The organism is Duncaniella muricolitica (assembly GCF_910574735.1).
GTDB classification, from domain to species: Bacteria; Bacteroidota; Bacteroidia; order Bacteroidales; family Muribaculaceae; genus Duncaniella; species Duncaniella muricolitica.
Window position 1 is genome coordinate 1 of record NZ_CAJTCF010000005.1, and the last position, 57,671, is coordinate 57,671.

49 protein-coding genes and 1 tRNA gene (1 of these 50 running past the window's edge) are annotated in these 57,671 nt (G+C 54.8%); 20 read left to right on the forward strand and 30 right to left on the reverse strand.

Annotated elements, in window-relative coordinates:
- Positions 1–659: 659 nt before the first annotated feature.
- The 3 genes from QGT73_RS01760 to QGT73_RS01770 all read left to right on the forward strand — a co-directional run bounded on the left by QGT73_RS01760 (position 660) and on the right by QGT73_RS01770 (position 6,138).
- A complete protein-coding gene (locus tag QGT73_RS01760; RefSeq protein ID WP_280121167.1) occupies positions 660–1,802 on the forward strand; it encodes an efflux RND transporter periplasmic adaptor subunit in 1,143 nt (380 codons plus the stop codon).
- A 71-nt stretch (positions 1,803–1,873) separates the two neighbouring features.
- On the forward strand, positions 1,874–4,963 hold the full coding sequence (locus QGT73_RS01765; RefSeq protein WP_280121168.1) for an efflux RND transporter permease subunit: 3,090 nt from the start codon (positions 1,874–1,876) through the stop codon (positions 4,961–4,963).
- Positions 4,960–6,138, forward strand: a complete 1,179-nt coding sequence (locus tag QGT73_RS01770; RefSeq protein WP_280121169.1) for a TolC family protein — start codon at positions 4,960–4,962, stop codon at positions 6,136–6,138. Before QGT73_RS01765 ends, QGT73_RS01770 begins: the two co-directional genes overlap by 4 nt.
- 88 nt (positions 6,139–6,226) lie before the next feature.
- Here QGT73_RS01770 and QGT73_RS01775 read toward each other — a convergent pair whose 3' ends face one another.
- The 6 genes from QGT73_RS01775 to QGT73_RS01800 form a co-directional block, all read right to left on the reverse strand.
- The gene (locus QGT73_RS01775) at positions 6,227–6,916 is read right to left on the reverse strand and encodes an LrgB family protein (protein ID WP_280121170.1); all 690 of its coding nucleotides are present in this window, start codon (positions 6,914–6,916) and stop codon (positions 6,227–6,229) included.
- Positions 6,897–7,244, reverse strand: a complete 348-nt coding sequence (locus QGT73_RS01780; RefSeq protein ID WP_123617449.1) for a CidA/LrgA family protein — start codon at positions 7,242–7,244, stop codon at positions 6,897–6,899. The genes QGT73_RS01775 and QGT73_RS01780 overlap by 20 nt, the downstream gene beginning before the upstream one ends.
- Entirely contained in the window at positions 7,198–8,127 is a 930-nt protein-coding gene (locus QGT73_RS01785) for a DMT family transporter (protein ID WP_280121171.1), read from the reverse strand. The genes QGT73_RS01780 and QGT73_RS01785 overlap by 47 nt, the downstream gene beginning before the upstream one ends.
- Positions 8,124–9,134 carry a homoserine O-acetyltransferase family protein gene (locus QGT73_RS01790; RefSeq protein WP_280121172.1) on the reverse strand — a complete coding sequence of 337 codons (1,011 nt, stop codon included), beginning with the start codon at positions 9,132–9,134 and terminating at the stop codon, positions 8,124–8,126. The genes QGT73_RS01785 and QGT73_RS01790 overlap by 4 nt, the downstream gene beginning before the upstream one ends.
- Positions 9,135–9,241: 107 nt before the next feature.
- Complete coding sequence (locus QGT73_RS01795; protein ID WP_280121173.1) at positions 9,242–10,390, reverse strand: glycosyltransferase family 4 protein; 1,149 nt, start codon at positions 10,388–10,390, stop codon at positions 9,242–9,244.
- Between the two features lie 53 nt (positions 10,391–10,443).
- The gene (locus QGT73_RS01800) at positions 10,444–11,262 is read right to left on the reverse strand and encodes a glycosyltransferase family 2 protein (RefSeq protein WP_280121174.1); all 819 of its coding nucleotides are present in this window, start codon (positions 11,260–11,262) and stop codon (positions 10,444–10,446) included.
- A gap of 210 nt (positions 11,263–11,472) precedes the next feature.
- Between QGT73_RS01800 and QGT73_RS01805 the strand changes: the two genes are divergently transcribed.
- On the forward strand, positions 11,473–14,163 hold the full coding sequence (locus tag QGT73_RS01805; RefSeq protein ID WP_280121175.1) for a 4-alpha-glucanotransferase: 2,691 nt from the start codon (positions 11,473–11,475) through the stop codon (positions 14,161–14,163).
- A 152-nt stretch (positions 14,164–14,315) separates the two neighbouring features.
- On the opposite strand, the gene QGT73_RS01810 is transcribed toward QGT73_RS01805, so the two are convergent.
- Positions 14,316–14,397, reverse strand: a tRNA-Leu gene (locus QGT73_RS01810).
- Positions 14,398–14,624: 227 nt separating this feature from the next.
- Between QGT73_RS01810 and QGT73_RS01815 the strand changes: the two genes are divergently transcribed.
- From QGT73_RS01815 to QGT73_RS01875, 12 genes are all read left to right on the forward strand, one after another.
- A complete protein-coding gene (locus QGT73_RS01815; protein ID WP_280121176.1) occupies positions 14,625–16,517 on the forward strand; it encodes a DUF349 domain-containing protein in 1,893 nt (630 codons plus the stop codon).
- 160 nt (positions 16,518–16,677) lie between these two features.
- The gene (locus tag QGT73_RS01820) at positions 16,678–18,075 is read left to right on the forward strand and encodes an undecaprenyl-phosphate glucose phosphotransferase (protein ID WP_280121177.1); all 1,398 of its coding nucleotides are present in this window, start codon (positions 16,678–16,680) and stop codon (positions 18,073–18,075) included.
- The gene (recQ, locus tag QGT73_RS01825; RefSeq protein ID WP_341874099.1) at positions 18,065–20,239 is read left to right on the forward strand and encodes a DNA helicase RecQ; all 2,175 of its coding nucleotides are present in this window, start codon (positions 18,065–18,067) and stop codon (positions 20,237–20,239) included. Before QGT73_RS01820 ends, recQ begins: the two co-directional genes overlap by 11 nt.
- 15 nt (positions 20,240–20,254) lie before the next feature.
- A complete protein-coding gene (locus tag QGT73_RS01835) occupies positions 20,255–20,827 on the forward strand; it encodes an NUDIX hydrolase (RefSeq protein WP_280121178.1) in 573 nt (190 codons plus the stop codon).
- Positions 20,828–21,016: 189 nt separating this feature from the next.
- Positions 21,017–21,214, forward strand: coding sequence for a Sec-independent protein translocase subunit TatA/TatB (locus QGT73_RS01840; protein WP_280121179.1), 198 nt, complete (start codon positions 21,017–21,019; stop codon positions 21,212–21,214).
- Positions 21,211–22,011, forward strand: a complete 801-nt coding sequence (tatC, locus tag QGT73_RS01845) for a twin-arginine translocase subunit TatC (RefSeq protein ID WP_280121180.1) — start codon at positions 21,211–21,213, stop codon at positions 22,009–22,011. The genes QGT73_RS01840 and tatC overlap by 4 nt, the downstream gene beginning before the upstream one ends.
- A gap of 50 nt (positions 22,012–22,061) precedes the next feature.
- The gene (locus QGT73_RS01850) at positions 22,062–22,730 is read left to right on the forward strand and encodes a 5'-methylthioadenosine/adenosylhomocysteine nucleosidase (RefSeq protein WP_123617391.1); all 669 of its coding nucleotides are present in this window, start codon (positions 22,062–22,064) and stop codon (positions 22,728–22,730) included.
- A 5-nt stretch (positions 22,731–22,735) separates the two neighbouring features.
- On the forward strand, positions 22,736–23,218 hold the full coding sequence (locus QGT73_RS01855; protein WP_123617390.1) for an S-ribosylhomocysteine lyase: 483 nt from the start codon (positions 22,736–22,738) through the stop codon (positions 23,216–23,218).
- Positions 23,215–23,874, forward strand: a complete 660-nt coding sequence (locus QGT73_RS01860) for an AlbA family DNA-binding domain-containing protein (RefSeq protein WP_280121181.1) — start codon at positions 23,215–23,217, stop codon at positions 23,872–23,874. Before QGT73_RS01855 ends, QGT73_RS01860 begins: the two co-directional genes overlap by 4 nt.
- 52 nt (positions 23,875–23,926) lie before the next feature.
- The gene (locus tag QGT73_RS01865) at positions 23,927–24,664 is read left to right on the forward strand and encodes a glycoside hydrolase family 25 protein (RefSeq protein WP_280121182.1); all 738 of its coding nucleotides are present in this window, start codon (positions 23,927–23,929) and stop codon (positions 24,662–24,664) included.
- 19 nt (positions 24,665–24,683) lie between these two features.
- Entirely contained in the window at positions 24,684–28,076 is a 3,393-nt protein-coding gene (gene porU, locus QGT73_RS01870; protein WP_280121183.1) for a type IX secretion system sortase PorU, read from the forward strand.
- A 133-nt stretch (positions 28,077–28,209) separates the two neighbouring features.
- Entirely contained in the window at positions 28,210–28,743 is a 534-nt protein-coding gene (locus QGT73_RS01875) for a hypothetical protein (RefSeq protein WP_280121184.1), read from the forward strand.
- 130 nt (positions 28,744–28,873) lie between these two features.
- On the opposite strand, the gene QGT73_RS01880 is transcribed toward QGT73_RS01875, so the two are convergent.
- From QGT73_RS01880 to QGT73_RS01950, 15 genes are all read right to left on the reverse strand, one after another.
- Complete coding sequence (locus tag QGT73_RS01880) at positions 28,874–31,132, reverse strand: RelA/SpoT family protein (protein ID WP_280121185.1); 2,259 nt, start codon at positions 31,130–31,132, stop codon at positions 28,874–28,876.
- A gap of 49 nt (positions 31,133–31,181) precedes the next feature.
- Positions 31,182–31,427 (reverse strand): HTH-like domain-containing protein, encoded by a 246-nt coding sequence (locus tag QGT73_RS01885; protein ID WP_280121186.1) that lies wholly within the window; start codon positions 31,425–31,427, stop codon positions 31,182–31,184.
- Positions 31,428–31,491: 64 nt separating this feature from the next.
- Positions 31,492–32,568, reverse strand: a complete 1,077-nt coding sequence (locus tag QGT73_RS01890) for a mannose-1-phosphate guanylyltransferase (protein ID WP_280121213.1) — start codon at positions 32,566–32,568, stop codon at positions 31,492–31,494.
- A 137-nt stretch (positions 32,569–32,705) separates the two neighbouring features.
- Positions 32,706–33,911: an FtsX-like permease family protein gene (locus QGT73_RS01895; protein ID WP_280121187.1), complete on the reverse strand. Its 1,206-nt coding sequence runs from the start codon at positions 33,909–33,911 to the stop codon at positions 32,706–32,708.
- 156 nt (positions 33,912–34,067) lie between these two features.
- Complete coding sequence (gene rbfA, locus QGT73_RS01900) at positions 34,068–34,403, reverse strand: 30S ribosome-binding factor RbfA (RefSeq protein ID WP_123617383.1); 336 nt, start codon at positions 34,401–34,403, stop codon at positions 34,068–34,070.
- Between the two features lie 27 nt (positions 34,404–34,430).
- Entirely contained in the window at positions 34,431–35,702 is a 1,272-nt protein-coding gene (gene serS, locus QGT73_RS01905) for a serine--tRNA ligase (RefSeq protein WP_280121188.1), read from the reverse strand.
- Between the two features lie 100 nt (positions 35,703–35,802).
- Positions 35,803–36,252, reverse strand: a complete 450-nt coding sequence (locus QGT73_RS01910; protein ID WP_280121189.1) for a GatB/YqeY domain-containing protein — start codon at positions 36,250–36,252, stop codon at positions 35,803–35,805.
- Positions 36,253–36,343: 91 nt separating this feature from the next.
- Positions 36,344–36,919: an RsmD family RNA methyltransferase gene (locus tag QGT73_RS01915; protein WP_280121190.1), complete on the reverse strand. Its 576-nt coding sequence runs from the start codon at positions 36,917–36,919 to the stop codon at positions 36,344–36,346.
- The gene (locus tag QGT73_RS01920; RefSeq protein ID WP_280121191.1) at positions 36,910–37,731 is read right to left on the reverse strand and encodes a DUF3822 family protein; all 822 of its coding nucleotides are present in this window, start codon (positions 37,729–37,731) and stop codon (positions 36,910–36,912) included. The genes QGT73_RS01915 and QGT73_RS01920 overlap by 10 nt, the downstream gene beginning before the upstream one ends.
- A 120-nt stretch (positions 37,732–37,851) precedes the next feature.
- Positions 37,852–39,315: a TrkH family potassium uptake protein gene (locus tag QGT73_RS01925; protein ID WP_280121192.1), complete on the reverse strand. Its 1,464-nt coding sequence runs from the start codon at positions 39,313–39,315 to the stop codon at positions 37,852–37,854.
- A gap of 22 nt (positions 39,316–39,337) precedes the next feature.
- Positions 39,338–40,672, reverse strand: a complete 1,335-nt coding sequence (gene trkA, locus QGT73_RS01930) for a Trk system potassium transporter TrkA (RefSeq protein ID WP_280121193.1) — start codon at positions 40,670–40,672, stop codon at positions 39,338–39,340.
- Positions 40,673–40,764: 92 nt separating this feature from the next.
- Complete coding sequence (locus QGT73_RS01935) at positions 40,765–42,162, reverse strand: MATE family efflux transporter (RefSeq protein ID WP_280121194.1); 1,398 nt, start codon at positions 42,160–42,162, stop codon at positions 40,765–40,767.
- 20 nt (positions 42,163–42,182) lie between these two features.
- Positions 42,183–43,322 (reverse strand): MalY/PatB family protein, encoded by a 1,140-nt coding sequence (locus tag QGT73_RS01940; protein WP_280121195.1) that lies wholly within the window; start codon positions 43,320–43,322, stop codon positions 42,183–42,185.
- A 4-nt stretch (positions 43,323–43,326) separates the two neighbouring features.
- Positions 43,327–44,169 (reverse strand): DUF3737 family protein, encoded by an 843-nt coding sequence (locus QGT73_RS01945; protein ID WP_280121196.1) that lies wholly within the window; start codon positions 44,167–44,169, stop codon positions 43,327–43,329.
- A gap of 174 nt (positions 44,170–44,343) precedes the next feature.
- A complete protein-coding gene (locus QGT73_RS01950) occupies positions 44,344–44,727 on the reverse strand; it encodes a nuclear transport factor 2 family protein (RefSeq protein WP_123617373.1) in 384 nt (127 codons plus the stop codon).
- Positions 44,728–44,892: 165 nt separating this feature from the next.
- On the opposite strand from QGT73_RS01950, the gene QGT73_RS01955 reads away from it, so the two are divergent.
- Together QGT73_RS01955 and QGT73_RS01960 are read left to right on the forward strand one after the other, a co-directional pair.
- Positions 44,893–45,258 carry a winged helix-turn-helix transcriptional regulator gene (locus QGT73_RS01955; RefSeq protein ID WP_280121197.1) on the forward strand — a complete coding sequence of 122 codons (366 nt, stop codon included), beginning with the start codon at positions 44,893–44,895 and terminating at the stop codon, positions 45,256–45,258.
- Positions 45,259–45,335: 77 nt separating this feature from the next.
- On the forward strand, positions 45,336–45,899 hold the full coding sequence (locus QGT73_RS01960; RefSeq protein WP_280121198.1) for a flavin reductase family protein: 564 nt from the start codon (positions 45,336–45,338) through the stop codon (positions 45,897–45,899).
- A 111-nt stretch (positions 45,900–46,010) separates the two neighbouring features.
- Here QGT73_RS01960 and QGT73_RS01965 read toward each other — a convergent pair whose 3' ends face one another.
- The 8 genes from QGT73_RS01965 to QGT73_RS02000 all read right to left on the reverse strand — a co-directional run bounded on the left by QGT73_RS01965 (position 46,011) and on the right by QGT73_RS02000 (position 56,638).
- Entirely contained in the window at positions 46,011–47,450 is a 1,440-nt protein-coding gene (locus QGT73_RS01965; protein WP_280121199.1) for a DUF8037 domain-containing protein, read from the reverse strand.
- 92 nt (positions 47,451–47,542) lie between these two features.
- Positions 47,543–48,625 (reverse strand): cadherin repeat domain-containing protein, encoded by a 1,083-nt coding sequence (locus QGT73_RS01970; protein ID WP_280121200.1) that lies wholly within the window; start codon positions 48,623–48,625, stop codon positions 47,543–47,545.
- 39 nt (positions 48,626–48,664) lie between these two features.
- On the reverse strand, positions 48,665–50,203 hold the full coding sequence (locus QGT73_RS01975; RefSeq protein ID WP_280121201.1) for a RagB/SusD family nutrient uptake outer membrane protein: 1,539 nt from the start codon (positions 50,201–50,203) through the stop codon (positions 48,665–48,667).
- Between the two features lie 46 nt (positions 50,204–50,249).
- Positions 50,250–53,297, reverse strand: coding sequence for a SusC/RagA family TonB-linked outer membrane protein (locus tag QGT73_RS01980; RefSeq protein WP_280121202.1), 3,048 nt, complete (start codon positions 53,295–53,297; stop codon positions 50,250–50,252).
- A gap of 599 nt (positions 53,298–53,896) precedes the next feature.
- Entirely contained in the window at positions 53,897–54,700 is an 804-nt protein-coding gene (locus tag QGT73_RS01985; RefSeq protein WP_280121203.1) for a hypothetical protein, read from the reverse strand.
- Positions 54,701–54,735: 35 nt separating this feature from the next.
- On the reverse strand, positions 54,736–55,170 hold the full coding sequence (locus tag QGT73_RS01990; RefSeq protein ID WP_280121204.1) for an ExbD/TolR family protein: 435 nt from the start codon (positions 55,168–55,170) through the stop codon (positions 54,736–54,738).
- Between the two features lie 4 nt (positions 55,171–55,174).
- Complete coding sequence (locus QGT73_RS01995) at positions 55,175–55,822, reverse strand: MotA/TolQ/ExbB proton channel family protein (protein WP_280121214.1); 648 nt, start codon at positions 55,820–55,822, stop codon at positions 55,175–55,177.
- A gap of 99 nt (positions 55,823–55,921) precedes the next feature.
- Complete coding sequence (locus tag QGT73_RS02000) at positions 55,922–56,638, reverse strand: pyridoxine 5'-phosphate synthase (protein WP_280121215.1); 717 nt, start codon at positions 56,636–56,638, stop codon at positions 55,922–55,924.
- Between the two features lie 121 nt (positions 56,639–56,759).
- Here QGT73_RS02000 and QGT73_RS02005 point away from each other — a divergent pair, with 121 nt between their 5' ends.
- Both QGT73_RS02005 and QGT73_RS02010 read left to right on the forward strand, forming a co-directional pair.
- Positions 56,760–57,146 carry a hypothetical protein gene (locus QGT73_RS02005; RefSeq protein ID WP_123617362.1) on the forward strand — a complete coding sequence of 129 codons (387 nt, stop codon included), beginning with the start codon at positions 56,760–56,762 and terminating at the stop codon, positions 57,144–57,146.
- 27 nt (positions 57,147–57,173) lie between these two features.
- On the forward strand, positions 57,174–57,671 hold the 5' portion of the coding sequence (locus QGT73_RS02010) for an NAD kinase (protein ID WP_280121205.1). The gene runs 387 nt beyond the window's last position; the window shows 498 of its 885 coding nt (coding positions 1–498); the start codon lies at positions 57,174–57,176; its stop codon lies off the right edge, out of view.

Consider the following 57,671-nt stretch of genomic DNA (forward strand, 5'->3'; position numbering starts at 1 on the left):
TTTTTTTAGTGTATGCCCGGTTTTCAACTTCCTGAGAATCGAATATACGAACTAATCTCGAAAAATTCCAGATTATTCTAAAATATTCAATTCTCAGAGGCTTTAATCAGAGGAGTTCTGCAACACCCTCTGTGCGAGCTTAGGCCATGGCAAGCACCCGCGCAAGCGGTGCGCAGCCATGGTACAGAATAATTATCCACAGCATGTGCCGCGTAGCGGTACAACAATACAAGCGTATCAAAACGTTAAGTCGCAGTGAATTACCATCATGACATTTTGTAGCACCGCTACGCGGCGCATCGTCTTATATCTGTCTTTATACCATGGCTGCGCACCGCTTGCGCGGATGCTTGCCATGGCCTAAGCTCGCGCAGGCCCTACGGGCCTTTCCTTGTCACAACTGATTAAATCATAGGTTTTGCAACACCCTCTTTCCTTGCTACAACAGTCTGCTAATTAATCTGTGATGCACGGATATTTCGACTTGAGCCGTATGCACCGACATTTCGGCTTGGGCACCTATTGTCTTATATACAAATAATCTGTAAATTTGCAAAGATTCTCCATAATAGTGCAACAGACCTATGGCAAACGCTGATTAATTTTGCACCGGACAAACAAACATATTCATTTTTTTTTCATCCATACATTGTTTTATCATGAGACTCAGTAACCGAATGAAGTATTTCTTCATGGCCCCAATTCTTGTTATCTCGATGGCATCGTGCCATTCGCATAACGAATCAGAGCATGGCGACGAACATGCCGACGAGCATGCCCACAATCACGGAGCCGACGAGATTGTGCTTGAACCTCATGATGCACAACGCCTCGGCGTCGAAGTCGACACTGTGCGTCCCGGATCTTTCACCGAGACGCTCAAGGTGTCGGGCGAAGTGCTTCCCTCCTCGACAGACCGCGGAGTAGTGTCAGCACCCACATCGGGTGTGATACGGCTCAATCCGGGCATCAACGCCGGCACGCAGGTAAGAGCCGGTCAGGCCATAGCCTCAATCACAGCCCGCAACATCAGCGGCGGCGATGCCGATAATGCCGCCAAGGTGGCCGTCGACAATGCCAAGCGAGAACTTGACCGCGTGACCCCACTGCTGGCCGACGGTCTGATTACCAAAAAAGAATATAACGATGCTCTTGCCGCCTATGAGGCAGCCAAGGCAGCTTACAGTCCTGCCGCCGCGTCAGGCATAGCCACCGCTCCGCGTCAGGGTGTCATCACTTCGGTCAACGTGAGCGACGGCGAGTATGTCGAGACCGGCCAGGCCATTGCTACCGTAGCCGCCAACAGTTCGCTCACGCTCCGTGCCCTCGTGCCTGTGGCCCAGGCTGAGTTTCTGCCCCGCGTAGGAGGAGCCGTGATGAGTTTTCACAGCGGACTGACCGTTGACATTGACGATTTCAACGGCCGTCTGCTATCATCCGCGCCCGCCTCGGCCGGCGAGACTCCCGGGTATATACCTGTCTACTTCAGCTTTAACGGCACCGCCCCCGTAATCCCCGGCAGCGCGACCGAAGTCTATCTCAAAGGCTCGGGCCGCAGCGAGGTCATCTCGCTCCCTGTCGACGCTATCGTGGAACAGATGGGCGAGACATTCGTATTTGTACGCAAGGGTGACCATGTGTATATGAAACGCCCTGTGAAACTCGGTAACTCCGACGGCTCGCGCGTGGAAATAATCAGCGGTATAAATCCCGGAGAGACTGCCGTGGTCAAGGGCGCGACATTCGTGCGTCTGGCCGAGCAGGCTACCGTAGCACCCGAGGGTCATTCTCACAACCACTGATTCACGATGACGCCACGTGACATATTATCTATAAAAACTGAAACACAGGCTGTTTAACCTTACATAATACAATGCTAAACAGGATAATAAAATTTTCGCTCGACAACCGTCTTGCGATAATCGTGCTGTCAGGACTCATTCTCATCTACGGAATGATAGTGCTGATGCGCACCGAGGTCGACATATTTCCCGACCTCAATGCCCCGACCGTAGTGGTCATGACCGAGGCTCCGGGCATGGCTCCCGAAGAAATCGAGACCACTATCACCTATCCCGTCGAGACGGCTGTCAACGGAGCCTCGGGCGTGAGACGCGTGCGCTCATCGTCCACTCCGGGCTTTTCGGTGGTGTGGGTAGAGTTTGGCTGGGACACTGACGTGTATCTGGCGCGTCAGATTGTGTCGGAAAAACTCACACAGCTCGAGGGCACGTTTCCTCCGGGAGCAGGCTCTCCGACACTCGGCCCGCAGTCATCGATACTCGGCGAAATCATGATCATAGGCCTGACGGCCGACTCGGTAACCACTCAGATGGATCTGCGCACGCTCGCCGACCGCGAGGTGGCCCCACGTCTGCTCTCGCTCCCCGGCGTGGCATCGGTGTCGGTGATAGGCGGTGATGCAAAGGAGTTTCAGATATTGCTCTGCCCGGCCAAGATGCAACGTTTCGGCGTGACACTCACCGACGTGCGCGACGCCGTGACCGGCATGAACAGCAACGCGGCCGGTGGTGTGCTCTATGACTATGGCAACGAGTATATCATCAAAGGCGACATAACCACCAACGATGTCACCGCTATAGCCAACACGGTAATAATCAGCGACCCGTCACGCATCGTAAGACTGTCGGACATAGCCGAGGTGGCTGCCCGTCCGCAGGAGCCCAGACTGGGTGCGGCATCGGTCAACGCCTCTCCGGCCGTACTCATCACCGTGACCAAGCAGCCCGGTGCCGGCACAATCGAGCTGACTGAAAAGATTGACGCCAAACTCGCCGACCTGCAGCGTACATTTCCCGATGACGTAAAGGTCAACACCGACATATTCCGCCAGTCTGACTTCATAGCCCGCTCGATAGGCAATCTGCAGGAGTCGCTCTTTGTCGGAGCCATCTTCGTAATCATAGTGCTGTTCTTCTTCCTGATGAATCTGCGCACCACTCTGATTTCGCTCATAGCCCTGCCGCTGTCGATAATCGTCACCATCATAGCTCTCCACTTCATGGGGCTGACCATCAACACCATGAGTCTCGGCGGCATCGCCATCGCGATAGGTTCGCTGGTCGACGACGCCATCGTGGACGTGGAGAATGTCTACAAACGTCTGCGTCAAAACCTCAAGGCCGGCCGTCCCATAGTCCAGGTGGTCTACGAGGCGAGCAAGGAGGTGAGAATGCCCATCTTCAACTCATCGCTCATCATCATCGCCAGCTTCCTGCCTCTGTTTTTCCTCCAGGGCATCGAGGGGCGCATGCTCATACCTCTGGGCATCTCGTTTGTGGTGTCGCTCATAGCCTCGACCATCGTGGCCCTCACTGTCACCCCGGTGATGTGTACCTATCTGCTCGGTGACAAACGCATAGCATCGCAGCTCGAGAAGGAGCCGTGGCTCTCGCGCAAGCTCAGCCAGTGGTATCACCGCGCTCTTGAGGCCTCGATGTCGCATATCAAGCCAATATTAATCGGCGTATCGCTCCTTTTCGTTGTGTGCATAGGCATTTTCTTCACACTCGGACGCAGCTTCCTCCCGCCGTTCAACGAGGGGTCGCTCACCATCAATGTCAGCACTCTGCCCGGCATATCGCTCGACAACAGTGACCGTCTCGGACGTGAGGCCGAAAAGATTATCCTCTCCATGCCCGAAATCACTACCGTGGCCCGCAAGACCGGCCGCGCCGAGCTTGACGAACATTCGCTCGGTGTGAATGTGAGTGAAATCGAGGCTCCCTATACCCTTGACCACGGCCGCTCGCGCAAGGAGATGGTGGCCGATCTGCGCCACAAGCTGTCGCATCTGCCCGGTGTCAACATCGAGATAGGCCAGCCCATTTCACACCGCATCGATGCCATGCTCTCAGGCACCGAAGCCCAGATAGCCATCAAACTGTTTGGCGACGACCTCACCAAGCTCTTTGCCTTAGGCAATAAAATCAAGGCCGTGGCGGCCGAAGTGCCCGGAGTGGTTGACGCCAACATAGAGCAGCAGATGGAACGTCCGCAACTCGACATACGTCCGCGCCGCGACATGCTTGCCTATTACGGAATACCCATGAGCCAGTTTGCCGACTTCATACGTGTGGCTCTTGCAGGCGAGACCGTCTCGCAGGTCTATGAGAAGGGACGCCCCTTTGACCTCGTGCTCAAGATGGAGTCGGACGCGCGCGGCAGCATCGACCAGGTGGCATCGCTCATGATCGACTCGCCCAAGGGCAAGATACCCCTCAGCGCGGTGGCTGATGTGCGCTCGACAGCCGGCCCCAACTCCATCAACCGCGAGAACGTGAGCCGCCGCATAGTCATCTCGGCCAACGTCGAGGGTCGCGACCTGCGCGGTGTGGTCAACGACATCATGCGCGAAGTCGACGAGGAGATAGACCTGCCCGAAGGCTACTATGTGAACTATGGCGGACAGTTTGAGAGCGAGGCAAGCGCGTCGCGCACGCTGCTCATCGTGTCGCTCCTGGCTCTTGTGATAATCTTCCTGCTGCTCTACGGCCAGTATCACAACGCCGTGCAGTCAGGCATCATACTCCTCAACATGCCGCTCGCACTCATAGGCGGAATACTCATACTGCGCCTGACCTCGGGCGAGATGAACATCCCGGCCATCATAGGATTCATATCGCTCATGGGCATCGCCACACGTAACGGCATGCTGCTCATGTCGCGCTACGACACTCTGCGCCAGGAGGGTCAGGGACTGATGGAACGTGTGCTCCACGGCTCGGCCGACCGTCTCAACCCCATACTCATGACCGCGCTCAGCTCGGCTCTGGCTCTCATACCTCTTGCCGTCAACGGCCACCAGCCGGGCAACGAGATACAGTCGCCTCTGGCCATCGTGATACTCGGCGGACTGTTGTCGTCGACCCTGCTCAACATCTTTGTGGTGCCCATCATGTATTATCTCACCAACCGTAAAAAAGAATCCTCTAAAGCATGACACGCAGATTTATCATAGCCCTCATGTCGATGCTCCCTCTTGCCGCCGGAGCCGACACTTTTGATGAAATAATGTCGGAGGTGATGTACAACAATCTCACCGTCCGCGCCGAGAATGCCCGCGCCGAAGCACAGGTGGAAGGCTTATATGGAGAAAATACTCTCGGAGCTCCGGAAGTGGAGTTTAGCCGCGTATGGAACACCGAGTCGGGCGGTGAAAACAAGTGGTCGCTCTCAGTGAGCCAGTCATTTGACTGGCCAGGAGTGTATGCCGCACGTCGCGAGGCCGCCCGCACGGCCCACAGCGCGATGCACTTTCTCAGAGAGTCGACACTCCTCGATCTGCGTCAGGAAACACGCAGCCTGCTTATAGATATAATCCACAATGCCCAGCTCATCGAGATGCAGTCGCAACTGGCCGAACGCATGGACAGCATGGAAATGTTCTATAAAAAAGCGGCCGAGGCCGGGGCGGAAACCCGTCTTGATTACAACAAGACCGTGCTTGAACGCATAGCCGCCCACCGCGAACTCAACACTCTCAAGGCCTCACGCGCCGCACTGCTCGCATCGCTCCAAACCCTCAACGGAGGCAAGGATGTGACGGATATGGCTCTCCGTCTCGGCGCGGTCTATCCGATTATGCCGGCTCCCGGCATCCTCTCGGCCGAAACCATCAGGGAGCGCGACCCACAGATTGCGGCGGCACAGGCCTCACTTGATGCAGCCGAATCGATGGTGAAGGTGGAGAAACGCTCACGCATTCCGGGATTCTCTATCGGCTATGAACACGAAGTGGAAGGCTCCGAGACATTCAACGGCTTCTCCATAGGTATAACACTGCCCATGTGGGGACGCAAACATCAAATCAAGGCGTCCAAACTCGAGGCCGAAGCGGCCCTCATGGATGCTGAGATGGCTCTTACGCGCCGTATGGCCGAAATGGATGCCGACCGCCGACAGCTCGACGCTCTTCGTGCCACTATCGACGAGTATGAGCCGGTAATCAATGACAAGACCAACTATGAACTGCTCCAAAAGGCTCTGAAAGCCGGTCAGATTAATTTCCTGACATTTATCCAGGAGTCAAACTACTTCATAGCCGCCCGTCGCGACTATATCGACACTCTTTACGAGTATAATCTCACACTCTCACGCCTCAACCGATACAATTAAAACTCGGAAGATATAATATGACAACAGCGGCATCAAAAGTCAACTTTTGATGCCGCTGTTGTCATATTACAGTCTTTTATATTATAGGCTACAGCAGCAGATTCAGGAGCGGGCCGGCGAGGACGGAAGTGAGCACGCCGTTGATGATTAGTCCGACTGTCGCATAGGCTCCATAACGTTCGGAAAGCTGGTTGACACGGCTCGTGCCGATGACATGGGCGGCAGTGCCCATGCTTATGCCCTGGGCTACCGGACTCGATATATTACCGAGACTCAACACTTTAAGCCCGACAACGGCTCCAAGCAAACCGACAAGCACCACTATCGATGCCGTGAGTGAAGGTATGCCGCCAAGATGGCCGGTAATCTCGATGGCTATGGCATTGGTCACCGATTTGGGCGCGAGCGATATTATGACCTCGCGCGAGGCTCCCATCCATTTGGCTATCAACACTACCGAAATGATGCCCACCACACAGCCTGCAAGCTCACACATGAGTATCGGGATGAACTGCTTGCGTATGACCTTCAACTGGGTATAGAGCGGAAGGCCGAGAGCCACGATGGCCGGTTTGAGCCAGAACTCTATCATATGGCCCGGACGCGAGTATGTCTCATAGCTGATGCCTGTAAGTTGCAGAAAACCGATAAGCACGGCCACTGTCACAAGTACGGGATGAAATGCCGACACCCCAGTGATGTCGCGCAGACGCATGGCCCCGAAATACACACCAAAGGTGAGGGCCACCAGAAATATGTCACTTTCTATGAAATCCATGGCGGAATAATTGATGTACACGACCTGTCACAAGCAGCACGAGCGCGGTGCTCACCACCGTTGCCACGGTGATGGCAAGCCACGAGTCGGCTATCACATCGAAATAGAGCATGAGAGCCACGCCGGGCGGCACGAAGAAAAAGCCCATGTTGGAGACCAGAAAACGGCACATCGGGGCTACATCCTCAACTTTCAGCAACTTCTTCTCAAGCAGAAACGTCATGAGAAGCATGCCCAGTATGCTCCCGGGGATAGATATACCCGTGAGCCATACGATAATCTCACCTACGGCCAGACAGCCGAAAATGATGAAACATTGCTTTACCATTTTTTATCAGTTTACGCGGATGGGACACCAGCACAAACACGGCCGCGAGGATGAGCACTATGCCCAGCACAGCCTTGAAAGTGAGTATCTCTCCAAATATAAGTACACCTACAAGCACTCCGGTCACAGGCTCCAGTGCGCCGAGTATCGACACCGGCACCGATCCGATGAGCTGCACGGCCACAGCCACGGTGAGTATCGACACAATGGTGGGAAACACCGACAGGCCTGTGGCACACACAAGCCCCATAGGGGTCATCGGTATGGGCTGAAGCTCCGTGAGCCATCCCACCTTGACCACCATGACAGTGATGCCGAAAAGCAGCGAATAGAATGTCAGTGTGGGGCCCGAGAGTTGTTGCAACGACGTCTTGTTGATAAATATCATATAGAGTGCATAGCTCAGGGCCGACAGTATGACAAGCGTGACGCCTCGGGTCGAGACGTTGGCTCCGGGCCCGGGATTGGCCAGCAACACGACTCCACCGAGCGAGATGAGTATCGCCAGAGCGGTCGACAGAGAGATTTTCTGCCGATAGAATATCCATAGTATCAAAGCTATGAGCACCGGCTCGACAAAGAGCATTGTCGACGCGATGCCCACATCCATATATTTGTAGGCCTCAAAGAGTCCTACCGACGAGAGCGCGAACAGGACACCCTGCAAAAACATGAGCGGTATCTGGCGCGGCGCGAGCCGGAAGCTGTAGCCGCGCTGCCACATCACCAGTCCGAGCAGCAGGGTGGCAACCACGTAACGGTAAAACAACACCGAGCCGACACTCAGGCCGAGCTCATAGAGGGGCACGGCAAAAAGCGGATTAGTGCCATAGCTCACTGCAGCCACGGCTCCGAGGATATAACCTTTGGTGGTAGGTCTCATTTCTGCATAAACGGTTTCATTAGTGCATTGAGCTGATAGTTTTCCACAAGAAATCCGTCGTGGCCGAAGGGCGAATGTATCTCGGCATAACGGGCGCGTGGTATGCGTGCGGCCAGAGCTATCATGTCGGCCGGCGGGAAAACTATATCGGTGGTCAGACCTACCACAAGCGTCTTGGCCTTGATGGTCGAGAGGGCTGCATACATGCCTCCGCGGCCGCGGCCCACATCGTGGGTGTCAAACGAGTCAAGAATTGCGTGATAGGAATAAGCGTCAAAGCGGCGCACCAGCTTCTCGCCCTGATAACGCTGATAGGACACGGCGCGGCGCGGCGCAGGATACTCCTCCGTGTCGCGCTGGGTGAGGTTATAGCCCGAAGGGCCGCGATAGCTGAGCAAACCGATAGCCCGTGCGGCGGCCAGACCGGCGGCTCCTGCGTCGGGACGCGGCTCGCCATAGGTGGCATCGGCCTCGATGCACATGCGCTGGCTCTCATTGATGGCTATTGTCCAGGGAGTGGCCACGCCGTCGGTGGCCATGAGGGCGAGACGGTCAAAACGCTCCGGCTCCATCACGGCCCACTCCACGGCCTGAAAACCGCCTACCGAGCAGCCTACGAGTGTGTGGATGTGTCCGATGCCGAGGGCGTCGGCCAGTATGCGGTGGGCATTGACCACATCGCGTATGGTGTATTTGGGAAAATCGCCGTAATAGGGTCGGCCCGTGGCGGGATTTTCATGCAGCGGGCAGGTGGTGCCATAGGGCGAGCCTATGAAGTTGGCACATATTATAAAATAACGTGTAGGGTCGAGAAACATTCCCTCCTCCACCGTGTGGGGCCACCAGTCCTGCACGTCGCTGTTGGCTGTCAGGGCATGACACACCCACACGACGTTGTCGCGCTGCTCGTTGAGCGTGCCATAGGTATTGTAAGCGATGCGCAGACGCTCGAGCGTGCCGCCAAATTCGAGTGCGAAAGGAGAGTTGTGGTCGTAATATTGTGTCATTGCCCTTTGGTGTTATTTTCTGATTTTAGCCCACAAAGGTACGTAATTTAGCCGACACGAATGACCGTCAGCTATTCTAATTTTCCGACAAAGACAGATGTTTTTTTCTACTTTTCGCTCTTTTTCAGTAATTTCAGCATGGGTGCGGAGTAGGCCTTGTCCCAGGTATATTGCAGGTGGAAGCGAGAAGCGGTGTCGGAGATGCGTGTATAGAGCGCGCGGTCGTCCATAAGGTTCTCGATGCGGCGGGCTATGGCCTCGGGCGACTTGGGATTGACAAACAGTGTGTCGACCCCGTCGTGGAGTATCTCGGTAGCCCCGACACTCTCGCTCACTATCACGGGCAGTCCGCAGCTCATGGCCTCAAACACGGCCAGGCCCCAGCTCTGATCGACGTTGACAAACAAAAACATGTCGGCCCGCTCGTGCAGTTCCCTGAATCGCTTCTCATCGACCATGCCGCATATCTCTATGCGGTCACCGAGACCACGGGAGGCTATCATCTCCTCAATCTTCCTGACATAACCGGGGGCAAGGGAGGTGGAGCCTATGATGTCGAGATGAACGTCATAGCCGCGGGACACAAGCAGACTCACCGTCTCGACCTGAGCCTCATAGTTGCGGTAGGGAAACCACACACCGCTCGAGAGCAGGTTGACCCGACGGCTGTCAAACCGGCCGAAAGTCTCGTTGATGTCGCGTGTTATGCCCACAGGCTCGACTCCGCAATAGAGCACCTTGGCGTAACGTCCCATGCAACGCTTCACACGCTCGGCATTTTTGGTGACATTGACGGTAATCTCGTCGACATATTTCAGGCCGTTAAGTATGATCCGCTTCAAGGCTCTGTTGCGTAGCGACTGACGGCTTGAGGCGGAAACTCCCGTCTGAAATACGTAATACAGGTCGTTGATCTGCCACACGACACTTTTGCCCTTGAAGGCCGGCAGCAGAGTCTCAAATCCACAGTCGTGGATGTTGACCACATCGGCATCGCTCACCATCTCGGCCAGGCGACGTCGTGCCCGAAGGGTGCGTGCCACACGCGCCACCACCGAGCGGCTGCCGCGCTCTTCCTCCAGGACCCGTATGCGGTCGGCATATCTGCGAAACTCGGGATAGGTCTTGTCGAAGTCGAGAAAACGGGTCACGATGAAAAACGGCTCGCCCTGCGCTTCGGTATATTCAAGAAGTTTCAGAAACTGCTTGTGTGTGCCGCCACGGACATTGAGGTCATATATAAGATAAGCAATCATAATGTGTGTCGAATCAGCTAAAAATAGTTGGAGAAAATTGGTCAATGCCGGCCTCAGGCTTTGTCGTCATACGTCTGTCTGAAAGCCTCGAGTGTGCGCGAGTATTTGCCGGGCTTCTTGCGCTCGGCATACATGAACCGCAGCGAGCAGTAGCGCAGAGGACGGAAATTGATGTCGACAAGACGACGCAGATAGCCTCCGAGAGTGGGATTCTGACGGTGTACGAGACATGACTCGAAATAACACTTCAGCGAAGTGTTGGATACGTAGCCATACATGTCATAGATGGCAATGTATTTTTTCACATCGCGGAATGTGCCGCCACTATTGTAGAGCTGACGGAAAAACACACAGTCGGCTATGGAGAGAAATGTGGTGTCAAACGGATGTTCGCGCAGGACCGACACCTTTGTAAACGAGCTCTGGTGACAGAAAGGCATACACACCGGCATGCGGTCGATGGTGGCCGAGCGGTGGGGCTTGTATCCACCTTTGTAATGCAGGATTGTGGACCCGTAGAGCACATCCTCGTCATAGCTGCGGCCGGCAAAAATGTCGGAGAGCACTTTCTCGTCAAAAAACAGGTCGCCGGCATTCATGAAATTGATATATTCGCCTGTGGCCATATGCGCCGACTTGTTCATGGCGTCAAATATGCCCTTGTCCGGCTCACTGACCCAACGGGTGATGCGCGACGAGTATTTACGGATTATATCCAGTGTACCGTCGGTCGAACCACCGTCGACTATTATATATTCCACATTATCATAAGTCTGGCTGATAACCGATTGGATAGTCTTCTCTATCTCTTTGACAGCGTTATAGCACACCGTCACGACAGTTATCTTCTGCGATGCCTTTGGTTGGGTCATATCTATATCGTTAATTGGGGCGACAAAATTAATCATAATTCGCCTCATTTCCAATTACAATACCAAAAACATCACATTACGGCGCAATAATCAGCTTTGATTATTGCTGTTTAAAAACATCTCTCGGATTGTTGCCGTTTATTACAAAAAACACTAATTTTGTCATTTGTAACATAAAGCATATAAAATATATTATATCATACTTATTATATGAAACTTACATTTGAAGTCAATTACCGTACCGAGTGGGGCGAAAGCCTGTTTTTGTCGGGCACACCCGAAGCATTGGGTGGCGGCGACACCGACAAGGCCGTGGCCATGACACTCAACGGTCATGAGACATGGCAGGTGACAGTGGAACTGCCCGACTCGCTCGATGTAATCAACTATTGTTACTTCGTGCGTCATGACAACGGCTCCGTGAAACGCGAATGGGGCAAAGGCCATCGCTTCGAACGCTCGGCCGACACTTCTGAAATAACCATTCTCGACCGCTGGCACGACCAGCCATGGGACAAACCCTACTATGCGAGCGCGTTTACCGACTGCATATGCAACCGCGCCGACAGGACTACGGCAGTAGAGGCTGTCCGCGGCATGCTCACACTCTGCGTGGACGCCCCGATGATACGTCCCGACGAGGCGGTGGCCGTAAGCGGCGCGTCGGAAGCCCTCGGCGCGTGGGACCCTGCCAAGGCTCCACACATGAGCGATGCGGAATATCCGACATGGCGTATCAATCTGCCACTCGACGCCATTGACAACGCAAGCGAATATAAGTTTCTTATAGTAAAGAAAACCACCGGCGAGGTAGTGGCCTGGGAGGGCCGCGACAACCGCTCGTTCAACATCCCCCCTCACGCCGACGGCGCGGCAGTCATAGACGCCGGCCAGCGTCTGGTCAACCCCCTGAGCCCATGGCGCGGCGCGGGTGTGGCCATACCGGTATTCTCGCTGCGCAGCGAGGAGGATTTCGGCGTGGGCGATTTCATGGACCTGAAAAAGATGGTCGACTGGGCCGTGCGCACTCATCAGAATTTCGTGCAGGTGCTCCCCATCAACGACACCACCATGACCCACACATGGACCGACTCCTATCCCTACAACGCCAACTCGACCTTTGCCCTCCACCCGATGTATCTGCGTCTGAGCGAGATGGGACGGCTCGACAACGAGGAGCGTCAGCGTTACTTCGACGAGCTCGGCCGCGAACTCAACCGCCTGCCGCAGATCGACTATGAGCGCGTCAACAAGGCCAAGAACCAGTATACCCGCGAACTCTTTGCCCAAAACGGTCATGCCGACATGTCGACGCCCGAATTTCAGAGCTTCCTCAGCCGCAACACATCGTGGCTCACGCCATATGCGGCTTTCTGCGTGCTGCGCGACCTCAACGGCACCCCCGACATGAGCCGCTGGGGCGAATATGCCGTCTATGACGAGGAGAAAGTCAAGGGATTTATCGCCGCACACCTCGATGACATATATTATGTATACTACCAGCAGTATCACCTCGACCGCCAGATGCGCATGGTCCACGACTATGCCCGCGCCCACGGCGTAGCCATCAAGGGCGACATACCTATCGGCATCTCGCGCAACAGTGTCGACGCCTGGATTTCGCCCCGCCTCTTCAACCTCGACTGCCAGGCCGGCGCGCCGCCGGATGACTTCTCGGTGCTGGGACAGAACTGGGGATTCCCGACCTACAACTGGGAAGAGATGGCCAAAGACGGCTTCGCTTGGTGGAAAGCCCGTTTCCGCAAGATGTCGGAATATTTCGACGCCTACCGCATAGACCACGTGCTCGGATTTTTCCGCATATGGCAGATACCGATGGATGCCATCCACGGACTGCTCGGCATCTTCAACCGCGCTCTCCCCTTCTCGGCCGACGAGCTGCGCCACAACTATGACTTCTGGCTCGACACCGACCGCCAGACCCACCCGCTCATACTCGAATGGATGCTCAAAGACTTCTTCGGTGACAAAGCCGACGAGTGTCGCGACCGCTATCTCATGCCTATGGGTGACGGACGCTATCGTCTGCGTGAGGAGTTTGACACCCAGCGCAAGGTGGCCGACCACTTCGCCGCCCTGGCCGAAAACGGCGAAGGCTCGGAGGAGAACGACCGCATATGCCAGGCCCTGCTCGGACTCATCGACGACGTGCTCTTTATCGAAGACCCCTATGAGAAGGGCAAATATCACCCCCGCATCTCAGCCCAGTACACCTATCAGTACCGTTGTCTCAACGACTACGAAAAGTGGTGTTTCAATCGTCTCTACAACGACTTCTACTATCGCCGCAACAACGACTTCTGGTATGGCAAAGCCATGTGGAAGATGCCGCCGCTCATCGACGCCACCGACATGCTCGTGTGTGCCGAAGACCTCGGCATGATACCTGCATGTGTGCCTGCGGTCATGAGCGCGCTCGAAATACTCGTGCTCGAGATACAGCGCATGCCCAAGGACCCCACCACCCCGTTTGGCAACACCTGGACCTATCCCTACTACTCGGTGTGCACCACTTCGACCCACGACATGGACGGCATACGCCGCTGGTGGGAGGCCGACCGCGCCACCACACAGAAATATTTCAACGAAGTGTTGCGCGAGCCGGGCGAAGCACCGCAGTATGCCGAGCCGTGGATATGCGAGCGCATCATAAAGATGCATCTTGACTCACCGTCCATGCTGTGTATCCTTCCGCTCCAGGACTGGCTGTCGACCGACGGAGTGCTCCGCCGCACCGACCCGCGCGAGGAGCTTATCAATATCCCCGCCAACCCGCGTCACTACTGGCGTTACCGCATGCATCTGACCCTCGAGCAGCTCAACGCCTCTGACGAGTTTAACAACCACATCAGCGACATGGTGCGCAACTCGGGAAGATAAAGTAGATACATAAGAATACAAAAGTTTCAAAAGGGACAAAAGCATATTATAAACTTTTGTCCCTTTTGAAACTTTTGTCTGTTTGTATCTCCTCACCTGTAGAAACAACAAAAAATCCATTGCGGCCAAATGAGCAGCAATGGATTTATCCGTGCGCATGAAGGGACTCGAACCCCCACGACCTGAGTCATTAGATCCTAAGTCTAACGCGGCTACCAATTACGCCACATGCGCGGGTGATGTGAATTATCTTTGCAAAGATACGGCGATTTTGCGTATTTTGCAAACATGAGCACTGAAAAGTGGACAAAAATGTCAGCAATATCAATGTTTCAGCCCTATTTTTACGCATTTTTCTCATTGTAGAGTAAAAAATTATGGAAATTTTGTGGAATTACAATAAATTGTTTATAAATTAGCAGCCTGAATCGATTATTTTCACTTCACCCCATCTCCAAATTATGGAATTGAATGACCCCATCCTGACACCTGAAGAGGTAAAGGAGCCCACCTTGAATCAAGAGCTTAACGCAGCAGTTGCCGAAACCCCGGAGAAGTCCGAACCCTCGGCCCAAACAGTATCACTGGGAGACACACCCGCCGAGGCCGAGCCTACAGAGGCCGCCGAGACGGACCACACTGTGCGCCGTTCACTCACCAAGCCTGAAATACTCGAGGAAGTGACCCGACTCTCGGGCCTCGAAGCGGCCGAAATACCGGCCGAGGACGTGGCCCGTCTGAAACAGCAGTTCTACTCGCTGCGCAATGAAGATGTGCGCGCCGAGCGCAAGGCCTACGAAGCTGTCGAGGGTAACGACCCCGAAGCGTTTGTGCCGTCGGCCGACCCTGACGAAGAGACGTTCAAGGAACTGCTGGGTGTCATCAAGGAGAAAAAAGCGGCCCAGAGAGCAGCTCTTGAGGCAGAGCTCCAGGCCAACTATGACCGCAAAAAGGAAATCGTCGACAAACTTGTGGAAATGAGCGCGGATGCCGATAATGTAAACCGTGTGTTCCCCGAAGTGCGCGAGCTCCAGACCAAGTTTAAGGAAATAGGCGACGTGCCCCAGCAATACTCCAGCGACATATGGAAGAGCTATCAGGAGGCCGTGGAGAAATTTTACGACCAGCTCAAAATCAATAAGGAGCTGCGCGACTATGACTTCAAGAAGAATCTCGCCGAGAAGGAGGCCCTGGTGGCCGAGGCTGAGAAACTTCAGGCCGAGGAGGATGTAATCGTAGCCTTCAAGCGTCTGCAGGAACTTCACACCCAGTGGCGTGCCATCGGCCCCGTGCCCAAGGACGTGCGCGAGCTGATATGGGGACGTTTCAAGGAACTGTCAACCGAAATCAATAAGCGTTATCAGGATTTCTTCATAGAGCGCAAGGCCAAGGAACGTGAGAACGAGGAGGCCAAGACTGCAATATGCGAGCGCATCGAGGCTCTTGACTTCTCGTCGCTCGGCACCTATGCCGCATGGGACGCCATGACCAAAGAGTTTATGAACGCTCAGGCCGACTGGAAAAAACTCGGCTATGCTTCCCGCAAGGCCAACACCGAACTGTTTGCCCGCTTCAGAGCCGTGTGCGACAAGTTTTTTGCCGCCAAGGCCGAGTTTTTCAAGCAGATGAAGGATGTGCTTGCCACCAATCTCGAACGCAAGATGGCTCTCTGCGAGCGCGCCGAGGCTCTGAAAGACAGCACCGACTGGCGTGCCACAGCCGACGAGCTCACCCGCATGCAGAAGGAGTGGAAGACCATCGGAGCCGTTGCCAAGAAACACTCCGACCAGGTGTGGCACCGCTTCATGGCCGCCTGTGACTACTTCTTCGAGCAGAAGAAGAAAAACACCTCGGGCACCCGCCGCAACGAGCGCGCCAACCTCGAGCAGAAACAGGAAATCATCGAGAAGCTCAAGGCTCTCGAAGCCGATACCCCCGAACGCGAGGTGGCTCTCAAGACTCTCAAAGACCTTCAGGCCGAGTGGCAGAGCGTAGGCCACGTGCCCTTTGCCGAGAAAGATGCCATCTATGAGGCTTATCGCGGGGTGGTCAACAAGATCTACGGCAAGTTTGACATGGCCCGTCGCGACTCGAGAATGGAATCGTTTGAGAGCAGCCTCTCCGAGATGGGCGGTGACACCAACCGTCTCTATCGCGAGCGCGAGCGTCTGCTGCGCGCCTATGAGCAGCGTCGCGGCGAGCTCCAGACCTATGAGAACAACATGGGATTCCTCTCGGCCAAGTCGAAAAACGCCGACTCGATGCTGCGCGACATGCAGCGCAGGATGCAGCGTCTGAAAGACGACCTTGCCGAGCTTGAGAGCAAAATCAAGGCTATCGACAGCAAGCTATAAGTTTATAGTTTAAAGTTTAAGAGTTTATGGCCGTGGATGCGACACAAGTTGCAGCCACGGCTTTTTTATTTTTCGTCACACATGGTAAACAAAATTAACAATGGATGTAATACAGACCTATCCCTGCACGTTATAGTATATATTATGTGTATAACCGAAATTGAAAAACGCATTGTTTGAGACGGGCAAATATGGTCGATATCTGAGCCGCATATTCATGGCGGCCGATTTTGTCGTACTTAATCTTGTGTTTCTTTCGGTGTGTCTGGTCAACCCCGACATCGCCGGGCTGCACCGTCGGCTGACATGGCTGCTCATGAACGTGGCCTTCATCCCGGCGTGGCAATGGCTCAAACCTATATGTATGGAGCGGGCCATGCAGATGGACCGCGTGATGAGGGCCGCCCTCATGACTTCGGTGACACATCTCATCGTATTTCTCGCCCTGCTCTACGTGATGGGCGATGACGAGCTTCCATGGCATGTGCTCATGGAGTTTTATATCATGCAGTGTGTGTGTTTTCTGCTGTGGAGAGTGGTCTCGCAATGGATACTCAAGCGTTACCGCAGCCACGGAGGCAACACGCGTCAGATAATCATCATCGGATGCCGCACCACGGCCGAACGTCTCTATGAGGAGATGATGCACGACACCGGCTACGGCTATGACGTGCTCGGATTCTATGACATATATTGTCCTCCCGACTTCAAATATAAGGAGATGTATCGCGGCAACATCGACGACTTCGAGCGTTGCCTCGACAGGGTCAAGGTCGACGAGGTGTTCTACACGCTCTCGGGCGAGGACGGAGCCATGGTGCGCCGGCTGCTGGGACTATGTGACCGCAAGATGATGAGATTTAACTTCGTGCCGCAGATGTCGTCATATCTCGCTCGCAATCTGCGTCCTGAGAACATCGGAGCCGTGCCGGTGCTGGGCGTGAGAAACAATCCGCTCGACAATCCCGTCAATACATTTATCAAACGCTCGTTCGACATACTTTTCTCGGGAGCCTTCCTGATAGTGTCGCCCCTCATATTCATCCCCGTGGCCATAGCCGTCAAGCTGTCGTCGCCGGGCCCCGTGTTTTTCCGCCAGTTGCGCACAGGCTACAAGGGTAGCGACTTTTACTGCTGGAAATTCCGCACCATGCGGGTCAACAAAGAGTCTGACACCCTCCAGGCCACACGCCACGACCCGCGCACCACGAGAGTGGGCGAGTTTCTGCGCCGCACGTCCATCGACGAGCTGCCACAGTTTATCAACGTCTTTTTAGGCGACATGTCGGTGGTGGGTCCACGTCCACACATGCTCAAACATACCGAGGACTACAGCCGCCTGCTCGAAAAATACATGGTGCGCCACCTCATCAAGCCGGGCATCACCGGCTGGGCCCAGGTGAGAGGCTATCGCGGACAGACCGACGAGCTGTGGCAGATGCAACGCCGCATCGAACATGACATCTGGTACATGGAACACTGGAGTTTTCTCTTTGACTGCAAGATTATAATCCGTACCTTTGTAGGCATGTTTCAAAAGGACAACAATGCTTTCTGACCACACCACTCCCGCCACCCCCTCAGTCAACGTCACGCCCGACCTGGCCTCACGTGCCACAGGCCTGCTGAGCCGGTTCTACGGCTACAGCACATTCCGCCCTCTCCAGCTCGACATCATCGCGACAGCCATGGAGGGGCGCGACTCGGTGGTGCTCATGCCCACCGGAGGCGGCAAGTCGATATGTTATCAGATGCCCGCTCTGCTGAGCACAGGAGTCGTGATTGTGGTGTCACCGCTCATAGCCCTGATGAAAGACCAGGTCACGGCACTTGCCTCAAACGGCATACCCGCCGCTGCGGTCAACTCTATGCAGACCGAGGAGACCAACCGCGATATACTCGAACAACTGTTCAGCGGACGTGTGCGCATACTTTACATCTCACCCGAACGGCTTCTCACCGAAATCGACCGCTGGTCGAGAGACCTCAACATAGCCCTGTTTGCCATCGACGAGGCCCACTGCATATCGCAATGGGGCCATGATTTCCGCCCCGGCTACACTCAGCTCAGACGCATCAAGGAAGTCTATCCCGACGTGCCGGTGATGGCACTCACCGCCACTGCCGACCGTCTGACCCGCGATGACATAGCCACTCAGCTCACACTGCGCGACCCGCGCCTGTTCATCGGCTCGTTTGACCGTCCCAACATATCGCTGCGCGTCATGACCAATCCTGGCAAAAACCAGCGCATCAACTATATACGCTCAATGATAGAGCGTTATCGCAACGACTCGGGCATAGTGTATTGCCTGAGCCGCAAGACGGCCGAAGAGACCGATAAGCAACTGCGCGGACGCGGCTATCGCTCGACGGTGTATCATGCCGGCCTCTCGGTAAGCGAGCGCAACGAGGCTCAGGACAAGTTTATCAACGGAGAGGTGCAGGTGGTGTGTGCTACCGTAGCCTTCGGCATGGGCATCGACAAGAGCAACATCAGATGGGTGGTGCACAACAATATGCCGCGCAACATCGAGTGTTACTATCAGGAGATAGGCCGCGCAGGCCGTGACGGAGCCAAGGCCGAGGCCGTGATGTTTTACTCCTATGGCGACATAGCCACTCTGCGCAGCTTTGTCGACGAGAGCGGACAGCAGGCCATCAATGCCGAGAAGCTGGCCCGCATGAAAGAATACTCCGAAGCCTCGCTCTGCCGCCGCCGCATACTCCTGAGCTATTTCAACGAGACCATGGACCACGACTGCGGCAACTGTGACGTGTGTCTCGACCCGCCCGAACGCATCGACGGCACCGTGCTTGTGCTCAAAGCTCTCAGCGCGATCGTACGCATCAACGGTGCGGCCGGTATCACGATGCTCATCGACATACTCCGCGGCATGTCGCGACAGGAGCTGGTGCAGCGCGGTTTTGACAAAATCAAGACCTACGGAGCCGGACGCGACCTCAGTTTCGGCGAATGGAACGCCTACATATCCCAGATGATACAGCTCGGGCTGATCGACATAGCCTATAACGAGCACAACCATCTCAAAATCACCCCTTACGGGCGCAAAATCCTCAATGAGCGCGGCGAAGTGCTGCTGGCCCGATACACTCCCATGGAGTCGCGCCGCGGAGCCGCCAGACGCAAGGCCGAGCAGGAGACACCTCAGCTCTCGCCGGCCGAACAGTTGCTCGAATCGCTCAAAGCCGTGCGCGAGAAAATTGCCCGCAAAGAGCAGGTGCCCCCCTACATCGTGTTTACCGACAAGGCATTGCTCGAGATGGTGCGTGTGGAGCCTACCGACATGGAGACTTTCTCAAAGGTGGAGGGTGTAGGCGAGCGCAAGACCGTAAAATACTGGCGTCCGTTTGTCACGGCCATACGCAAGTTCAAGGGCATCACCGAAAAACTCGGCTCCGGTCTCTCGGTCGAGGAGACTTTGCTGCTGCTTAACGCCGGCTATGACGTCAACGCCATAGCCGATGCCAAAGGCATCAAGCCCTATACCGTATATACCCACCTCGTGGAGCTTATCAACAATGACAAACTCACCGACTTCTCGTCCATCATCACACGCGAGCAATATCTGCGTGTCATGTCGGTGGCCAAGGCTCATCCCGAGACTTTCTACGAAATACTGACCGACGAGATGCCCCAGGGTCTACCCCGAGTGGCCATAGCCATCAGTAATTTCCTGCTTCGCAAGAAAAGCGTTTAATAATCCGATATTGATATGAAATATACCGACAATCCGGCCGATGACAACATGAAATGGACTGTTGAGGGCACCGAATACCTCTTCAGACGTCCGTGGCTCACGGTGAGACGCGACACAGTGCGTCTGCCCGACGGCACAGTCCATCCCGAATATTATGTGCTCGAATATCCCAAATGGATCAACATCATAGCCATAACTCCCGAAGGCAAATATGTGATGGTCAAGCAATATCGCCACGGTCTCGGAGTAGTGGCCACCGAACTGTGTGCCGGCGTTGTGGAGGATGGCGAGGATCCGCTCGAAGGAGCCAAGCGCGAACTGCTCGAGGAGACAGGCTATGCCGGCGGAGAATGGGAACTCACTATGGAGATTTCGGCCAACCCGGGTAGCCAGAACAATCTCTCCTACTGCTACACGGCCCGCAACGTGGTCAAGGTAGCCGAGCAGCATCTCGACACGACCGAGGACATAAACGTGGAACTCCTGTCGGAAGACGAAGTGCGCGAAATGTTACTTAACGACGACATCAAACAGGCCCTCATGGCCGCCCCTCTCTGGCGACACTTCGCCCTGAATCACAAAATATAACAAACTCAGTCCGCCTGAGATTGGCATAAAAGATACGGTTGCTGTGTTTGCTTCTCCTGTCGCCTGACACAGCAACTGTGTCTTTTTGCATCTCCATGACAGTAGACTTTAACATCTATTATCAGACGTGACAGCCTCTTTTTGTCACATTTTCAGTAATTTTGTATCCCTCATCTTATACTTCGGACTATGATACCATGCCTCTTTAATCTCGGCACAGGCGAGATTATCATCATACTTGTGGTGGTGTTGCTGCTCTTCGGGGCCAAGCGCATCCCCGAACTGGCCCGCGGTCTCGGACGCGGTGTCAATTCGTTTCGTAAAGGGCTCAATGAAGTCACCGACCAGATTGACGACATAGATACAGACAAATCCGGGAAAAATTGAGCGACAGCGGATTTTGGGACCATGCCGAGGCTCTGAGAAAAGTCATTCTCCGGGGGGTCGGGATTGTCGTTGGGCTTATGTGTGTCTACTTTGCCGTGATGCCTGAGCTTTTCGACAAGGTGATTCTCGCGCCATGCCGCGCCGACTTTCCGCTCTACTCTCTGCTGCGTCACATCGGCGGTCCGCTCGAGGGTGACGGCAAGGACATCGAGCTCATCAACATACAGCTCGCCTCGCAATTTTTCATACACATGTCCACCTCGCTGTGGATAGCCGTCATCACAGCCTTTCCCCTGCTCCTCTATCTTATATGGAGCTTCGTGGCCCCCGGACTGTATGAACATGAGAAGCGCGGCATAGGTCCGGTGATAGCCGGAGCCAACGTGATGTTTTATCTCGGTGTCGCGACAGGCTACTTCCTGGTATTTCCGCTCACATTGCGGTTTCTTGCCGGCTATCAGCTCAGCGCGTCAATACCCAATCAGATTTCGCTCGACTCTTATATCGACAACTTCATGATGCTCGTGCTCGTCATGGGCATAGTGTTTCAGCTCTCGGTAGTCGCATGGCTGCTGGGACGCGCCGGAGTGCTGGGACGCGAATTTTTCCACACCTTCCGCCGTCACGCCATCGTAGCCCTGCTCATAGCGGCCGCCGTCATAACCCCGACCGGCGACCCGTTCACACTGACAGTCGTATTTCTTCCCCTCTACATCCTGTGGGAAGCATCGTCACTGACCGTGCCGTTGAAAGCTCCCCGACAACCGTCAGATCAGATAAAAGCAACCCCCTCATAACCTCACTCCTCCATAACCTTATAACCTTTGCTCGAAGAGCAAGTAACAATATGACAATAGGAATAATCGTAGCCATGACCAAGGAGCTCAACCTGCTCCTGCCGCTCATGGACAACCGCGAGACCCGCAAGGTGGGCGGCACCGAGTTTCACCTCGGCAACATAGGCACCAACAGAGTGGCACTCATGGAGTGCGGCATAGGCAAAGTCAACGCCGCCATCGGAGCCGTCACACTCATTGACACATTTCACCCCGACCTCGTAATCAACACAGGCGTGGCAGCCGGAGCCGGCGAGAATGTAGCCGTAATGGACGCCGTTGTCGCGACCGAAGTCGCTCATCACGACTTCTGGTGCATAGGCGAGGAGTGGGGACGAGTGCCCGGATGTCCGCGTACATTTCCCGCGCGCACATATGCCGAAGCTGTCGATGCTCCCAACGTGAAACGCGGACTCATAGCCTCCGGCGAACTCTTCATCACCTCGGCCGAACAGGTCGACGCCATCAGGAAAAACTTTCCCGGCGTCATGGCCATCGACATGGAGAGCGCGGCCATAGCCCAGGCCTGCCACCTGAGAGGCGTGCCGTTTTTCTGTATGCGCGTCATCAGCGACACCCCTTGGTGTCACCACGACAACTCACGCCAGTATGAAGACTTCTGGGAGGATGCCCCCCGCCAGTCGTTCGGACTCATCAAGTCACTCATCGACTCATTGTAACTGACATGGAAAAGATACCGAGTTTCACCATCGACCACGAGCGTCTGCTCCGCGGCATCTATGTGTCGCGCCGCGACCTCACACCTTCGGGCGATGTAATCACCACCTTCGACATACGCATGACCGAACCCAACCGTCAGCCGGCACTCACCCCCGAGGCACTTCACGCCATGGAGCACCTCGCAGCCACCTATCTGCGCAACAATCCCGACTGGAGCAGCCGAGTGGTCTACTGGGGCCCGATGGGATGCTGCACAGGCAACTACCTGCTGATACAGGGCTCGCCCCAACCGGCCGACATTGTGCCGCTCATGCGCGAGACAATGGAGTTTGTGGCACGATATGAAGGCGACATCCCCGGAGCGTCACCGCGTGACTGCGGCAACTACTCCTTTATGGACCTCGACGGTGCACGACGTGCAGCACGCACCTACATCGACGAAGTGCTCGACCGTATAACCCCCGAAAATCTCTGCTACCCACAGTGAAAGACCTCAAGGGTATAAAAGGAAAATTCTATATAGCCTCGCTTATCGAAGAGGGGGAGCATGAGCATCAGGACTTCAAGTTTGCCATCTCCGACGCCCGCAAGATAGCCCGTTCTCTATCAGCCTTTGCCAACAACGACGGAGGCCGTCTGCTCATAGGCGTGAAGGACAACGGAGCCATAGCCGGAGTGCGCAACGAGGAGGACATATATCTCGTGGAACAGGCCGCCGAGATGTATTGTGTCCCGCCCCAGCAACTGCGTGTCACAGCCTTCAAGACCGAAGGTGGACACACCGTGGTCAGGGTCGAGATAGACCGTGCGCCCGCGCGCCCCGTGCAGGTCAAAGAGGCCGAAGGCCACTTGCGTGCCTACTATCGGGTGCGCGACGAGAACATAGCCGCGCCGCCATTGCTCGTCAAGGCATGGCAGCGTGCCGCCGAGCAGACGTCAGGCTCAATGCTCGGCCTCGACTCGCACGGCCGGCAACTGCTCCGCATGGCTTCGGACGACAGCGGTGTCACGCTCGAGGACTTCATGGTCGAGGCCCACATATCGCGCGCCATGGCCGAAGAGCTCGCCATAAGCCTTTACAGCATGGGAGTGATAGATTTCCGCTATGACGGGACACGCTTCACAATGGTCTGCACGGCTTAGAGGGTGTTATTAAACAAACTTAAATCACAATTAACTCACCCCACGATTTCAAGTGTTACGTTACATTACGTTCATATTGATTCTCGCCGCCATGATGGCCGGATGTCGCCGAGACAGACGGGCACCGCACACTGTGCCGGGCTTCAGCGATTATGAAATCGTGGGCATAGACGTGAGCGCGCACAACGGTGACATCGACTTTGACCGCGTGAAAGCCGAGGGCATAGAGTTTGTATTCATAAAAGCCACCGAAGGGAGCACTTTCAAGGACAAACGCTTTGTCGACAATGTGCGCAAAGCCCGCAAAGCCGGTCTGAAAGTCGGAGCCTATCACTTCTTTCGCTTCGACACCCCCGGCTACATGCAGGGACTCAACTTTGTCAACTCCATCCACGGGCGCAACCTCGACCTGCCCGCCGTGATAGACATCGAAGAGTTTACCAACCCCAACTTCCAGACCACCAAACTGGTGATGAACCGCGTGACCGAAATGGCCGACCATCTCGAGAGCCACGGCTATCGTGTGATGCTCTACACCAACAAGAAAGGCCACGCACGATTTATCAACGGCCGCCTCGAGACCTATCCTCTGTGGCTCTGCTCGCTCGGATCGCTCCCCGACGACATGGACTGCGACATATGGCAGGCCACACACCACGGACGGGTGAAAGGTGTGGACCACGACGTGGACATAAATATATTCACCTCATCACGCACCGACTGGCCCACATTTGCCTCAGGCATATCGGTTTCCGACACAATAAAAAGTGTCAAATCAGCGTTAAAATAGATGCGATAATCCCCTATCCATGAAATCACAGCATCTACGATATATTCTCTCTCTGCTCCTTCTTCTCGCCTCGACAGGCCTGACAAGAGCATTCTCACCCGACACTTACACCGAGTCGTCGGCACTGAGTCGCGGCAGATGGGTCAAGCTGAGCGTGTCACATACAGGCCTGCACATGATTTCTCTCGCCGACCTGCGCGCATGGGGCTTTGACAATCCATCCAAAGTCAGGATATACGGCTACGGAGGCAAACGCATATCCGACAGGTTTACATTCGACAACTACACCGACGACCTGCCGATGCTCCAGAGCGAACTGACCTCACGCGGCATAGTATTCTACGCCGAAGGACCACTCACACCCACCTCCGACATCTACGGCACCATCTTCTACACCACCAACCCCTACTCGACCCTCGGCTACTACTTCATCAGCGACAATGAAGCCGAGGAGCGTGCTATCCCCGTAGAAGGACGGCCGGCGACAGGTCAGCCGGGCCAATACTTCACCGCGACCGCTGTCCACGAGACCGATGCCGTGAGCCCGGCCGGAAGCGGCCACCTCATGGTGGGCGAAGATTTCCGCTTCACCCCCACCCGACGCTTCACCATCCAGCTCCCCGGCCGTGAGGACGACAGCGAGATAACGATGCAATGTGTGTTCTTCGCCAAAGCAAGCGGCGGAGTGCAACTGACTTTTGCCGAAAACGGCAATACCCTTCCCGCCTCCACCTCCGACCGCGTGTCGGGCACAGGCGACTGGGGCGAACTCGCCACCATGCGCCGCACCTTTGTCCCGACCTCGGGCCAACAGCTCAACCTCACCATCACAGCCTCACAGATGGGCACTCTCACCCAGGCCTACCTCGACAAGATTACCGTCAACTATCAGCGTCGCATCGCACTCCCGGCGTCTCACCGGCTGGAGTTTACAGGCTTCGCGTCATCGCTCGAAGGGGCCGGAGAAAACACCCGCATCTGGGACGTGACCAATCCTCTGGCCATCGTGAGAATGAACCACTCGGTCACCGACGGCATAGCCGGATGGAACAACGACTACTATGGCCGGCGCACATATGCCGCATGGAATGAAAACGCGCAGTTTCTCACCCCTAAGGTAGCCGGTGTCATCAAGAACCAGAATCTCCACGGCGAGAAGACTCCCGACATAGTGATAATCACCCACAGCGCGCTCAAAGAACAGGCCAACCGCATTGCCAAGCTCCATACCGAGACCATTGACACCATGCGCGTACTTGTGGTGACACCCGAGACAGTCTACAACGAGTTCAGCAGCGGCACGCCCGACATAAACGGTCTGCGTCGCATGCTCAAAATGTTTTATGACCGCGGCACCGACTCCAAGGGCCACAGGCTGCAATATGTACTGCTCATGGGCAGCGCGAACTATGACCACCGCAAACTCACAGCCGCATGGCAGCGCAACACTCAGGCCACAATCCCCATATGGCAGACCGACAACGGCCATCTCGAAAACTACTCCTACAGCACCGATGACGCCTATGGCATACTCGCCGACAACTCCGGACTCAATCTTGAGGCCGACATGCTCAACGTGGCTGTCGGACGCATACCGGCCCACACGGCCGCCGAGGCCAAAGTGTATGTCGACAGGCTCATAGCCTACTCCACAGCTCCGTCCGCCGGACAGTGGCGCAACCGCATAATGTTTGTGGCCGATGACGGAAACGAAAACATACACATGTCACAGACCGAGGATATGGAACGCCTCTTCCGCTCTCAGAAACGCGGACGCGAGATGACATATTCCAAAGTATATGTCGACACCTATGACAAAATCGGAGGTGTCGTGCAGGTGGCACGCGACAAGTTTTACAATCTTCTCAACGACGGCACCGTGTGGTGGAACTATGTAGGCCACTCCTCCATAACCACCATGGGCAGCGAGGGACTGCTCGGGCTCACCGACATCAACAACCTCTATCTGCGCCGCGCACCGTTCTATTACGGTGCCACCTGCTCATTCGCCCACTGGGACGGCGACGAATACAGCGGGCTCGAAATGCTCACACTCTCCGACGCCGGCGGCGTCATCGGCGGCATCTCGGCCACACGCTCCGTCTACATCACCCGCAACGGCATTCTCACCAAGGGTCTGGGTCAGGAACTTTTCGCCACCGACGGCAACGGCAACATACGTCCGATAGGCGAAGTGCTCCGCCGTGCCAAAAACGGCATCGGCTCCGACTCCAACAAGCTGCGCTACGTGCTGCTCGGCGACCCCGCCATGCGCCTGGCCATCCCGTCGGCCATAGCCACGCTCGACTATATAAATGACGTGGCCGTAGTCCCTGATGACGGAGAGTCAGAGCCCCTGGTGATACAGGCTCTTGCCACAACGACACTCCGCGGCTCAGTGCTCTCATCCGACGGACATCTGCTCGACTCGTTCAACGGATATATCGACCTCACACTCTATGACGCGGAGCGCAGCTTCACGACACAGGGCCGAGACAACGAGACAGCAGGCGGATATGTCTATGACGAGCAGGGCGACCAGCTCTACACAGGCCGCGCCAAAGTGGTCAACGGCAAGTGGGAATGCTCGTTTGTGCTTCCGGCCGACATTGCCGACAACTTCCGCAACGCCACTCTTGCAATGTATGCCCAGACCGACGACGCATCACTCTCGGCCGGCGGTGCCAACAGAGACTTCTACGTGTATGGCTATGACGAAAACTCTATCACCGACGACAAGGCACCCGTAATCGAGAGCATGTATCTCAACCACGAGACCTTTGCCAGCGGTGACCCCGTCAACGTCACACCTCTGCTCCTCGCCCGCGTGAGCGACGACATGGGCCTAAATATGTCGCTTGCCGGCATCGGTCACCAGATGTCGCTGCGCATTGATGACAACATCCATCTCAGCGACCTCTCGTCATCGTTCATCCCCGACAGCGACGGTCTGCCTGCCGGCGACATAGTGTATCAGTTGCCCGAACTGACGGCCGGCGTCCACAGGGCCACGCTCAAAGTATGGGACATCGGCGGCAATTCAGCCACGGCCTCAATCGACTTTATCGTCGATCCGACACTCGCGCCCAAGATATTTGACGTCTACACCGATGCCAATCCTGCCACGGTCGAGGCCAATTTCTACATAGCCCACAACCGGCCCGACGCCATGCTCACCGTGAGAATCGACATCTACGACCTCTCGGGCCAGCCCATATGGAGTGCCACCGAGCGCGGGCGCGCCGACATGTTCCTCACCTCGCCTGTCAACTGGAACCTCACCAACTCGGCCGGCGCACGTGTGGGTCGCGACATCTACGTCTATAGGGCTACTGTGACCACCGAAGCCACATCCGACGCTCCGGCCACATCCTCGTCAGTGGCCAAACGCATAGCTGTCGCTCCCTTCTGACATATCACATTGACGGCATGTAAATTTTTCAGCCGATGATAATGAACTTTTTCTGACTGCAATGGTTAATAAAGGGTAAGTGGTCTGAAACCCCAATCAGCCACTACACTCTAACATATCATTTCAATTATTTATGAAAAAGCTGATTTTATCATTTGCTGTATTGGCTACACTCGCCGCCACATCATGCGGCACATCCGTAAAGAAAGCCGAAGACGAAGGGGCTGTTATAAAGGCTAAAATCGAAAATTGCACTAATCCCGACAGTCTCAAGATATATGTGCAGCAGGCCAAGGACTATGCTGCCAAACTCGTAAAGGACGGTGATGACTCAGCCGCCCAGGCATATCTCAGCGAAGTGGCACCCGTAGTTCAGGCCAAGGACCCCTCGGCCGCTGGTGTGTTCTCGGGACTCAAGGCTGAGGCCGACAGCGCGCTCACCACTGCCAAAAACGCGGTTGACAGCGCGGCTACCAAGACCGGTGAAGCCGTCAAAGGTGCGGTCGACGCTACCAAGGACAAAGCTGCCGAAGTAGGCAACGCAGTCTCCGATAAAGCCTCTGAAGTAGGCAATGCTGTTGCCGACAAGGCCTCTGACGTGAAGCAGAAGACAGCCGACGCCGTTCAGGCCGGAGCCGACAAAGTAAAAGAAGCCTTAGGCAAATAACGCATACTCATCTCCTTTCTCCCCCGCAGGACAATTTTAAGCCCTCAAATATCCGCTCAAAGCCATCGCACGGTTATCTCAACAATGCGATGGCTTTGATGTCTTTTTTGTAGCTGCGGTTATATGGTTGTCATACACGCGCCGCGCGCCGTATGCCTGAGATTTTGAGCACACGCGAGCAAAGGGCATCGACCTGGCGCGTGTCGCTGACCTTGACGTCAAGCTCGCAGGTAAACACCTCGCCGCGCGCCTCGATGTTAAGCCGGCGCAGATCCATCTCGAGCGCGCTCGAGATGACACCGGTAAGCTCCTGGAGTATGCCGCGGCGGTCGATACCCTCTATGCGCACACTCGCAATGAAATCGCGGTCCACACGGTCCCACTCCACGGCAAGCAGACGGTCGCCGTGGCTTGCCTTCAGCTTCTGGCCATGCGGGCATGTGAGCGAGTGAATCTCCACACGCCCGTCATAGGTAAGATAGCCCATCACATCGTCGCCGGGTATCGGACGGCAGCAGTCGACAAGAGTGAAATTGCGTTTCGAACCGTCGTCATGGAGTATATACACCTCCTTGGTGTTGATTTTGGGAGCGGCTTCGCCCGACAGGGACACCTGCTCCTGCTGCTGCGACGTTTTTTTCTTGCCGCCGCTCTTGCCCGGAAATCCGAGGCGCAGCAGACGGCTCACGAGCGATTTGGCCCGGCTCGAGGTGTTGACATTCAGATAATCGTCAATCGAAGCCTCGCCGTTGCCGAGTTTGAGAAACAGCTCCTCGCGCGTCTGCACCTGATAGCGGCCAAGTATCTTGGTGATGACATCGTTGTTGAGCGTGATATTGTTGTCGGCGAGAAACTTGTCAAAAATCTTCTTTCCCTCCTCGATAAACGGCTGCTGCACGCGGCGCAGCTCCTTACGCAGACGGGTCTTGGCCTTGGCTGTGGCAAGAAAATTCATCCACTCGGCCTTGGGTGTCTGCGACTGCGAGGTGAGCACCTCCACCTGGTCGCCCGAATTGAGTTTCTGCGACAGGGGCACAAGTTTATGGTTGACCTTTCCGGCTATGCACCGGTTGCCTATCTCGGAGTGGAGCGTGTAGGCCACGTCGAGCACGGTCGCGCCGGCTGCGAGTGTAAGCAGTTCGCCTTTGGGCGTGAACACCACAATCTCGCTCGCAAAGAGATTGAGTTTGAGCGTATCGAGAAAGTCGATGGCGTTTGGGTTGGGGTCGTCAAGTATATCCTTGATGGTGCGCAGCCACACTGTCAGCTCACTCTCTTCCTCCGATTCACCCCCGATTTTATATTTCCAATGGGCGGCAAATCCCTTCTCGGCAATCTCGTCCATGCGGCGCGAGCGTATCTGCACCTCTATCCAGTTGCCGTCAGGTCCCATCAACGTGACATGCAGAGCCTGATAGCCATTGGCCTTGGGCACAGTCACCCAGTCGCGTATGCGCTCGGGATGAGGAGTGTAGAGGTCGGTCAGTGCGGCATATATGCGATAACACATCTCCTTCTCTCCCACCCCCTGCGGCGGGTCAAAGATGATACGCATGGCATAGAGGTCATAGACCTCCTCAAAAGGTATGCGTTTGGTCTCCATCTTGCGCCATATGGAGTAGACCGACTTGACACGCGCCTTGGCATCGTAAGTGAGCCCCATCTCAGCAAGACGCTGGTGGATGGGCGAGGCAAAGTTATTGTAGACCATCTCGCGCTGCTCCTCGCTCCCCTTGAGCAGCGAGGCTATGCGGGCATACTCGGTAGGATGCTCATACTTGAAACTGAGGTCTTCAAGTTCGGTCTTGATGCCGAAGAGGCCCAGACGGTGAGCCAGCGGAGCATAGATATAGAGCGTCTCGCCGGCTATCTTATATTGCTTGTTGGGAGCCATGGAGCCGAGGGTGCGCATGTTGTGCAGACGGTCGGCCATCTTGATGAGCACCACGCGTATGTCCTGACTCATGGTGAGCAGGAGTTTTCGGAAATTTTCGGCCTGGGCCGAGGCTCTGTCTCCGAATATACCACCCGAAATCTTGGTGAGTCCGGCCACAATCTCGGCAATCTTCTTGCCAAACTGATGCTCTATGTCCTCGACCGTATACTCCGTGTCCTCGACCACATCGTGCAGCAGGGCCGCGCAGATGGATGTGGAACCGAGACCTATCTCACGCGAGGCAATCTTGGCCACCGCTATGGGATGGAGTATATAGGGCTCGCCCGAGCGTCTCCTCACCCCGTAATGGGCCGCGCGGGCAAACTTGAATGCCCGCGCGATTATATCGACCTTCTTGCGGTGGTTGCTTGCAAGATAGCCGTTAAGCAAATCGGCAAACTCGTCTTCTATGAGTTTGTTCTCCTGCTCGGGAGTGAGGTTGTATGTTTCCATGGTAAGACTTATGTTATTCAGATTTATATAATCACAATGATATTACACATTATGACATAACCCCATCTTTCAAAACTACATATTTTGCCAACTTTATACCTTTACGAATTTCAGTGGCATATGTAGTTCCTTTAAGCATTGATTTTTCAACAATTTCTTCTGGCATTACTCCTATTTCTCTAATAATATCAGCATTTTTTATACCAAAACATTGAATCAGTGCATTACATTCTCGACGTTCTCTTCCTAACTTATAGAACGTATTAAGTTCCATTACTAATTCATCTAAGCTCATAATTATGATTAATTCTAAGTTAGTGTAGAAGATAGAACTATCTTCTACACTAACTTATTATTTTTTAGAGATATTTCTCGTCATAACGCATTCTCACGTCATTGACCATCTGCTTGATATGCTGCTCGCGGGCCTTGGGACAGATGAGCAGCACGTCGCCGGCATCAGCCACGATGTAATCGTTGAGACCGTCGGCCACAACGAGTTTCCCGGCGGGAGTGACAAATATGTTACCCTCCGACTCATAGGCTATCACGCCCGCACCCTGCGAGACGTTACGGTTTTCATCAGCCGGAGAGTTGTCATAAAGCGCGCTCCAGGTGCCGAGATCGTTCCACCCGAAGAGTGCACACTCGACATACACATTGTCGGCCTTCTCCATCACCGCGTAGTCGATGGAATTGGCCGGACACGACTCAAAATTCTGACTGATGAATGCAGTCTCGGCCGGTGTGCCGAAGTCGGCCTTGCCCTTGTCAAAGAGGTCAGTCAGATCAGTGTCATACTTGTGCAGGGCGTCGATAATGACCGACGCGCGCCACAGGAAGATGCCGGCGTTCCAGAAAAATTCGCCCGAGTCAAGAAATACTTTGGCAAGCTCGAGATTGGGCTTCTCGGTAAAAGTCTTTACCTTGTTAATGCCGGGAAGCACCTCCGCCCCCACCTGTATGTAGCCATAACCGGTCTCGGGACGCACGGGCTTGATGCCGAGCGTCAGCAGGGCGTCGTTGGCCTCGACAAATTCAAATCCGCGTCTCACACAGTCGCAATACATGGCCTCGCCCGTTATGAGATGGTCGCTCGGAGCCACTATCATCGAAGCCTCGGGGTCGAGAGCGTGTATGTGATAGGCGGCCCAAGCTATGCAGGGGGCCGTGTTGCGGCGTGCCGGCTCGAGAAGTATATTGTGGGGGAGCACTTCGGGGAGCTGCTCGCGTATGAGCGGAGCATATTTCTCGTTGGTGACGACTACTATGTTTTCCTTGGGCACAAGGGGAAGTATGCGGTCATACGACATCTGAAGCAGCGACCTCCCGGTACCGAGAAAATCTATGAACTGTTTGGGACGGTCTTCGCGGGAATAGGGCCAGAAACGGCTGCCGACTCCACCGCACATAATCACACAGTAACGATGAGACATCATAATATTTTATTAAAGCTATTATTACGGATCTGTTATATCCGCTAAGTTAGTAAAAAAAGTTTAAAGTTGGGTGTTAAGAGGATGTTTAAAAAAGTTTAGAGTAACATTTTTTTGACTCTCTTCCTCTTCTATAACTATTCTTTGACAGCACGTGAGGAGATGAAGCCCGACACAAAACCTATCACCACAACCACACACGCGGTGATGAGAATGTCGGCGACAGCCGGACGGCACGGATAATGGTCAATCGACAACTGGGAGGGGTCGCCTCCGAGCGATATGAGTCCGAAATGCTGCTGGAGCAGACACAATATCACCCCTATGGCGATACCGATAAATCCACCCGTCAGGGCTATAAGTAATCCCTCGTCAAGAAATATGCGCCTGAGCATGCTTCGCGAGGCTCCGAGGGCCGTGAGTATGCGCATATTGTCCTCCTTCTCGATTATGAGCATCGACATGGTGGAAAGAATGTTGAACGATGCCATCACCAACACGAAAAGGAGCATCAGAAAGGTTATCCACTTCTCTATACGTATCATGCGAAACGAAGCCTCCTGCTGCTGCATGCGGTCGGCCACCACATACACTCCGCCGAGCTGACGGCTTATGTCTCCGGCCACATCCGACGGATCGCGTCCCTCGTCGACAGCCACGTCAAGCGAGGTGATTTCGGTGGTGTAGTCAAACAGCCGCCGGGCCGATGAGAGCGGGATATACACAAGATCTTCGTCATACTCTCCCTGATTGGTCTGATAGACTCCGCTCACATACAGCGTGTCGGTGCGAAACGCGGCCATAGGGAAAGCAGGATTGATGCGCCCCAGACGTCGGGGCACCGTGAGCATGAAAGGCCGCTCGAGCGACGGACGCGCGCCTGTGTGCACAGCCACGCCTACGCTCAGCAGGGCATACTCCATGCCCGGATCGTCGAGCATCTCGCCGTCGATGACAAGGTCGGAGAGCGATGACACGTCAGAGTAATTGTCGGCTATGCCTCTTACTCTTACCGGCATCTGGTCACCGTCGCTCACCGCGAGGGCTCGCTGCTCGAGCACCTGCCTCACATCGGCCACTCCGTCGACTGCGGCAACGGCCGCGGCAAGCGAGTCGCCGTCGGCTATCACCTCGCCATAGGGAAGTGTGATTTTAATCTCAGGGTCGATAGCCGAAAGGCGCGAAGCGGCCAGATCGGTAAAACCGTTGAACACCGACAGCACACACACCATGGCAAAAGCGGCCACAGCTATACCCGCCATCGATATCAGCGATATGATATTGACGGCGGCATGGCTCTTGGGAGCGAAAAGATAGCGCAGCGCGACGCGCAATGACAGCATAATGCAATCGGGTTGAAAACGGCAGGGAGATACAAAAGGACACAGGCCTCACATGAAACAAAAGTCTCTTTCTGCCGGTCGGTTACGTCTACCGACTAACTGACAGGCTTTTGTCTCTTCATGCGGCTTATGTCCTTTTGTATCTTCCTGACATGTTTATTTTTTCAGGAGCTTGTCGATATTCTCTATATAGTCGAGCGAGTCGTCGATGTAGAAACTCAGTTCGGGGCACTTCCTGAGCTGAAATCTCACCTTCTGAGCCAGTTCGTAACGTATGGTCTTTGCACTGGCTGTAATGCTCTCGATAAGCTCCTGCGACTTGTCGGCCGGGAATATCGAAAGATACACCTTGGCGATGCTGAGGTCGGGCGATACGCGCACCGCGCTCACCGACACCAGCACACCATGTGTCTTGGCCGTCTGCTGACGGAATATCTCGCTCAGCTCCTTCTGAAGAAGCCTTGCTATTTTAGCTTGTCTTGTTGTTTCCATATATTTTTACAACAATCCCCGGCAGGATTAGTTGATGATGTCAAAGCCGGTATACTTTCTCAGACACTCAGGCACGATGATACCCTCGGGAGTCTGGTTGTTCTCAAGGATAGCGGCCATGATGCGGGGAAGGGCGAGAGCCGAGCCGTTGAGCGTGTGACACAGGTGGGTCTTCTTGTCCTCGCCACGGTAACGACACTTCAGACGGTTGGCCTGATAGGTCTCGAAGTTTGACACCGATGACACCTCGAGCCAGCGGCCCTGGGCTGCCGAATAGACCTCGAAGTCAAAGGTGATGGACGATGTGAAGCTCATGTCGCCGCCACAGAGACGAAGTATGTGCCAGGGCAATCCGAGGCTCTCGAGCAGACCCTGCACGTGGTCTTTCATCTCCTCGAGGGCTGCATAGGAGTTTTCGGGCTTCTCGATGCGCACGATTTCCACCTTGTCAAACTGATGCAGACGGTTGAGACCGCGTACATCCTTGCCATAGCTGCCGGCCTCGCGACGGAAGCATGCCGAGTAGGCACAATTCTTGATGGGAAGCTTGTCGGCGGGGATTATCACGTCGCGATACAGGTTGGTGACGGGCACCTCGGCTGTCGGGATGAGATAGAGCTTGTCCTCGTTGATGAAATACATCTGACCCTCTTTGTCGGGAAGCTGGCCTGTGCCGTAGCCCGAAGCCTCGTTCACTACATAAGGGGGCTGTATCTCAAGATAGCCGGCTTCGGAAGCGCGGTCGAGGAAAAACTGGATGAGCGCGCGCTGGAGTTTGGCTCCCTTGCCCACATACACCGGAAATCCGGGGCCTGTGATCTTGACGCCGAGGTCAAAGTTTATGAGGTCATACTTCTTGGCGAGATCCCAGTGGGGAAGCGCGTCGGCGGGAAGCTCGGGCATCTGGCCGCCGGTCTTCTCCACCACGTTGTCCTCGGCCGTGCGGCCTTCGGGCACCATGTCGCAGGGGATGTTGGGCATACCGAGAAGTATGTCGCGGATAGCGTTTTCGGTTGTGGCGAGACGCTCGGCCAGCTCCTTCTGCTTCTCCTTCATTTCGGCTACCTCTTTCTTGGCCTCTTCGGCCTCGGCCTTGTTGCCTTCCTTCATGAGACGGCCTATGGAATCGGCCTTCTTCTTGAGCTGTGCGGCAAGATTGTCGTTCTGAAACTGGAGATTCTTGCGCTCGTCATCAAAGTCGATTACGTCGTTTACACCCTGTTTGCCGTCAAAACCTTTCACGGCGAGGCGCGCGATGACGCGCTCGGGATCCTCTTTTATCTGTTGTAAAGTAAGCATTTTGTCAATTAGTTATCAGCAATTAGCAATTGCCGTATTATAGTGCGTAATTATTGTCAGAGAGCTGTTGTCTTGACTTATCAGCCTCTTCTGACTTTATTTAACCAAGCAACTCGCGCACCTTGGCTGAAATCACCTTGCCGTCGGCACGTCCGGCGAGAGCCTTTGAGGCTACGCCCATCACCTTGCCCATCTCTTTGGCCGAAGTGGCACCAGTCTGGGCTATGATTTTTTTAAGTTCCTCGGTCAGTTCTTCCTCCGAAAGCTGCTTGGGCAGATATTCCTCTATCACTGCAGCCTCGGCCAGCTCGTTGTCGCGCAGGTCAAGACGGTTTTGCTCGTCATATATCAAGGCAGTCTCCTTGCGCTGCTTGGCCATCTTGGCAAGTATCTTCATTGCGGCATCGTCCGAGAGAGTGCCGTCACCGCCCTTGGCGGTCTTGGCCTCGAGAAATTCTTTCTTGATGCCGCGGAGTGTCTCGAGTCTCACTTTCTCGCGGGCCAGCATAGCAGCCTTTATGTCGGCCGAAATTCTGTCAAATAAGTCCATATTTCGGGTATTTTTGTTGAAACGTTGATTGGCAGACCCTCGGGCCTGCGGAATTGTCCTGCAAAGTTAACACTTAACAGGCTATTTTTGTCTACTCTCCCTCGTTTTTTTCTTCCTCAGAGTCCTCGTCGGGCACTATGAAGATTGAAAAATTCACCGACCCGTAGGCCCGATGATGGTCAAAATGGGGCAGCGATGAGAAATCATAAGCCTTGGAGTGTTCCATTATGAACACCGAGCCCGGCTTGAGCAGCCCGCTCGCCAACACGGCTCCGGGGATGTCGCCAAACCCCGGCATATCATAAGGAGGGTCGGCAAACACTATGTCATAAGGCTGAGCGGACGCGTCGCGTATGTATCTCACCGCATCGGTGCGCAGCAGACGCAGATTGTCGTCATGTAGCTCACGGGCCACTTTCTCTATGAACCGTCCCTGCACAGGCGACTTCTCTACCGAAGTGACCGAAGCCGCTCCGCGCGACAAAAATTCAAACGAGACTGCCCCGGTGCCCGCAAACAGGTCGAGACAGCGCGCGCCCTCTATGTCGATGATATTCTCTATGACATTAAATATGTTTTCACGCGCGAAGTCTGTGGTGGGACGCGCGGTGATATTGGTCGGAACGCTGAAACGGCGTCGGCCATATTTTCCTCTTATTATTCGCATAATGGTGAGACTATTAAATCAAACGGTGCCCTCATCGACTCCTTGCCGGCACGAAACATCTGCGGCGGGAATATAGCCGGCATCACTCGCGAGATGTATGTGCGCAACACCGGTGTCACCTCCTCGCGCAAGGCCTGATCGCCCGAGAGCAACACTTCGTCGCCATGAGGGTCGAGGCCATGGGACGCCCGACAGGCAAGTATGTAATAGACGGCATCCATCGGTGCGCGAAAACTCAGAGTATTGGCCTGCAACAGACTGTTGCCGTCAATGACGATGACATCGAGCGAGGAGGGACGGAAATTGCATATCATGCGTCGCGAATTGCCCCGGCCCGGCTTTGACGCAAAATAGCGCACGAGCGGAGCTATATGCGGGACTACGGCTGCCGTCGGAAATGTGCGGTGGATGAAGCCGTAAAGGTCATGACCGAGGCCATAGGCCACCGAGGCATTGCGCGTGGCCATGTCGGCGTGACACACTGTGCCGTCATAGGCCGGATGGAGTGCGGCGAAAGCCTCACGGGCCGACGCCTCGTCCATGCCGTCGGGCAGCAGCATATAGTCGGGCGTGTCGACAAGTATATAGGTCTTGCGAAATTCGCCGAGCAGCAGCGGATTGTCATACACGACCTCCTCCAATCCCCTGACTCCGTTCATGGGAGGTGTAAGCGGATATGAGCGGTAGATGAGTGTGCCGTCGGCCACTATTGAATATACCACCGCATCCACACGATCGGCTCCGACACGCATCATCATATTGCATATCGTCGTGTCGGCCACCATATCCTTGTCAAGAGTCCCGTCTGTCATTGTATCTATCGGCTATAATTAAAGGGGGATTTTTCACACACAAAGTTAACTATTTTGTAACAGAATAACAAAATATTACCATATATGTACTATGTAAAACCACAGTTTTATCCATCCTGCTCACCGCCGCCAGAAGGAGGGAAGGAGCAAGACGAGAAATGTAAACAGCTCGAGACGGCCTACGAGCATCACGACCGTAAGAAGCCACTTGACCGCACATGGCAGACAGGCAAATCCGCCCTCCGCTCCGGTGGCCCCATAGCCGAGTCCGTTACAGCCGATACATGAACACACCATGAAGAGCGAGTCGGTAAACGTGTAGCCAAACATGGTTATGAATCCCGTCGAGATGACCACGACAAGCATATAAATCATCACAAACGCCGATATGCGCGTCACAAGACTGCTTTGGAGCGCGCTGCCGTTGAGACTGACCACGTAGACTCGTTTCTGAAACACGGTGCGCTTGAGTTCATTGGAAAAGTTGCGCCACAACACTACGAGACGGTCTATCTTGATGCCGCCCGAGGTCGAGCCGGCACACGCGCCACACAGCATAAGCAGTATGGTCAGAAACAATGAGAACGGTCCCCATGTCTCGGCCTCGGCGATGGAGAATCCTGTCGACGTTATGGCCGACACTATGTGAAACATCGGATATACAAGCAACTCACCGACTCCTCCGGTGGCTCCGCGCAGCAATGCCGACGCCAGCAGCAACACATAGGCTACGGCCAGCACTGCGACAAACGCGACAAATACATCATTGCGCAGCACTCCTCTCACACCGTTGCTCCACACGTGATAAAGCAGCATGAAGTTGAGACCGGCAAGAAACATCACGACAGTAAGCACTACATACACATAGTCCGAAGCCCAATAGGCTATGCCTGCGTTGTGGGTCGAAAATCCGCCCGTGGCAACTGCGGCAAACGTCTGACACACACTGTCGAAGAGATTGACCGGGCCGGCCCACAGCAATAGAGTCGAGGCCACGGTTATGACCACATACACTCCCCAGAGCGAAAGTGCCGTCTGACGGATGCGAGGATGCAGCTTGTCGTGCGTTATGCCGGTGGCCTCGGCGTTGAACATCGATATGCCCGACGGCCTGTTGAGCTCGGGCAATACGGCGAGCATGAAGAGTATGATGCCGAGTCCGCCTATCCATTGAGTGAACGCCCGCCAGAACAGTATGCCGTGTGACTGGCTGTCGACATCGGCAATCATGCTCGCACCGGTGGTGGTGAATCCCGAAATCACCTCAAACATCGCGTCGGTAAATCCCAGCGGCCGCTCGCTGAGCATGAACGGTATCATGCCGAAAAACGAAAACACTATCCATATAAGTGCCGTGATAAAAAAACCTTCGCGACGACGTATCGGAGTCTCCGTACGACGTGTCGACAGTTTGGCCGCACCACCTACGGCAAACGCCGCCGTGGCTGCCACTGCAAAGCCCTTCCAGTCGCTCTCTCGGTAGACAAGACTCACAGCCATAGGCACAAGCAACATCAGCGACTCTATCAATATCAGCCGCCCCATTATCCTCGCTATCGAATTGAAATCCAATGCAGTCTTCATCAGTAAATCCCTCCCCTTGCCGCTATCTGAACAGACGTTCGAGTCGTGAAATCATGCCTGAGACACAAAAGATGACCACATGGTCGCCGGGTTGTATGCGTGAACGCCCCTCGACAAGCATCCCTACGCCGTCGCGTATGAGACCGCCGACGGTGATGTCGCGCGGCAACGACAGTTCGGCCACAGGCTTTGACACTATCCTGGAGTCCTCGGGTGCTATCATCTCGGTTATCTCGGCCTTGTAGAGCGACATACACTGGGTCGTGGCCACATTGGAGTCGAGAAGCACATTGAGTATCCTGCCGGCATTAAGCAGTTTCTTGTTGATAATCTTGTCGATCGACAGGCTCTCGGCCTCGGGCATGTACTGAAGCTCCTCGATTCTTGCCAGAGTCTTGCGCACACCGTGCTCACGTGCCACCATGCATGACACGATGTTAGTCTCCGAGCTGCCGGTGAGAGCCAGAAACATGTCGCAACGGTCTATGCCCTCGTCCTTGAGCGTGGCCACATCGTTGGCCGAAGCGTTGACCGCCACCACACCCGGGAAACGGCGCGAGACAGCCATGCAACGCTCGCGGTCGGGGTCTATCACCGTCACCTTATATTTATTGCCGATGAGTCCGAGAAGATTTTCAGTCACGCGTCCCGCCCCCGACACCATGATGTGTCTCACGCGGCTCTCGCTCTGACCACACAGGTCACGCAACACATCGACGTTATCGGGAAGCACCGAGAAGTATACGGTGTCACCCTCAAGCAGACAGTCATTGCCGCCGGGGATGATGATTTCGTTCTTGCGTCTTATTGCCGAGACGTGAAACAGCCGTGGCGTATTGGGCACATCGCGCAGATATTTACCGCAGAGCGTGCCCGACGCCTGCATGCGCACACCCACCACATACAAGGCCCCGCGATGGAGCTGAAACCACTCGCTGACCCAGTTGTGTTCGATAAACTGTGCTATCTCCACAGCCGCAAGACGCTCGGGATAGACTATCATGTCGACACCATGGGTCTTGAGCATCGCCTTTACGTCGTCTCGGTCAAACTCCGGGTTGTCGACCCTTGCCACGCACCGTCGCGCACCACACATCCGGGCCATCTCGCAGGCGATGATATTGACCGTCTCGTCGGGCGTCACAGCCACAAACAGGTCGGCCGCGTCGGCCCCGCACTGCATGAGATTACCAACCGAGAGCGGGGAGCCTTCAAATGTTATGAAATTGCCAGCGGCATCAAGCTCGGCCAGATGCTCGGCATTGGTGCCCATCAGCACTATATTTTGATTCTCGACCGAAAGCATTTCGGCAAGATGCGTGCCGGTCTCACCGTCGCCGGCTATGATGATTCTCATTTTATATGATTTGATGTGACCGGCAAAATTATAATAATTCGCGCAATTATACAACACGATTCGTATCCGCACGAGTCGTCGCCGCAGTCACGTCACAATCCCTTTCTGAGCCACGCACCCGAGAGGAGCCGCCACAGAAATATGGCCCCGCGGAACATCAGCTCTATACACATGGCCGTCCATACTCCCGCAAGCCCCATTGTCGGCGCGAGAAGCGCGGCAAGCGGCAGACGCACCAGCCAGATGCTGCCAAAGTTCATGGCCGCCGGCATGATGGTGTCGCCGACACCTATCATTACGCCATAGGCTACAATCGAGGCGGCAAACATCGGTTCGGCAAAAGCCTCGATGCGCAGCGAGCGCACGCCAAGGTCGACAATCTCCCCTACCGGCGACATCATCTCCATGACCCAAGGGGCAAAGATATAGAGCACTATGCCCATCACTGTCATGGTCACCATGCCGAGCACCACGGTTATGTAGCCAAAACGCCTGGCCAGGTCGAGCCGTTTCGCGCCGTAGCTCTGCCCTACAAGTGTCGTGGCCGCGTCACCTATTCCGTAGCCGGGCATATAGCAGATGCTCTCGGCTGTGACGGCAAAGGCGTTGGCCGCTATGGCCATGACCCCGAGCGGGGCCACTATCACCGTCACCGCTATCTGCGCTCCGCATATCACGGCATGCTCGAGTGTCATCGGAGCCGAGACCTTGAGAGCCTTGCGCAACACGTCGCGCACGGGTCGGAAGCTGCCGTGCTCACGCCCTATGGCCAGACCGTCCTGACGAAAGCAGAGATACCACATCATGGCTCCGGCCGTGACTATTTCGGCCGACACTGTGCCGAGGGCGGCTCCGAGCACTCCGAGTCCGGCCCCGGGCATCGTAAAACCCATGCCGGCTATCTCGATAGGACGTGTGGGAAATATGAGCACGAAATTGAATATCACGTCGAGCACACACATCATGACGTTAAGTCCGCCCGGCACTTTCATATTGCCTGCACATCTCAGCATGCCTCCGCCGAGATAGTTCATCGTCAGGAGCGGGAGTGCGAGCACAAACACGAGAAAATAGAGCGATGCCTTGGGACACACGGCCGCGTCTCCGCCGAGCCAATGAGGCAACTGTCCGGCAATGCACGCACCCGTCACAGCCACAGCCACACTGAATATCAGACACGACGTGATGGCCTGACGGAGTATGCGTCGCGCTCGCTCGTGTTCACCCGCGCCTATACTGTGGGCCACCTGTACGGAAAATCCCATAGTGACGGCCGAACAGATGCCCCAGAAGAGCCACAGCGAGGTGGAGACGAGTCCGACCGATGCCGAATCGTCGGCACCGAGGCGTCCCACCATGGCCGCGTCGATATACTGCATCATGATACTCGACAACTGGGCCATCATGGCGGGCCATGACAGCCTGGCGGTCAGCTTGAGCTGCTGCCCTAAAGTGAGATTGGTCGAGTGATTGATGAGCGAATTGGCCATAAGGGACACTTGACAGGTGTTTAAAAATCTGATTTCATAATCCTTCCGTATGCTTCTTCGAGTCGCGGGCGCGGACAGGCTATGTTGAGACGGATATAACGGTCGTCGCCATACATGGCTCCGTCATTGATTTTCACCCTGCACTTCTCCTCGACCATACGGGCAAACTCTGTCCCCGTGAGTCCGAGAGATGAAATGTCGACCCAAGGCAGATAAGTAGCCTCCAGACGGGCGAGCGCACACTGCGGGAAACGGCTATGGAAAAACCGGCGCGTATACTCCCAGTTGTCGGCCAGACACTCCTTGAGTCCGTCAAGCCACACGGCCCCTTCGTCGCTGTAAGCGGCTATGAGAGCCTCGACTCCGAAAGGATTAACGTCACACACCTCGTTGATATTGATGGCCCGGTCGATCAGCGCGCGCTTTCGGGCCGACGGACTTATGATATTGGCTATCTGAAGCCCGGCAGTGTTGAAAGCCTTTGAGGGCGACACGCACACTATGGCCTCGGGGTCGACTGTGCCGTAAGGGGTGTAGGCATAACCCGGCATTGTCAGTTCGCAATGTATCTCGTCGCTCACCACCTGCACTCCGTGACGCGCGCAGATGTCGCGCACGCTCCGCAGCTCCTCGGGCATCCATACGCGCCCGCCGGGATTGTGAGGATTGCACAGGAGCAGCATGGTGTTGGCCGGATCGGCCGCCAGACGGTCGAGCGCGTCAAAGTCCATGCGGTAGGAAAACTCGCCCTCGCCCGCCGGCACAGTCACCAGCGGACACTCGACTATGCGGCATCCGTTGTTGCGTATCGACGAGAAAAAGCAGTTGTAGACCGGAGTCATGACTATGACACCGTCGCCCGGCCGCACAAGGGCTTTGATTATGGCCGAGAGAGCGGGCACAACTCCCGATGTGTAGATGACATCATTACGGGTGAACGTATAGCCATGGCGTGAGGCAAACCATCGTGTCAGGGCCTCGTAATACTCATCACGCACGAGTGTGTAGCCAAAGACTCCGTGCTCTACCCTGCGGCGGAGAGCATCGATGACACACGGTGCCGTGGCAAAGTCCATGTCGGCCACCCAAAGCGGTATGGTGCCGGGATATTCGTCCCATTTATAAGAACCTGTGCCGGCTCGGTCAGGTGATACAAGCATATGACTATCGGGTTTCAATTTTACAATCGGCCGGCGGGAGGATATTGGCGTCGAGTATGAGCTCGCCTACCGACGGTAGAGTGATCGAGCCTGTGCGTGGATTTTTGATACTTGTGACAGGCGACATGATTGTGGCGCGCACGTCCGAGTCCTCAAAGGCAAGGTCGGCGTCAGCGTCAAAAGTGCAGTCCTCAAGCACCAGACCCTCGCAGTAACACAACGGCTGTGTGCCGGATATGCGGCAGCGCACCAGCCGCAGACCGCGCGAGTGCCAGCCGAGATATTCGCCCGATAGCGTGGAGTCATAGACAGTGACATTCTCGGTGTTCCAGAAAGCATCCTTGGAGTGAATCTCGGCGTTGCGTATCACTACGTTGCGGCAATACTGAAATGAATAGTTGCCTTCCTGACGATAGCGGTCGATGTCGATATTCTCGGAATGCATGAACAGATAGTCGGCATTTCTGACATCGACGTCGCGCATCACCACGTTGCGGCAGTGCCAGAGTGTCTCCTGAGCGTCGGGTATATTTACACGCTCCATCTCTATGCCGTCCATTTCGCGAAACATCTTGGGCGCGTCGACCTGTGTGTCGGTCATGCGCAGCCCCGACGAGTACCACAGAGCGGCACGCGCTCCGGGCGTAAAGAGGCAATGCTCGACCACAAATCCTCTGACATGCCAGAAAGGATATTTACCTTCAAAACGACAGTTGCGCGCCACTACGTCTGTACAGCATTTCAGGGCCGACTCGCCGGCATGGATTGTAACGTTGTCGAGCTCTATATCATGACTTGCAAACAGCGGACGCTCTCCGCCAAACTCTTTGTCCTTGATGATTTCCATAAGTTGATTTTGATTGGTTTTAATACTTTCTGCAAAATTAACAAGCTCTCAGGAAATGTATTGAACCATTCTTTCGGATATACCTACCACTTTTGACGTACAAAATTACCACTTTTTTCTTATTTGGGCAAATCGGCTGATTTTCAAGGTGGATTGGTGACGGGTGATTAGCTCTTACTTATTGATGGTGTCCGAGTTCTGGTTGTATGCCTTGGCCACACACTTCCATTCGCCATCGAGTTTGAGCAACAGAAGGAAGTCGGTGAAGTCGATGGTGCCACCCCATCCCTCTTCAAGAACGCGGACGACCGCCACGGTCTCCTCGACTGCCAGCACATCTATTCGGGCTTTGAACTCTGCTCCTGCTCCAACGGTATCGACATTGTGGTAAAACTGCTCTATGGAGCCGCGCTCGACGGTGCCGTTAAGTATGCCGAACAGCACGGCATCGTCGGTAAACAGAGTCTTTGCATACTCACTGTTGCCCTCGGCTACACTCTTTACAAACTTCTCGGCGGCACGTGCCACGGCTTCGTATTCTTTGATTTTGTCTCGCATAATTTTATATATTTATTTGATTATCTGAGTGCAAAATTACTATGGTAATATACTAAAATCAAGTACCGAAAAATTATTCATATACCGAAAATTTTTTCGGTATATGTAAATTAAACAGTTATTGACTAACTTTGTAACCGTCAAGAAAAATAAAAAACTTACCCGATGGCATACGAAAAGAAAATACCTGTGGATCTGGACTGTCCGTTACGGCTTACAATGAGTCTGATCGAGTCGAAATGGAAGTCTTGTATCCTTGACGAATTGAGAAACGGTGAGCCGAAGCGACCGAGCGAGGTACACAAATGTCTGCCGGAAGCCGCTCCGCGAGTACTCGACATTCAACTCAAAGAGATGGTGGAGGACGGCCTCGTAACAAAGACAATCTATCCGGAACTACCTCCACGCTCAGAGTATAAAATCACCGGACTCGGACTATCACTGATACCAATCATTGACCTTATGCTAAAATGGGGCGAGGAACACTTTGATATTTTTGAGCGGAAATATGGCCGCAAGTGTGACAAGTGAACGTGAGGCCTATCGGATATGGTAAAATATGGCTTATGATTGTTATAAACTTATGTAACGAGTAAAAATTAGGAATAATGACGAATTTCAAACCAAAGGCATGGCTGCTTCCTCAGCCTGTACTAATCATCGGCACTTATGATGCCGACGGCACTCCCAATGCCATGAATGCCGCCTGGGGCGGTCAATGGGACATGAACGAAATCATGATTTCAATGGGCGCACACGCCACTACGGAAAATCTTAACCGCAACGGAGATTTCACCGTTGCCTTTGCCACTGTTGATACTCTCACGGCCTCCGACTATGTAGGCATCGTAAGCGGCAAGACTCACCATGATAAAATAGCGAAAACCGGATGGAAAGCCGTCAAAGGTGAAAATGTCAATGCTCCTGTTTTCGACTGTTTCCCTATGACAATGGAGTGCCGCATCAAGGAGAAGCTTTACGAGTCAGAATCGGGTTACTATATCGTGGCCGAAATCGTCAATATAGTCTGCGATGAGAATTATCTGGCAGAGGACGGCAAACCTGATGTCGAGAAAATGCGGCTCATAACCTTTGACCCGGTTCATAATGGCTATATCGCCCTCGGTGAGAAGGTCGGAAATGCTTTCTCCGATGGCAAAGCTCTGAAATAATCACTGAAATAAGAGGGTGTCTAATAACTTGAAAATCGCCCGGCCTGCTCACGTGGAGCATGGTCGGGCGACGCTATCAGAGGGTGTTATGTTTTCTGACTTGATTCTACCTTACTGAGCTGTCAGTGTGTAGGTGTAGGGCACGGATGTAAGGTCGAGGGTCACGAGATATGTACCTTCGGGAGCCTTGCAGTTGGGTCCGTTATACTGGAGGTCGTCTGCGGCACCGCCGTAGCTGAGATCCCATGAGTTGTTGAAAGCAAACTTGAACTCACCTCCCTGCAGATCGGCCACCACTGTCCAGTGGAGATAGTCGGCAGAGGTCATCGTAGAGTTGATGTCCCATCCGTTAAATCCGCCGGGGATATTCACGGCCGAGATATAGGTGAGGGTATAGGTGAGGTCGTTGGTGTTGACATCGGCGAAATAGAGGCCTTCGCCCTGGGCGGGAAGCTCGAGGTTGCCGGCTCCGCCGTCGGTCGACAGCACACCGTCAGTGCCCGAGTTGCCATAGTTGGTACCGTTCCAGTTGGGGGCGTCGGTAAACTTGAAGATACCGTTGATGTAGACAAATCCGCGATACTTGCCGGTCTCATAGGATACGAGTTGCTGAGAGTTGTCAAAGTTCCATCCGTTGGAGTTGCCGGGGGTGTAGAGCACCGAGGGGAGCTTTTCAATCTCATAAGTGAGGTCAAGCATATTGACCTTAAAGAGCATGCCGGCATTTTCAGTAATCACGCCGGGGGTGCCGTAGTCCTGAGTGTCATTGATTACGAGCGCGCCCTTGAGACTGTTGCTGAACTCAACGCCAAAGCTCGACTGAGGAGCGTCGACAAAGTGTCCGGCAGCGTGGGTCGACTCGGGGATAATCACCCATTCCCAGTCGGGAGTGAATGCGGGCACCTTGAGCGTGAAGGTGGGGTCGTCATAGGGGTCATACTCGTTGTGGCTAAACTTGAGAGCCTTGGAGAAATCCCAGTCGCAGAACGAGCCGACGAGATAATAGGCATCCTCGATTACATATCCGTCGAAAAGGTCAAACGGTGTCACCTGAGTGGAGAATGTCGAGTAATATGCGTTCTCGTTGCCGAGACGTATGGTCTGGTCACCTTTTACGGCCCATGCGGGAATACGTATATAGGTAGTTGTCGTGCCGGGATTCTTGCCGAAGAGTGCCTGGTGGGCTGTCTCCCAGTCATCGGCCTGGACAGTCACATTGCCCTCGGCATCGGTCACGGCCTGAATGGTCTGCTTCTCGGTGAAAGCGGCGTCCTTGCCAAGCTCAATCGAGAGCACCTCGGCACGATAGCCTTCGGGAAAGTCGGCAGGGGTCTCGATAGTGGCGAGATTGATTGTGCCGCCGTTATCGTTGGCCTGGATAAGATTGATGCCCTGCTGTGCGGCAGCCGCGGGTGTCAGAGGCACATTGTCGACCGTAAGTATGGGGAGCTGTGGATTAGTCTGGGGCAGACCGGTGGATTCCTCGATTTCATCACAGGCCACAAAGCCGAGCGCGAGTGCAGCTAATCCGAATAATGCTGAATATTTCATGTAATAGTGTTATTCATTGTTTATTTCAGTATGCGGGAGGCTTATCCGCGACTCCCGCATACTGAAAGTCGAATTTTTTACTTAGAGGATGTTTAATCGAAAGTGGCTGTGTAGGGGAGCTTGGAGAGGTCGAGCGTTACGGTCACTTCACCGCTCTCGCCTACCATATTGCCGCCACCAAACTCAAGAGCGTCGATGGCTCCGCCAAGGTTGAGATCCCATGAGTTGTTGAAGGCAAACTTAAACTCTTCACCGTTGAGGTCGGCGGTTATTGTCCAGTGGAGATAATCGGTCGACGTCATGGTCGAGGTGATATCCCATCCGTTGAATCCGCCGGGGATATTCACGGCCGAGATGTAGGTGAGAGTGTAAGTGAGGTCGTTGGTGTTGACCTGGGCATAGTAGAGACCTTCGCCCTGGGCGGGGAGTGCAAGGTTGCCCGCGCCGCCGTCATCAGAGAGCTCGCCCTCTACGCCGGTGCTGCCATAGTTGACACCATCCCAGTTGGGAGCGGAGGTAAACTTGAACTCACCGTTGATATAGACAAATCCGCGATACTTGCCCTCCTCGTAGCTTGCGAGCTGCTGCGAGTTGTCATGGCTCCAGCCGTTGGAGTTGCCGGGAGTGTAGAGCACGTCAAGCGCGGCGACATTAGAGGCAAAGTAGCCCTGCACCTGAGGGAATGTGATGGGCTCGGAGACGATACGGGTCGAAAGCTGGTCGGCCACCTGTGCTATTACGCGGACGTAGAGCGGGCGGGGACCTTCGTCGGTATACTGTGCCTCCTCGGTAATGCCGCGCATCTCGCAGATGGCTACTGCGATAGCGTTCTCGGGAATCTCCATCACCGCGCTGTAGGGGTTGTTGGTCGCGATGAGCACAGAGTAAGGTATGGCATCCTCGTCATCGGGAGCGGGAGCGGGAAGGCTCTCGCCGAAGTCGGGATAGATCGACACTTCGGCTGTGTAGGTCGGGGCAAGCGCGAGACCATAGTTGGGCTGCGAGCAGGTTATCTCCATCACTCCGTCGGGCGAGAGATCATAGAGCTGATTGACAAACGGAGGGGTGTTTACCTTAAATTCGGTCGGCTCCTGGAGCACAGGATCCTTGTCGGCCTCGCAAGAGGTGAGCCCGGCAACTGCCAATGCCATCAAGCCAAATATATGAAGTTTCATATTGAATCGGTGTAATTATTCAGAATAAATGATGATGAATTAATAGCCGGGGTTCTGGCCGAGGGTGGGCACATACTGTGCGGGGATACAGCATACGTTGCGATAAGACTGTGTAGCGGCTCCGGCCTCCACACCGCCTTTCCATGACCAGTTGTAGGCATTGCCGGCAAACTTGCCGAAGCGCACGAGGTCGCTGCGGCGGTGGCCCTCCCAGTAAAGCTCGCGGAGACGCTCGGTGAGGATGTCGTCGAGAGTGTAGGAGGTGACTGAGCCGAGACCGGCACGGTTGCGCACGTCGTTGAGGCGGGCGAGACCGTTGCAGTTGGAGGCTCCGTGCTTCTCACACTCGGCGAGCATCAGATAAGTGTCGGCGAGACGGAAGAGGGGGAAGTCGGTGGAGTTGAACACGGTCGATGTGGTTGACGAGCCGTCGGCGTTGTCATAGTTGTCCTCGGGAGTGTAGACAAACTTCACACACATGTATCCGTCACCGTCCTTGGTCCAGGAGTCAAGATTGTGGAGATTCTCATTGAACGAGCCCTCGTAGATGAGGCGACGCTTGTCGTTCTTGGCGAGAGCCTGTGACAGCTCGGGACGCACGCGGGGACCGCCCCAGCCGTCGACACCGCAGCCGTAAGGCTTGTCGACAGCCACCTCGGCATTGTATGCACCGCCCGAGATGTAGGTGGTGCCGCCATAGGTGTGGAGGGTGTTGGTGTCCTGAGGTATGCCCCAGAGGATTTCACCGTTGCCCACATACTTGTCATTGGTGGCGCAGAAGAGATATTTGTACTCGGGAGCGAGCTGATTGATGGTCTTGAGTATCTCGTTGCAGGCGTCGGCACACTGCTGCCACATGCCCTGGCCGGTGTAGACCTCGGCGTTGAGATACATCTTGGCGAGGAGCATATAGCCGGCCTCGCGCGAGATGCGGCCATATACCTGCTGCGAAGCGGGACGCAGACCCGGAACGGCAGCGAGAAGGTCGGCCACTACGGCGTCAAAGAGCTGCTTGCGGTCGTAGGTGGGAGGTGTTGCTCCGACTACGGAATTTTCGTCGGTCCAGGGACCGCGGCCGAAGATGTCTATCATATGATAGTATGAAAGGTCGCGGAGCACACGGGCCTCGCAGCGCAGTGTGTTGATTTCGTCCTCGGCTATCAGACCCGAAGCGTTGCCGATGGTGCGGAGAAACTCGTTGCAGAGAGCTATCTGATAGTTGAAACGCGAGAAGCACTCATAGAGCCAGTGGTTGTCGCTCGACCATGTGGAGAAGCCGAGTTCCTGGATGCCGGCGTCGTTCCAGTTGTAACCTACGATGGCTTCGTCAGACGGAAGTTCCTGTACGTTCCAGAGCTGACGGGTGTAGACACCCGCGCCACCGTCGTCGACAGCGATGCCGCCCTCGAGCACAAGACCTCCGTAGACTCGGGCCATGAGAGCATAATAATCTTCGGCAGTGGTCAACTCCAGCTTGGTGGTGGGGTTCTCGGGGCTGACGTCAAGGTCGTCAACACAGGAGGTAAAGCCCATCGAAAGCGCGATGCCACCTATTATTATATATTTTGAGAATTTCATGATTCTTGTAATTCAATATTGTTAGTGTTGATAACTGTGACAGATGTTAGAACGAAGCGACAACGCCAAGCGAGAATGTGGTGGGCTTGGGATATACACCGTTGTCGATGCCTGAGAATACCTCGGGGTCAAGACCTTTGTATTTGGTGATGACGAAAGGATTCTGTACGGCTCCGTAGAGACGCAGACGCAGGTGGTTGTTGAGGAGGTTCTGCCATGTGTAACCCAGAGTGATATTGTCGCAGCGGAGGAACGAAGCGTTCTGTACGAAATAATCGCTCATGATGGTGGTGATGTCGGATGTCTCGAAGAGGAAGGTGTCGGCCATGAGGTTGCTCAGGGGGAGAGCGGCGTTGGCACGCTTGCTTACATTGGCTGCCTGGTTGTTGTTATACATCCAGTTGCCGATATTGGCGCGGAGCACGAAACCAAAGTCCCAGTTCTTCCAGTTGAAAGTATTGTTCCATGTCATTGTCACCTTGGGGTCGCGGCTGTGATAGAGATATTTGTCGGCCTCGTTGATCTGGCCGTCGCCGTTGCGGTCAACGAAGACACCCTCGAGAGGATTGCCGTTCTTGTCATAGACCTGCTCGTAGACATAGAAGCTGTAGGCGGGATGTCCTACCTCATGTTTCTGGATGGTGCCGCCTGTACCGGCCGAGATGCCGCCGGTCTGGGTGTCGGCACCCTCGGCAAGACGTGTGATCTTGTTTTTGTTCCAGGCTACGTTGTAGGATGATGTCCATGTGAAATCCTTGGTAACGATGGGACGGGCGGTGAGTGTGAACTCGACACCGATATTCTCGAGGTCGCCGATATTCATGTTACCCTTGTTGGTAAGGTTGGAACCTGCGGGATAGTTGGCAAATGTGAGGAGGTCTTTGGTCTTGCGCTTGTAGAAGTCGATGCTGCCGAGGATGCGGTTGTTCATGAAACCGAAGTCAAGACCGGCGTTCCATGTGGCAGTCTCCTCCCACTTGATGTCTGAATTGTAGGCACCGGGGGTAATGGGGAGAACACCGTCGCCCTTGCCTGTGAGCGAGGGATATTTGCCGGCAAGGTCTTCCGACACGCTGTAGATGGGGAGATAGGGGAAGAGGTCATCGCCGAGATCCTGCTGGCCGGTGATACCGTAGCCGGCACGGAGCTTGAGATCGTTGAGATAGCCGCGAGCACCTTCCATAAAGTTTTCCTCAAGTATCTTCCATCCGAGAGCTACCGAGGGGAATGTGCCCCAACGGTGGTCTTTGGAGAAGCGGCTGGTGCCGTCGCGGCGCACGGTGGCTGTCACGAGATATTTGTCAAGGAACACAAAGTTGGCACGGCCGAAGAACGACACGAGCTGCAGGGGATCGATGTTGATGCTTGTCGGACGGGCCTGCATGCCGAGATAAATCTCGTTGGCGGGATCCATGACGCGGTTTACATAAGTATATTCACGACGTTTGTTGTGGAACTTCTGCCATGAGTAGCCGGCGGTCACATCGACGCTTGATTTGATTGACTCGAAATAGTGATTGTAGTTGAGATAGAAGTCAAGAAGCAGATTGACACGTGTCTGGAACTGATCGGTGCAAGATGTGCCGCCGTCCTTGATAGTCTCGATTTTACCGTCCTTGATTACTTCATAGCCACCGTTCCATGCATTGGGGGTGTTGGGATAGTTGCCGCCGCTCCATGTGCCGTGCTGATAGTCATAACCGAGGTTAAGATTGGCACGGAGGTCGGTGAGGAAAGGCATCTTGAGGTCGAGCTGGAGATTGCCTATCGACTGGTATGACTTGCCATAGGAGTTTACGGCAGCCATGTCGGCGATGGGGTTGAGAGGTGCGGTGGTCGAGTTGATTTTCGTACCCTCGGTGTCGGGACCGGCAAGCAGACCGCCGCCTACATATGAAGTCCAGTAGCCGAAGAGCGGACAGCCGTTCTCATAGTCACGCACGGGAAGTGTGGGGTTCATGCTTGCACATGAGCCGAGGTTGTTGTTGGCATATGAGTTTTTGACATATGCTCCGAGCACATTGGCATTGACCGAAAGAAGGTCGTTGAAGAATTTGGGCGAGAGATTGATGTTGGCCGATGTGCGCTCCATCGAGGTAAACTCGAGGATACCGTTATTGTTGGAGTAGCTGATGCCCACACGATAGGGAAGTATACCTGCCGTGCCGCCGATGCTGAGGCTGTAGTCAGAGGAGAATGTGGTGCGTGTGGCCGCTTTCTGCCAGTCGGTGTTGTAGTTGCCGAGAGCACCTGCCTGGTCTGACTCGGCTCCGTATTCACTGATGATGAAGTTGCGGAACTGGTCGGCCGACATCATGTTGAGCAGCTTGCGGGGGGTGTTGATATAGGCGTTGGCTGTGAATGTCACCTGCGGAGCACCCTTGGCACCCTTCTTGGTGGTAATGATAATCACACCGTTTGACGCACGGCTACCGTAGATGGCTGTGGCCGAAGCATCCTTGAGAATTGTCATCGACTCGACGCTTTCGGGCGAGATGAGCGACAGGGGGTTGGACGAACCTACCACACCCTTGGTGTCCATAGGCACACCGTCAATCACGATAAGGGGGTCGTTGGACGCTGCAAGCGACGCACCGCCGCGTATCTGTATGTTACCGCCCTCGGAGGGATTACCGGAAGTGGTCACTACCACACCGGGCGAGGCTCCGACGAGGAGGTCCTGAGCCGAAGTGGCAAGACCGGCCTCGATTTCAGAGGGCTTTACGGTAGCCACCGAACCGGTGGCATCGCTTTTCTTTACTGTACCGTAGCCGATGGCCACTACTTCGTCAAGCATGAGCGAATTTTCCTTCATGCTTACGTTGAGTGTGGTCTGGCCGTTGACGGGTATCTCCTGTGTGTCATAACCCACATAGGAGAATACAAGGATACCGTCGGAGGGGACCGAGATGGTGTATTCACCGTCGATGTTTGTAGCCGTGCCGAGCGTTTCGCCCTTCACAAGCACACTTGCTCCGATGAGGGGTTCGCCCTCAGGGTCGATCACAGTACCACTGACCGTGATTTTCTGCGCTAAAGCCGGGAAAGAAAAGCACAGCGTAAGGAGGGCTGCAAGCCAGACTTTCCGGGTCATTTGATGACAAATGTTCTTCATGCAAGAGGTTTTTAGAACGTTGTAAATATGTTATTGTAATCTCTATATTATCAATGTGTGACGTCTAACGGCATCTGTGCTTTACGGTGCGCACCGTAAAGCACACGCCTATAGGCGTGCGTGGTAAGGACGCGTCAAAAAAAGATGAATGTAATTACGTTTTTCACGTCCCGGCCGACTGTGCGCGACAAGCGGTCATCTCGGTTGTCACACCTTGGCTGGAAAGGTCGGGGAAATTATTTTTCAATGGCTGCGAAAAGAGTCGGAGTCAAGACCTCCGACAAGTAGTAAAATACGGCTTGTCTTTTTTTACGTGGGGAAAAAATCTCTACATTATCTTTTTTTATTGTCTTTATCATTATTCCCCAATCACCCTCTGATGGCTTTTGAAGAATCTTGCGACAAATATAAAACAACTTTTCGATATATTCAAACTTTTTCACAAAAAGTTTTCAACATTTTATCAACATAATCTAACAAAAGTTGTCCTGTGCAAAAAAGTTTCAGTACATACCTGACGCACCGCCCCTTTACACCTTATTATATATAGTGATTATATATAGCAAGGGGATGATATATTATTGAAAGCGATATGTGATTGTGCCGGTCTGTATGGCTGGAGCGTCATTGTCGACCGAGAAACGCGAGGCTCGCGCGGCATTGACACAATTCTGACGCGTCGAGGCATTTGCCGCAGCCGCCCCTGTGCCTGACTGATAGGAGGCTTCGGTGACCTGTCCCTGGCGGTTGACACTGACCTTTACGGTGATAGTGCCGAGCGGGCCGGGCTGCGGTTTGCTCCACGAGTCCATTGTGCGCCCTTTGAGATTGAAGCCTGGTGTGCCGCTCAACGCGCCGGTCGACGAGTTGCCGTTGGTGCTTCCGGCCTTGCCCTGACCGGTCGAACCTGTGCCCGACTTGCCAAACTGCACTTTGTTGGCTATCTGCTGACGTGTCTCGGCTTCACGCTTCGCGCGCTCGGCCGCTTCGATTTCAGCTTTTGTCGGACCGGTCGGCTCCTTGGGTGTCTCCTTGATGACCTTGGCGGGCGATGGCCGCTCGGATGTCACCACCGGAGCCGGTGTCGGGGCCGGTGTGCCGGTATTCTCCACCGAGGGAGCCTGAGGCGCGGGGGGAGTAGGCTCGTGGACCTCGGCCGGAGCCGGCTCCTGAGATGACTCGGCAAGCTCGGGCGAGTCGCCGGTCATTACAAATTCGCCTCCAAAGAGCACTTCGGATGAGTCGACAGGAGGCCACTTGCGCTCTGCCTGCTCGGAGGGTGAATAGCGCAGATAGAGCGAGGCAAGAATCACCACCACTATTACATGAAACAGCAGTGTGGCCAGCATGGCAACTATTTTATTTCGACGCGATGGAGACATTTAGAGGTTGTTTAAAAACATATATGAACTCCGGCTCAAGGCTTGGCCGTGGCGGGAGCAGGTTTGGTGGCAAGCACCATCTTGAGGTTGTTCTGAGCTCCGAGGTCAAGCACCTTCACGAGCGTGCCGTAAGTCACCTCTTCATCGGCATAGACCGCAATGAAATCGTCGGCCGAGGGGTCGGCCTTAAGACGTGCCTCCTGAAGCGCGGCGGCGAGCGATTCGATCTCTACGTTCACCGGTTCCTCTCCGGCAAGCGACACGTAGAGTCGCGACTCCCGGTCGATAAACACCCGCGTGGAGGGCTTGAGCGCGGTCTGGTGGGAGCTCTCGGGGAGGTTGACTTCGAGCGCGGTCGGAAACACAAATGTCGAAGTGACCATAAAGAAGATGAGAAGCAGAAATATGACATCGGTCATGGATGCCATGGAAAACACTTCCATCATGCGGTGTTGTCGCTTGAGTGCCATAACTTTATGCAGGCTCGTTGAGAAGGTCCATAAACTCCATGGTCTTGGCCTCGAGGTTGTTCATCACCTTATTGATACGTGCCACGAGATAGTTGTAGGCAAAGAGGGCGATAATGCCGACGATAAGACCGGCCACTGTGGTCACCAGAGCGGCATAGATGCCGTCGGCAAGCACTGCGATGTTGGCACTCGTCCCGGCCGATGCAAGATTGTAGAAAGCGTCGACCATACCTATCACTGTGCCGAGAAAACCTATCATCGGACCGCCGGCTGCTGTGGTGGCAAGCCAGGAGAGACCCTTCTCGAGATTGGCGATCTCGATGTTGCCGGTGTTTTCGATGGCTACGAGCACATCGTTCATCGGACGGCCTATGCGCGAGATGCCTTTGAGGATGAGTCGCGAATAGGGGGTGTCGGTGCGGTGACAGAGATTGCGCGCGCTCTCGATTTCGCCGTCATGTATGTAATCGCGGATGCGCTGCATGAACGAGGAGTCTTCTTTGCGTGCGCGGCTTATGGCGATGCAACGCTCTACAAATATATATATGCTTATAATGGACAGGATGGCGAGAGGTATCATGATGAAACCGCCACGCATGGTAAGATCCCACACCGAAAGCTCCTGCACCATCTGCGCGGCCTGTTCCTGCATTACGGGAGTGAGGCTATCGGCCGTGGCCGACAGTGTGTCGACAAATTGCTGTTGAAACATGTTGAGGCTGTATATGAGTATGTATTATTATCTATTGAATCAGGAACGGAGACACTGCAGATAACGGTGTATCGTCTCCTCGAGGCCGAGATAGAGCGCGTCGCAGATGAGGGCATGGCCTATCGACACTTCGCTCAGGCGGGGAATGTGCGAGTGAAACCACTCAAGATTGACAAGGCTAAGGTCGTGGCCGGCATTCACTCCGAGACCACACTTGAAGGCTGCGTCGGCGGCCTCGACAAAGGGGGCCACGGCTCGTTCGGGGTCGGTGGGATAAAGGTCGGCATAAGGCTTGGTGTAAAGCTCTATGCGGTCGGCCCCGGTCTTGGCGGCAAGACGTATGTTGTCAATGTCGGTGCCGACAAATATCGACGAACGTATGCCGGCCTCGCGCAGACGCTCCACTACCGAGGTGAGAAACTCCATGTTGGAGGCTACGTCCCATCCGGCACTCGAAGTGAGTGCGTCGGGCGCGTCGGGCACGAGTGTCACCTGGGTGGGTCGCACCTGGAGCACAAGCTCCATAAACTCGGGCGCGGGATAACCCTCGATGTTAAACTCGGTGCGTACCAGCGGACGCAGTTTGTAGACGTCATCGCGCCTGATGTGACGCTGGTCGGGACGGGGATGCACGGTAATACCCTGCGCGCCAAAGGTCTCACAGTCGGCGGCCACTTTGAGCAGATCGGGCACATTCTCACCGCGCGCGTTGCGCAGGGTGGCTATTTTGTTGATATTAACGCTTAGATTTGTCATCATTTAAATCTTTTTGTCCCGCGGGCGGTTGAATATATATAAGAATATTAGTAACTTTGTACCACGTCCCGACAGGATTGCGGATGCAAATTTACTCAGAAAAAACTGAAAACCGAAAATTTTGACCTCAAAAGACATCATATCACCCAACGAATTTCTCCCGGTGCTGTCGGCAGAGCCGTCAATCGACCGCATCTACCCGCCGAGACAGGAGGCAAGCAGGCTGCTTGTGAGCTGTCTGCCCTCCGACTACAGCGCGTCGCGCATAGCCCGCGCCGTGGAGGATGCCGACGCCCACCTGCTCAACCTCAACGTCACCACCGACGGCGAGCGGCTTGACAACCGTGTGGTGACCGAGCTCAGGGTGAGCCACCGCAGTCCGCTGGCCGTGGCAAGGTCGCTCGAAAGATATGGCTATGAGGTGGTGGATGTCGAGCATGATGCCCTGGCCGACGACCCGCTCGCTGCCGACCGTCTCAACGAGCTGATGTATTACATTGATTTATAAACCTCTCACTATAAAAGCATCGACAGGATGAAAATAGCAGTGTTCGGCAAACGGCGTCAGAGCGTCGACGATGTGCCCCGCATCGCATCGCTCATCAGACTTCTCTCTGACAACGGCATATTCGTGGCCGTGCAACGACACTTCTACGAAGCCATGACACGCGACCTCGGCACTCCGCTCGATGCCGACGATGTGTTTGACGCCGACGAGTTTACGGCCGACGTGGCCATAAGCATCGGGGGCGACGGGACTTTTCTGCGCACAGCCCGATGGGTCGGGTCCAAGGAGATACCCATCATCGGGTTCAATACGGGACACCTCGGATTTCTGGCCGAAGAGTCGCTCGAGGATGCTCCGGCGATTGTGGAGAATCTTCTTTCGGGCAAATTTTTCATAGAGCCGCGCTCGCTGCTCCAGGTCAAGGCCTCGGGCGAACACTTGCGCCAGTCCATCACAGGGTGGGCCTATGCTCTCAACGAGGTGGCTATCCTGCGCCACGACTCAGCCTCAATGATTACGATACAT

What these genes read in the sequence shown, in the direction of transcription:
- QGT73_RS01970 (WP_280121200.1), bottom strand. Translation starts at nt 48,625, where the DNA reads ATGAAACTTCATATATTTGGCTTGATGGCATTGGCAGTTGCCGGGCTC.
- QGT73_RS01875 (WP_280121184.1), top strand. Translation starts at nt 28,210, where the DNA reads ATGAAAAAGCTGATTTTATCATTTGCTGTATTGGCTACACTCGCCGCC.
- QGT73_RS01835 (WP_280121178.1), top strand. Translation starts at nt 20,255, where the DNA reads ATGAAATATACCGACAATCCGGCCGATGACAACATGAAATGGACTGTT.
- trkA (WP_280121193.1), bottom strand. Translation starts at nt 40,672, where the DNA reads ATGAGAATCATCATAGCCGGCGACGGTGAGACCGGCACGCATCTTGCC.
- QGT73_RS02000 (WP_280121215.1), bottom strand. Translation starts at nt 56,638, where the DNA reads ATGACAAATCTAAGCGTTAATATCAACAAAATAGCCACCCTGCGCAAC.
- recQ (WP_341874099.1), top strand. Translation starts at nt 18,065, where the DNA reads ATGCTTTCTGACCACACCACTCCCGCCACCCCCTCAGTCAACGTCACG.
- QGT73_RS01790 (WP_280121172.1), bottom strand. Translation starts at nt 9,134, where the DNA reads ATGACACAATATTACGACCACAACTCTCCTTTCGCACTCGAATTTGGC.
- QGT73_RS01995 (WP_280121214.1), bottom strand. Translation starts at nt 55,822, where the DNA reads ATGCAGGAACAGGCCGCGCAGATGGTGCAGGAGCTTTCGGTGTGGGAT.
- QGT73_RS01840 (WP_280121179.1), top strand. Translation starts at nt 21,017, where the DNA reads ATGATACCATGCCTCTTTAATCTCGGCACAGGCGAGATTATCATCATA.
- QGT73_RS01890 (WP_280121213.1), bottom strand. Translation starts at nt 32,568, where the DNA reads ATGTCTCATCGTTACTGTGTGATTATGTGCGGTGGAGTCGGCAGCCGT.
- QGT73_RS01990 (WP_280121204.1), bottom strand. Translation starts at nt 55,170, where the DNA reads ATGGCACTCAAGCGACAACACCGCATGATGGAAGTGTTTTCCATGGCA.
- porU (WP_280121183.1), top strand. Translation starts at nt 24,684, where the DNA reads ATGAAATCACAGCATCTACGATATATTCTCTCTCTGCTCCTTCTTCTC.
- QGT73_RS01765 (WP_280121168.1), top strand. Translation starts at nt 1,874, where the DNA reads ATGCTAAACAGGATAATAAAATTTTCGCTCGACAACCGTCTTGCGATA.
- QGT73_RS01940 (WP_280121195.1), bottom strand. Translation starts at nt 43,322, where the DNA reads ATGCTTGTATCACCTGACCGAGCCGGCACAGGTTCTTATAAATGGGAC.
- QGT73_RS01920 (WP_280121191.1), bottom strand. Translation starts at nt 37,731, where the DNA reads ATGACAGACGGGACTCTTGACAAGGATATGGTGGCCGACACGACGATA.
- QGT73_RS01975 (WP_280121201.1), bottom strand. Translation starts at nt 50,203, where the DNA reads ATGAAATTCTCAAAATATATAATAATAGGTGGCATCGCGCTTTCGATG.
- QGT73_RS01770 (WP_280121169.1), top strand. Translation starts at nt 4,960, where the DNA reads ATGACACGCAGATTTATCATAGCCCTCATGTCGATGCTCCCTCTTGCC.
- QGT73_RS01980 (WP_280121202.1), bottom strand. Translation starts at nt 53,297, where the DNA reads ATGACCCGGAAAGTCTGGCTTGCAGCCCTCCTTACGCTGTGCTTTTCT.
- rbfA (WP_123617383.1), bottom strand. Translation starts at nt 34,403, where the DNA reads ATGGAAACAACAAGACAAGCTAAAATAGCAAGGCTTCTTCAGAAGGAG.
- QGT73_RS01775 (WP_280121170.1), bottom strand. Translation starts at nt 6,916, where the DNA reads ATGGATTTCATAGAAAGTGACATATTTCTGGTGGCCCTCACCTTTGGT.
- QGT73_RS01885 (WP_280121186.1), bottom strand. Translation starts at nt 31,427, where the DNA reads ATGAGCTTAGATGAATTAGTAATGGAACTTAATACGTTCTATAAGTTA.
- QGT73_RS01960 (WP_280121198.1), top strand. Translation starts at nt 45,336, where the DNA reads ATGACGAATTTCAAACCAAAGGCATGGCTGCTTCCTCAGCCTGTACTA.
- QGT73_RS01880 (WP_280121185.1), bottom strand. Translation starts at nt 31,132, where the DNA reads ATGGAAACATACAACCTCACTCCCGAGCAGGAGAACAAACTCATAGAA.
- QGT73_RS01935 (WP_280121194.1), bottom strand. Translation starts at nt 42,162, where the DNA reads ATGGCCAATTCGCTCATCAATCACTCGACCAATCTCACTTTAGGGCAG.
- serS (WP_280121188.1), bottom strand. Translation starts at nt 35,702, where the DNA reads ATGCTTACTTTACAACAGATAAAAGAGGATCCCGAGCGCGTCATCGCG.
- QGT73_RS01910 (WP_280121189.1), bottom strand. Translation starts at nt 36,252, where the DNA reads ATGGACTTATTTGACAGAATTTCGGCCGACATAAAGGCTGCTATGCTG.
- QGT73_RS01965 (WP_280121199.1), bottom strand. Translation starts at nt 47,450, where the DNA reads ATGAAATATTCAGCATTATTCGGATTAGCTGCACTCGCGCTCGGCTTT.
- QGT73_RS01785 (WP_280121171.1), bottom strand. Translation starts at nt 8,127, where the DNA reads ATGAGACCTACCACCAAAGGTTATATCCTCGGAGCCGTGGCTGCAGTG.
- QGT73_RS01760 (WP_280121167.1), top strand. Translation starts at nt 660, where the DNA reads ATGAGACTCAGTAACCGAATGAAGTATTTCTTCATGGCCCCAATTCTT.
- QGT73_RS01955 (WP_280121197.1), top strand. Translation starts at nt 44,893, where the DNA reads ATGGCATACGAAAAGAAAATACCTGTGGATCTGGACTGTCCGTTACGG.
- QGT73_RS01850 (WP_123617391.1), top strand. Translation starts at nt 22,062, where the DNA reads ATGACAATAGGAATAATCGTAGCCATGACCAAGGAGCTCAACCTGCTC.
- QGT73_RS01945 (WP_280121196.1), bottom strand. Translation starts at nt 44,169, where the DNA reads ATGGAAATCATCAAGGACAAAGAGTTTGGCGGAGAGCGTCCGCTGTTT.
- QGT73_RS01780 (WP_123617449.1), bottom strand. Translation starts at nt 7,244, where the DNA reads ATGGTAAAGCAATGTTTCATCATTTTCGGCTGTCTGGCCGTAGGTGAG.
- QGT73_RS01895 (WP_280121187.1), bottom strand. Translation starts at nt 33,911, where the DNA reads ATGCTGTCATTGCGCGTCGCGCTGCGCTATCTTTTCGCTCCCAAGAGC.
- QGT73_RS01925 (WP_280121192.1), bottom strand. Translation starts at nt 39,315, where the DNA reads ATGAAGACTGCATTGGATTTCAATTCGATAGCGAGGATAATGGGGCGG.
- QGT73_RS01855 (WP_123617390.1), top strand. Translation starts at nt 22,736, where the DNA reads ATGGAAAAGATACCGAGTTTCACCATCGACCACGAGCGTCTGCTCCGC.
- QGT73_RS01815 (WP_280121176.1), top strand. Translation starts at nt 14,625, where the DNA reads ATGGAATTGAATGACCCCATCCTGACACCTGAAGAGGTAAAGGAGCCC.
- QGT73_RS01950 (WP_123617373.1), bottom strand. Translation starts at nt 44,727, where the DNA reads ATGCGAGACAAAATCAAAGAATACGAAGCCGTGGCACGTGCCGCCGAG.
- QGT73_RS01985 (WP_280121203.1), bottom strand. Translation starts at nt 54,700, where the DNA reads ATGTCTCCATCGCGTCGAAATAAAATAGTTGCCATGCTGGCCACACTG.
- QGT73_RS01795 (WP_280121173.1), bottom strand. Translation starts at nt 10,390, where the DNA reads ATGATTGCTTATCTTATATATGACCTCAATGTCCGTGGCGGCACACAC.
- QGT73_RS01800 (WP_280121174.1), bottom strand. Translation starts at nt 11,262, where the DNA reads ATGACCCAACCAAAGGCATCGCAGAAGATAACTGTCGTGACGGTGTGC.
- QGT73_RS01915 (WP_280121190.1), bottom strand. Translation starts at nt 36,919, where the DNA reads ATGCGAATAATAAGAGGAAAATATGGCCGACGCCGTTTCAGCGTTCCG.
- QGT73_RS01805 (WP_280121175.1), top strand. Translation starts at nt 11,473, where the DNA reads ATGAAACTTACATTTGAAGTCAATTACCGTACCGAGTGGGGCGAAAGC.